The 51,462-nt window shown below is 60.2% G+C and carries 58 protein-coding genes (1 of these 58 only partly in view); 38 read left to right on the plus strand and 20 right to left on the minus strand.

The genetic code is table 11. The features are described from left to right. The 10 genes from J2T09_RS19240 to cimA all read left to right on the plus strand — a co-directional run. Positions 1–249 carry the end of a CvpA family protein gene (locus tag J2T09_RS19240; RefSeq protein WP_306837601.1) on the plus strand. The gene continues 330 nt to the left of window position 1, outside the view, so only the last 249 of its 579 coding nucleotides appear in the window; the start codon falls outside the window, past its left edge; the stop codon is at positions 247–249. Positions 250–391: 142 nt separating this feature from the next. Further along, the gene (gene purF / locus J2T09_RS19245; protein ID WP_306837602.1) at positions 392–1,882 is read left to right on the plus strand and encodes an amidophosphoribosyltransferase; all 1,491 of its coding nucleotides are present in this window, start codon (positions 392–394) and stop codon (positions 1,880–1,882) included. 416 nt (positions 1,883–2,298) lie between these two features. Further along, complete coding sequence (locus J2T09_RS19250; RefSeq protein ID WP_306837603.1) at positions 2,299–3,039, plus strand: SDR family NAD(P)-dependent oxidoreductase; 741 nt, start codon at positions 2,299–2,301, stop codon at positions 3,037–3,039. Positions 3,040–3,121: 82 nt separating this feature from the next. After that, on the plus strand, positions 3,122–3,346 hold the full coding sequence (locus J2T09_RS19255) for a DUF2188 domain-containing protein (protein ID WP_306837604.1): 225 nt from the start codon (positions 3,122–3,124) through the stop codon (positions 3,344–3,346). 838 nt (positions 3,347–4,184) lie between these two features. Then, a complete protein-coding gene (cysS, locus tag J2T09_RS19260; RefSeq protein WP_306837605.1) occupies positions 4,185–5,570 on the plus strand; it encodes a cysteine--tRNA ligase in 1,386 nt (461 codons plus the stop codon). Positions 5,571–5,638: 68 nt separating this feature from the next. Continuing rightward, positions 5,639–6,124, plus strand: coding sequence for a GFA family protein (locus J2T09_RS19265; RefSeq protein ID WP_306837606.1), 486 nt, complete (start codon positions 5,639–5,641; stop codon positions 6,122–6,124). Next, positions 6,100–6,627: a GFA family protein gene (locus tag J2T09_RS19270; RefSeq protein ID WP_306837607.1), complete on the plus strand. Its 528-nt coding sequence runs from the start codon at positions 6,100–6,102 to the stop codon at positions 6,625–6,627. Before J2T09_RS19265 ends, J2T09_RS19270 begins: the two co-directional genes overlap by 25 nt. Next, on the plus strand, positions 6,624–7,100 hold the full coding sequence (locus tag J2T09_RS19275) for a GFA family protein (protein ID WP_306837608.1): 477 nt from the start codon (positions 6,624–6,626) through the stop codon (positions 7,098–7,100). Before J2T09_RS19270 ends, J2T09_RS19275 begins: the two co-directional genes overlap by 4 nt. Further along, positions 7,097–8,056: a prolyl aminopeptidase gene (pip, locus tag J2T09_RS19280; RefSeq protein WP_306837609.1), complete on the plus strand. Its 960-nt coding sequence runs from the start codon at positions 7,097–7,099 to the stop codon at positions 8,054–8,056. The genes J2T09_RS19275 and pip overlap by 4 nt, the downstream gene beginning before the upstream one ends. 234 nt (positions 8,057–8,290) lie before the next feature. Then, positions 8,291–9,922 (plus strand): citramalate synthase, encoded by a 1,632-nt coding sequence (gene cimA / locus J2T09_RS19285; RefSeq protein WP_306837610.1) that lies wholly within the window; start codon positions 8,291–8,293, stop codon positions 9,920–9,922. 18 nt (positions 9,923–9,940) lie between these two features. Here cimA and rarD (J2T09_RS19290) read toward each other — a convergent pair whose 3' ends face one another. Together rarD (J2T09_RS19290) and J2T09_RS19295 are read right to left on the minus strand one after the other, a co-directional pair. Continuing rightward, positions 9,941–10,852, minus strand: coding sequence for an EamA family transporter RarD (gene rarD, locus J2T09_RS19290; protein ID WP_306837611.1), 912 nt, complete (start codon positions 10,850–10,852; stop codon positions 9,941–9,943). Between the two features lie 105 nt (positions 10,853–10,957). After that, on the minus strand, positions 10,958–11,836 hold the full coding sequence (locus J2T09_RS19295; RefSeq protein ID WP_306837612.1) for a protein-L-isoaspartate O-methyltransferase family protein: 879 nt from the start codon (positions 11,834–11,836) through the stop codon (positions 10,958–10,960). Between the two features lie 141 nt (positions 11,837–11,977). Between J2T09_RS19295 and rarD (J2T09_RS19300) the strand changes: the two genes are divergently transcribed. Further along, the gene (rarD, locus tag J2T09_RS19300; RefSeq protein WP_306837613.1) at positions 11,978–12,928 is read left to right on the plus strand and encodes an EamA family transporter RarD; all 951 of its coding nucleotides are present in this window, start codon (positions 11,978–11,980) and stop codon (positions 12,926–12,928) included. A gap of 12 nt (positions 12,929–12,940) precedes the next feature. Continuing rightward, positions 12,941–13,270 carry a DHCW motif cupin fold protein gene (locus J2T09_RS19305; RefSeq protein WP_306837614.1) on the plus strand — a complete coding sequence of 110 codons (330 nt, stop codon included), beginning with the start codon at positions 12,941–12,943 and terminating at the stop codon, positions 13,268–13,270. A gap of 10 nt (positions 13,271–13,280) precedes the next feature. Here J2T09_RS19305 and J2T09_RS19310 read toward each other — a convergent pair whose 3' ends face one another. After that, a complete protein-coding gene (locus J2T09_RS19310; RefSeq protein ID WP_444939724.1) occupies positions 13,281–13,886 on the minus strand; it encodes an LOG family protein in 606 nt (201 codons plus the stop codon). Positions 13,887–14,053: 167 nt separating this feature from the next. On the opposite strand from J2T09_RS19310, the gene J2T09_RS19315 reads away from it, so the two are divergent. From J2T09_RS19315 to J2T09_RS19330, 4 genes are all read left to right on the plus strand, one after another. After that, complete coding sequence (locus J2T09_RS19315; RefSeq protein ID WP_306837616.1) at positions 14,054–15,826, plus strand: Ig-like domain-containing protein; 1,773 nt, start codon at positions 14,054–14,056, stop codon at positions 15,824–15,826. 165 nt (positions 15,827–15,991) lie between these two features. Further along, positions 15,992–17,878, plus strand: a complete 1,887-nt coding sequence (locus J2T09_RS19320; RefSeq protein ID WP_306837617.1) for an ABCB family ABC transporter ATP-binding protein/permease — start codon at positions 15,992–15,994, stop codon at positions 17,876–17,878. A 13-nt stretch (positions 17,879–17,891) separates the two neighbouring features. Further along, positions 17,892–18,032, plus strand: a complete 141-nt coding sequence (locus J2T09_RS19325) for a hypothetical protein (RefSeq protein WP_162700636.1) — start codon at positions 17,892–17,894, stop codon at positions 18,030–18,032. Between the two features lie 167 nt (positions 18,033–18,199). Continuing rightward, complete coding sequence (locus J2T09_RS19330; RefSeq protein ID WP_306837618.1) at positions 18,200–19,222, plus strand: LLM class flavin-dependent oxidoreductase; 1,023 nt, start codon at positions 18,200–18,202, stop codon at positions 19,220–19,222. A 77-nt stretch (positions 19,223–19,299) separates the two neighbouring features. Here the strand turns inward: J2T09_RS19330 and J2T09_RS19335 are convergent, their stop codons facing one another. Continuing rightward, entirely contained in the window at positions 19,300–19,548 is a 249-nt protein-coding gene (locus J2T09_RS19335) for a hypothetical protein (RefSeq protein WP_306837619.1), read from the minus strand. 212 nt (positions 19,549–19,760) lie between these two features. Here J2T09_RS19335 and J2T09_RS19340 point away from each other — a divergent pair, with 212 nt between their 5' ends. From J2T09_RS19340 to J2T09_RS19350, 3 genes are read left to right on the plus strand one after another with little or no spacing between them, the layout of a single operon-like run. Continuing rightward, on the plus strand, positions 19,761–20,459 hold the full coding sequence (locus J2T09_RS19340; protein ID WP_306837656.1) for a phosphatidylserine decarboxylase: 699 nt from the start codon (positions 19,761–19,763) through the stop codon (positions 20,457–20,459). A 26-nt stretch (positions 20,460–20,485) separates the two neighbouring features. After that, positions 20,486–21,340, plus strand: coding sequence for a CDP-diacylglycerol--serine O-phosphatidyltransferase (pssA, locus tag J2T09_RS19345; RefSeq protein ID WP_306837620.1), 855 nt, complete (start codon positions 20,486–20,488; stop codon positions 21,338–21,340). A gap of 20 nt (positions 21,341–21,360) precedes the next feature. Further along, entirely contained in the window at positions 21,361–21,630 is a 270-nt protein-coding gene (locus tag J2T09_RS19350; protein ID WP_306837621.1) for a hypothetical protein, read from the plus strand. A gap of 12 nt (positions 21,631–21,642) precedes the next feature. Here the strand turns inward: J2T09_RS19350 and J2T09_RS19355 are convergent, their stop codons facing one another. The 5 genes from J2T09_RS19355 to J2T09_RS19375 all read right to left on the minus strand — a co-directional run bounded on the left by J2T09_RS19355 (position 21,643) and on the right by J2T09_RS19375 (position 24,025). Continuing rightward, complete coding sequence (locus J2T09_RS19355) at positions 21,643–22,260, minus strand: LysE/ArgO family amino acid transporter (protein WP_306837657.1); 618 nt, start codon at positions 22,258–22,260, stop codon at positions 21,643–21,645. 71 nt (positions 22,261–22,331) lie between these two features. Next, positions 22,332–23,099, minus strand: coding sequence for an SOS response-associated peptidase (locus J2T09_RS19360; RefSeq protein WP_306837622.1), 768 nt, complete (start codon positions 23,097–23,099; stop codon positions 22,332–22,334). 44 nt (positions 23,100–23,143) lie between these two features. Then, positions 23,144–23,473, minus strand: a complete 330-nt coding sequence (locus tag J2T09_RS19365) for a YnfA family protein (RefSeq protein WP_306837623.1) — start codon at positions 23,471–23,473, stop codon at positions 23,144–23,146. Next, positions 23,470–23,781: a type II toxin-antitoxin system RelE/ParE family toxin gene (locus J2T09_RS19370; RefSeq protein ID WP_306837624.1), complete on the minus strand. Its 312-nt coding sequence runs from the start codon at positions 23,779–23,781 to the stop codon at positions 23,470–23,472. The genes J2T09_RS19365 and J2T09_RS19370 overlap by 4 nt, the downstream gene beginning before the upstream one ends. Then, positions 23,765–24,025, minus strand: coding sequence for a type II toxin-antitoxin system ParD family antitoxin (locus J2T09_RS19375; protein WP_306837625.1), 261 nt, complete (start codon positions 24,023–24,025; stop codon positions 23,765–23,767). Before J2T09_RS19375 ends, J2T09_RS19370 begins: the two co-directional genes overlap by 17 nt. Before the next feature lie 155 nt (positions 24,026–24,180). On the opposite strand from J2T09_RS19375, the gene J2T09_RS19380 reads away from it, so the two are divergent. The 16 genes from J2T09_RS19380 to J2T09_RS19455 all read left to right on the plus strand — a co-directional run bounded on the left by J2T09_RS19380 (position 24,181) and on the right by J2T09_RS19455 (position 38,185). Then, positions 24,181–24,459 carry a type II toxin-antitoxin system RelE/ParE family toxin gene (locus J2T09_RS19380; RefSeq protein WP_306837626.1) on the plus strand — a complete coding sequence of 93 codons (279 nt, stop codon included), beginning with the start codon at positions 24,181–24,183 and terminating at the stop codon, positions 24,457–24,459. An 11-nt stretch (positions 24,460–24,470) separates the two neighbouring features. Next, positions 24,471–24,779, plus strand: a complete 309-nt coding sequence (locus J2T09_RS19385; RefSeq protein WP_306837627.1) for a HigA family addiction module antitoxin — start codon at positions 24,471–24,473, stop codon at positions 24,777–24,779. After that, positions 24,776–25,204 carry an NUDIX hydrolase gene (locus J2T09_RS19390; protein WP_306837628.1) on the plus strand — a complete coding sequence of 143 codons (429 nt, stop codon included), beginning with the start codon at positions 24,776–24,778 and terminating at the stop codon, positions 25,202–25,204. Before J2T09_RS19385 ends, J2T09_RS19390 begins: the two co-directional genes overlap by 4 nt. A 56-nt stretch (positions 25,205–25,260) precedes the next feature. Continuing rightward, positions 25,261–25,698 carry a TIGR02301 family protein gene (locus tag J2T09_RS19395; RefSeq protein WP_306837658.1) on the plus strand — a complete coding sequence of 146 codons (438 nt, stop codon included), beginning with the start codon at positions 25,261–25,263 and terminating at the stop codon, positions 25,696–25,698. A gap of 103 nt (positions 25,699–25,801) precedes the next feature. Then, complete coding sequence (locus J2T09_RS19400; protein ID WP_112732297.1) at positions 25,802–26,059, plus strand: hypothetical protein; 258 nt, start codon at positions 25,802–25,804, stop codon at positions 26,057–26,059. A gap of 58 nt (positions 26,060–26,117) precedes the next feature. Continuing rightward, positions 26,118–26,846, plus strand: a complete 729-nt coding sequence (locus J2T09_RS19405; RefSeq protein WP_306837629.1) for a hypothetical protein — start codon at positions 26,118–26,120, stop codon at positions 26,844–26,846. Positions 26,847–26,982: 136 nt separating this feature from the next. Then, complete coding sequence (gene ygfZ, locus J2T09_RS19410; protein WP_306837630.1) at positions 26,983–27,825, plus strand: CAF17-like 4Fe-4S cluster assembly/insertion protein YgfZ; 843 nt, start codon at positions 26,983–26,985, stop codon at positions 27,823–27,825. Positions 27,826–27,869: 44 nt separating this feature from the next. Next, entirely contained in the window at positions 27,870–28,448 is a 579-nt protein-coding gene (locus J2T09_RS19415; RefSeq protein WP_306837659.1) for an HD family hydrolase, read from the plus strand. After that, positions 28,445–28,987 (plus strand): tyrosine phosphatase family protein, encoded by a 543-nt coding sequence (locus J2T09_RS19420; protein WP_306837631.1) that lies wholly within the window; start codon positions 28,445–28,447, stop codon positions 28,985–28,987. Before J2T09_RS19415 ends, J2T09_RS19420 begins: the two co-directional genes overlap by 4 nt. A 151-nt stretch (positions 28,988–29,138) precedes the next feature. Next, positions 29,139–29,999 carry a mechanosensitive ion channel family protein gene (locus J2T09_RS19425; protein WP_306837632.1) on the plus strand — a complete coding sequence of 287 codons (861 nt, stop codon included), beginning with the start codon at positions 29,139–29,141 and terminating at the stop codon, positions 29,997–29,999. Positions 30,000–30,243: 244 nt separating this feature from the next. After that, complete coding sequence (locus J2T09_RS19430; protein ID WP_373458525.1) at positions 30,244–33,033, plus strand: DUF2339 domain-containing protein; 2,790 nt, start codon at positions 30,244–30,246, stop codon at positions 33,031–33,033. Then, the gene (locus J2T09_RS19435) at positions 33,030–33,686 is read left to right on the plus strand and encodes an HD domain-containing protein (protein ID WP_306837634.1); all 657 of its coding nucleotides are present in this window, start codon (positions 33,030–33,032) and stop codon (positions 33,684–33,686) included. The genes J2T09_RS19430 and J2T09_RS19435 overlap by 4 nt, the downstream gene beginning before the upstream one ends. Positions 33,687–33,697: 11 nt before the next feature. Next, a complete protein-coding gene (locus tag J2T09_RS19440) occupies positions 33,698–34,555 on the plus strand; it encodes an MOSC domain-containing protein (RefSeq protein ID WP_306837635.1) in 858 nt (285 codons plus the stop codon). A 207-nt stretch (positions 34,556–34,762) separates the two neighbouring features. Further along, positions 34,763–35,659: a DMT family transporter gene (locus J2T09_RS19445; RefSeq protein ID WP_306837636.1), complete on the plus strand. Its 897-nt coding sequence runs from the start codon at positions 34,763–34,765 to the stop codon at positions 35,657–35,659. Between the two features lie 212 nt (positions 35,660–35,871). Continuing rightward, positions 35,872–36,849 (plus strand): flagellin N-terminal helical domain-containing protein, encoded by a 978-nt coding sequence (locus tag J2T09_RS19450; RefSeq protein WP_306837637.1) that lies wholly within the window; start codon positions 35,872–35,874, stop codon positions 36,847–36,849. A gap of 109 nt (positions 36,850–36,958) precedes the next feature. Continuing rightward, positions 36,959–38,185, plus strand: a complete 1,227-nt coding sequence (locus tag J2T09_RS19455; protein WP_306837638.1) for an MFS transporter — start codon at positions 36,959–36,961, stop codon at positions 38,183–38,185. Here the strand turns inward: J2T09_RS19455 and recO are convergent. Continuing rightward, the gene (recO, locus tag J2T09_RS19460; RefSeq protein ID WP_306837639.1) at positions 38,173–38,934 is read right to left on the minus strand and encodes a DNA repair protein RecO; all 762 of its coding nucleotides are present in this window, start codon (positions 38,932–38,934) and stop codon (positions 38,173–38,175) included. The two genes, J2T09_RS19455 and recO, sit on opposite strands and share 13 nt — an antisense overlap. A 193-nt stretch (positions 38,935–39,127) precedes the next feature. On the opposite strand from recO, the gene J2T09_RS19465 reads away from it, so the two are divergent. Then, a complete protein-coding gene (locus J2T09_RS19465; RefSeq protein WP_306837640.1) occupies positions 39,128–39,514 on the plus strand; it encodes a hypothetical protein in 387 nt (128 codons plus the stop codon). Between the two features lie 161 nt (positions 39,515–39,675). On the opposite strand, the gene era is transcribed toward J2T09_RS19465, so the two are convergent. The 8 genes from era to rpoZ form a co-directional block, all read right to left on the minus strand. Beyond that, positions 39,676–40,644: a GTPase Era gene (era, locus tag J2T09_RS19470; protein WP_306837641.1), complete on the minus strand. Its 969-nt coding sequence runs from the start codon at positions 40,642–40,644 to the stop codon at positions 39,676–39,678. A gap of 6 nt (positions 40,645–40,650) precedes the next feature. Then, positions 40,651–41,370, minus strand: coding sequence for a ribonuclease III (gene rnc / locus J2T09_RS19475; RefSeq protein WP_306837660.1), 720 nt, complete (start codon positions 41,368–41,370; stop codon positions 40,651–40,653). Then, positions 41,367–42,116 carry a signal peptidase I gene (gene lepB, locus J2T09_RS19480; RefSeq protein ID WP_306837642.1) on the minus strand — a complete coding sequence of 250 codons (750 nt, stop codon included), beginning with the start codon at positions 42,114–42,116 and terminating at the stop codon, positions 41,367–41,369. Before lepB ends, rnc begins: the two co-directional genes overlap by 4 nt. Before the next feature lie 98 nt (positions 42,117–42,214). Beyond that, positions 42,215–42,619: a holo-ACP synthase gene (acpS, locus tag J2T09_RS19485; RefSeq protein ID WP_306837643.1), complete on the minus strand. Its 405-nt coding sequence runs from the start codon at positions 42,617–42,619 to the stop codon at positions 42,215–42,217. A 16-nt stretch (positions 42,620–42,635) separates the two neighbouring features. Beyond that, positions 42,636–43,217: a DUF2062 domain-containing protein gene (locus tag J2T09_RS19490; RefSeq protein WP_306837644.1), complete on the minus strand. Its 582-nt coding sequence runs from the start codon at positions 43,215–43,217 to the stop codon at positions 42,636–42,638. 72 nt (positions 43,218–43,289) lie between these two features. Beyond that, positions 43,290–43,442: a DUF3563 family protein gene (locus J2T09_RS19495; protein WP_132273015.1), complete on the minus strand. Its 153-nt coding sequence runs from the start codon at positions 43,440–43,442 to the stop codon at positions 43,290–43,292. A gap of 190 nt (positions 43,443–43,632) precedes the next feature. Beyond that, positions 43,633–45,873, minus strand: coding sequence for a RelA/SpoT family protein (locus J2T09_RS19500; RefSeq protein WP_306837645.1), 2,241 nt, complete (start codon positions 45,871–45,873; stop codon positions 43,633–43,635). Positions 45,874–46,026: 153 nt separating this feature from the next. Next, positions 46,027–46,425 (minus strand): DNA-directed RNA polymerase subunit omega, encoded by a 399-nt coding sequence (rpoZ, locus tag J2T09_RS19505; RefSeq protein WP_153353201.1) that lies wholly within the window; start codon positions 46,423–46,425, stop codon positions 46,027–46,029. A gap of 285 nt (positions 46,426–46,710) precedes the next feature. Between rpoZ and J2T09_RS19510 the strand changes: the two genes are divergently transcribed. Beyond that, the gene (locus J2T09_RS19510; RefSeq protein WP_306837646.1) at positions 46,711–47,286 is read left to right on the plus strand and encodes a LabA-like NYN domain-containing protein; all 576 of its coding nucleotides are present in this window, start codon (positions 46,711–46,713) and stop codon (positions 47,284–47,286) included. 63 nt (positions 47,287–47,349) lie between these two features. On the opposite strand, the gene smpB is transcribed toward J2T09_RS19510, so the two are convergent. Further along, a complete protein-coding gene (gene smpB, locus J2T09_RS19515; protein ID WP_306837647.1) occupies positions 47,350–47,826 on the minus strand; it encodes an SsrA-binding protein SmpB in 477 nt (158 codons plus the stop codon). A 133-nt stretch (positions 47,827–47,959) separates the two neighbouring features. Beyond that, entirely contained in the window at positions 47,960–48,844 is an 885-nt protein-coding gene (gene dapA, locus J2T09_RS19520; RefSeq protein ID WP_306837648.1) for a 4-hydroxy-tetrahydrodipicolinate synthase, read from the minus strand. Positions 48,845–49,174: 330 nt separating this feature from the next. Between dapA and J2T09_RS19525 the strand changes: the two genes are divergently transcribed. Continuing rightward, positions 49,175–51,286: a lytic transglycosylase domain-containing protein gene (locus J2T09_RS19525; protein WP_373458524.1), complete on the plus strand. Its 2,112-nt coding sequence runs from the start codon at positions 49,175–49,177 to the stop codon at positions 51,284–51,286. The last annotated feature ends 176 nt before the right edge of the window (positions 51,287–51,462 follow it).

The raw sequence follows: 51,462 nt of genomic DNA on the forward strand, positions 1-51,462 counted from the left end.
CGTGGCGTGCTTCTTCTGGTCGTGGCACTTGCCTTCTGGAACTGGCTGGTGGGCGCACAGGCGCAACCGGATTGGGTCAAGAACGCCAAGTCGAAGCCGTTCATGGACTCTCTGGTGGTGCGCCTCGTGGCAGCACTGCCTGAAAACGTCGAGGCACGTGCGCGCGCCCGCCTGAGCGGAGAGCCTGAACCGGGCGAAGCCGGACAGGAACAGGCGCCGTCCGACGAAGCGCCGTCAACAAATAATTGACGCTATGTTGCGCTTGATACGCAGCAAACCGTCACCATTTGTGCTATCAAGCACCTGAACAGAGCAAGGCCGGACAGCGGGACAAGGATTTGACCGCCCGGCCTATTCGTTTTTCCTGTACGAAAGTAAAAGGCCAGCAGAGATGAGTCAGCCGGTTCCGCAAGGCATTATCGATGATTTGGATGGCGACACGCTGCATGAAGAATGTGGCGTGTTCGGCATTTTGGGGCATCCCGACGCGGCAACGCTGACGGCACTCGGCCTGCACGCGCTGCAGCACCGCGGCCAGGAAGCCGCCGGCATCGTCACCTTCGATGGCCTGCGTTTCCATTCGGAACGCCGCATGGGCCTCGTCGGCGACCACTACACCGACCCGGCAACGCTTGCCAAACTGCCGGGCGACATCTCGATCGGCCATGTGCGTTATTCCACGACCGGCGAAGTGGCGCTGCGAAACGTGCAGCCGCTGTTCGCCGAACTGGAAGTCGGCGGCATCGCCATTGCACATAACGGCAATTTTACAAACGGTCTGACCCTGCGTCGCCAGCTGATCGCCGGTGGCGCCATCTGTCAGTCTACCTCCGATACAGAAGTCGTCCTGCACCTCATTGCCCGCTCGCGTTACTCTTCCACGGCAGACCGTTTCATCGATGCGGTTCGTCAGATGGAAGGCGGTTATTCGATGCTGGCCATGACCCGAACCAAGCTGATCGCCGCCCGCGACCCCACCGGCATTCGTCCGCTGGTCATGGGCGAACTCGACGGCAAGCCGGTCTTCTGCTCGGAAACCTGCGCACTCGATATCATCGGCGCGAAATATGTGCGCGACGTCGAAAACGGCGAAGTCATCATCTGCGAAACGCAGGCGGATGGTTCGATCTCGATCGACGCCCGCAAGGCCGGCAATGGCCAGCCGGAACGCCTCTGCCTGTTCGAATATGTCTACTTTGCCCGTCCTGACTCTGTCGTCGGTGGACGCTCGGTTTATGTTGCCCGCAAGAACATGGGCATCAACCTTGCCAAGGAAGCCCCGGTCGAAGCCGATGTCGTCGTGCCTGTTCCGGATGGCGGCACGCCGGCAGCGCTCGGTTATGCGCAGGAGAGCGGCATTCCGTTCGAATACGGCATCATCCGCAACCATTATGTCGGCCGCACCTTCATCGAACCGACGCAGCAGATTCGCGCCTTCGGCGTGAAGCTGAAACATTCGGCCAATCGCGCGATGATCGAAGGCAAGCGTGTCGTGCTGGTCGATGATTCGGTCGTGCGCGGCACCACCTCGCTGAAGATCGTGCAGATGATCCGCGATGCCGGCGCCAGGGAAGTGCATCTGCGCGTCGCCAGCCCGATGATCTATTATCCCGATTTCTACGGCATCGACACGCCGGACCGGGAAAAGCTGCTCGCCAACCAGTACGAAGGCCTGGAAGCGATGTGCAAATATATCGGCTGCGACAGTCTTGAATTCCTGTCGATCAACGGCCTTTACCGCGCCGTCGGCGGCGAGGACCGCAACGATGCGCGTCCGCAGTTCACCGACCACTATTTTACCGGCGACTACCCGACCCGCCTTCTCGACAAGGATGGTGAAGCGGTTGGCCGCAAGGTTTCGCTTCTGGCCAGCAACGGCTGAGCCAAGCGATCGTGAATGAGTGAGGGCGTCCGGCGGGCGCCCTTTTCATTTGGAAAGGCACGGCAACGGACAATAGGCCGCACCCGCTTCGACCGGCGCGTTGACCGACGTCAACAGTTGACGCCGCAATGTTCGGCATAGTCTCCACAACAACGGAGACCCTGTGCCGTGTCGATTTTTGTGTCCCTTTTCAACCGCTCCTCCGGCAGAACGCCTGCGGCGCGACCATGTGTCCCTTCACGTCGGTACATCGATGGCCGGGTGACGGGACCGCGTTACCCGGGTTGCGCGCAGGGTCTTGCGCATACCGGACGGCTGTGACAATCACGATATCCGAGAGGTCGCGCGGTACCGCCGCGAAGCAATGCCTCTGTAACGGCGCGACCGTCAAAGGCCGCAGCATCGAGGGGCAAGATATGACGATCGACCTGAAGGACAGGATTGCACTGGTGACCGGCGCTTCGCGCGGCATCGGTTATTTCACGGCACTCGAACTGGCCAAGGCTGGCGCGCATGTGATTGCCTGCGCCCGCACGGTCGGCGGACTTGAAGAACTCGACGACATCATCAAGGCGGTCGGCGGATCGGCCACGCTCGTGCCCTTCGACATTACCGACATGGCAGCGATCGACAAGCTCGGTGCATCCATTTTCGAGCGTTGGGGCAAGCTCGACATTCTCGTCGCCAATGCCGGCATTCTGGGCGTCATTTCGCCGATCGCCCATGTCGAGGCAAAAGTATTCGAGAAGGTGATGAACACCAACGTCACGTCGATGTGGCGGCTGATCCGCTCGCTTGAACCGTTGCTGGTCAAATCCGACGCCGGCCGCGCGCTGCTCTTGTCCTCCGGTGTAGCCACCAATCCGCGCGCCTTCTGGGGCGCCTATGCGATGTCGAAGGCGGCGGTGGAAACCATGGGCCGCATCTGGGCCGAGGAAATGGCGCATACATCGCTGAAGATCAACATGGTCAACCCCGGCGCCACCCGCACGGCAATGCGCGCACAGGCCATGCCGGGCGAAGACCCGGAAACGCTGCCGCATCCGTCGGAAATCGCGGAAAAGATTTTGCCGCTGATGTCGCCGAGCCTGACGGAAAGCGGCAAGCTGTTCGTGGTACGCGAAAACCGGTTCGTGGAGTATCGGCTGCCGGAGTAATATCGGCACGCCCCCTGTAAAACGAGAGTGGTATTCGCCTATATTGCAGCTATGATCACTTTTATTGGATAGGAAACTCGGAATGTCCAGCAAAGGTCAGCACGTGGTTCCCCAGGCAGGGAAATGGGGCGTAAAAAAAGCAGGATCTGCAAAGTCGACAAGTTTGCATTCCACTCAGGCTGAAGCAATCAAAGCAGCCACGCAAATCGCGCGCAACCAGAAGACCGAAGTCTATATTCACGGCAAAGACGGCCGTATCAGAGAACGGAACTCCTTCGGCAACGATCCTTATCCGCCGAAGGGTTGAGCGTGGGCAAACCTCCATTTGAAAAATCAGTTTTCATCAACTGCCCTTTCGATGAGGGTTTCGCACCTATCCTTCAGGCAATTGCGTTTTGTGTTGTATATCTAGGTTTTTCGCCGCGCCTCGCTCCTGAGAATTCGGATAATGCAGTCGCGCGTCTCGACCGGATTATTGAGATCGTCAAAGGATCCCAATACGCCATCCACGATCTCAGCCGTTGCCGTTCCACAAGCAAGAATCAGTACGCTCGAATGAACATGCCGTTCGAACTGGGCATTGATCATGCCTGCAGTCGATTTGGCGGAGCCCCTATGACACGAAGTCAATCCTTATTCTTGAAGAACGGCGCTACGATTACCAGAAGGCACTTTCGGATATCTCAGGCTGGGACATAGAGCCTCATAATGGCGATCATCAGAAGGCCGTCGCCAAAGTCCGGACATGGCTCGCCGCCCAAGCTGGCGCTCCCAAAATCGCGCCCTCGAAAATCCTCGGAGAATATGCGGCATTTCAGGAATGGTACTGGGAAAGAGAATTAGCTGCCGGAGCATCGGAAGACGATATTCGCGAATATCCGACTGTTGAGGTCGTCGAAGCAATGCACGAGTGGATGTCTCTGGGCAAACCGATCTGAGCATCCTTGTCCTGTCTCCCCTTGACCAAACCCCGCCTCCGCGCCATAACCGAGCCCATGAAAACGACGATTTCCATTTGTGGGAACATTATCCGCTAGCGTTCGCGCTGGTCCGGCCGTTTTCGTCTCTCGAAAGCCTTGAAGACAAACGCCCCGGTCCGGTACCGGTGGTGGCATGCGCTTTGAGCACCTTGGGAGAATTTTTCAATGAGCGTCACGCTCAAGCTATACAATACCTTGAACCGCGAGAAGACGGCCTTCCAGCCGATCGATGCCGACAACGTGCGCATGTATGTCTGCGGCCCGACGGTTTATGATTTCGCCCATATCGGCAATGCCCGCCCGGCGATCGTGTTCGATGTGCTTTTCCGTCTGTTGCGGCATGTCTATGGCGACAGCCATGTCACCTATGCCCGCAACATCACCGACGTCGATGACAAGATCAACGCGCGGGCGCTGCGCGATTTTCCGCATCTGCCGCTCAACGATGCCATCCATGCGGTGACGGAGAAGACTGCAAAACAGTTCCATGCAGATGTGGCGGCCCTCGGCTGCCTTGAGCCGACCGTCGAGCCACGCGCCACCGACAATATCGAGCAGATGGTCGCCATCATCGAAAAGCTGATCGGCAACGGCCACGCTTATGTGGCCGAGGGCGAGGTGCTGTTCGACACCAGGTCGATGACCGATTACGGCCAGCTTTCCAAGCGTCCGTTGGACGAGCAGCAGGCCGGCATCCGCATCGCCGTCGATGCCCATAAAAAGAACCCCGGCGATTTCGTGCTCTGGAAGCTGTCCTCCGACAACGAACCCGGCTGGGAAAGCCCATGGGGCCGTGGTCGTCCGGGCTGGCATATCGAATGCTCGGCGATGAGCAATCGATATCTCGGCGAGGTGTTCGACATCCATGGCGGCGGGCTGGACCTGATCTTTCCGCACCATGAAAACGAGATCGCCCAGTCGCGTTGCGCTCACGGCACCGAAGTGATGGCCAATGTCTGGATGCATAACGGCTTTGTGCAGGTCGAAGGCCGCAAGATGTCGAAATCCGACGGCAATTTCGTCACCGTCAACCAGTTGCTGGCGACGCAAGATTTCGGCGGTCGCCAGTGGCCGGGCGAAATTCTGCGCCTTGCCATGCTGATGACGCATTATCGCGAGCCAATCGATTTTTCGATCAAGCGTCTGGAAGAAGCCGAGCGGCTGCTGGCAAAGTGGCCGGCGGCGGACGCCTCGGATACTGCCCCCTGCCCGATCATCATAGATGCGCTGGCCGATGACCTGAACACCGTTGCCGCCGTTCAACGCCTGCATGCGCTGGCGCAGGAAGCCAATGCGGATGCGACGCTGTTGCCAATGTTTGCGGCGAGTGCAACGCTTCTCGGCGTGTTGCCGGAAAAGACGGAGGTGGACGAGGCACTGGCCGGTGCCGTCGATGCACTGGTCGCCATGCGGCTTGAAATGCTGAAGGCCAAGAACTTCGCTGAAGCCGACAGGATCCGTGACGAACTTTCGGCAAAGGGCATCCAGTTGAAGGACGGCAAGGATGCGGCAACCGGTGAAAGGATGACGACCTGGGAGGTCAAGCGATAGAATAATTCCGGTGGCGTCTGACGGCGCCACCACTTGGTGTTCTTCGACGGGTTCAGGAGGCTTGAAGAGTGACCAGACAGATTCACACCGGCGGCTGCCAGTGCGGCGCCGTGCGATACCAAGCGACAGGCGAGATCGGCTTTCCACACGTCTGCCATTGCCGCATGTGCCAGAAGGCGGCGGGCAATTATTTCATGCCCTTTGGCGGCGTGACCCACGAAAATTTCAAGCTCACGCGTGGCGAACCGACATGGTTCCAATCCTCCGAAAGCGTGCGGCGCGGATTCTGTGGCAAGTGCGGCACGCCGCTGTTTTACGATGGCGGCAGCGACCATATCAGCATCACGCTCGGTTCGCTCGATGAACCCGAAAGCGTCAAGCCGGATCTTCAGACCAATCTTGCACGAAAAATGCCCTGGTTTGGCGATCTCGACAGCCTCAGACACGATGGCAGCTTCGATATGTCACCGGAAGATGATGCGTCGGTTGCGTCGAGCAGCCGACAGCACCCCGATCACGACACCGCAATATGGCCGATGGAGAAGAGGAATTGACCTATCACGTCCATACCGGCGGTTGCCAATGCGGCGCCATCCGTTTCCGTATCGATGGCAAACCCAGCCAGTCTTCCATCTGTCACTGTCGCATGTGCCAAAAGGCCTTTGGCTCCTATTATGCACCGCTGGTTTCCACGAGAGGCGCCGTATTCGGCTGGACCCGTGGTGCGCCCAAATATTTCCAGTCGTCCAACCATGTGCGACGCGGCTTTTGCGACAATTGCGGCACGCCGCTGACCTATGAGGCCATGGGCGGCATTTCGCTCTCCGCAGGCGCTTTCGATGATCCGTCGAGCCTGCCGCCGGTCATGCAATATGGCACCGAAGGCAAGCTGCCTTTTGTCGATCATCTGCATGCCCTGCCCGGCCACCCGACGGAGCAGGACATGACCGACGCGCCCTTCCTCGCCGACATCAAATCCAACCAGCATCCCGACCACGATACAGACACCTGGAAGCCACTGACCGCCACCGGCGGCAACAAGGAAGACGACAGATGACAGAGCATGTCAGAACAGGCGGCTGCCAGTGCGGCGCCGTGCGCTTCAGGATCAACGGCCAACTCGGGCGAGCCTCGATCTGCCATTGCCGCATGTGCCAGAAGGCTTTTGGCGGCTTTTTCGGGCCACTGGTTTCGGCACCGGAAGGCGGCGTCGAATGGACCCGTGGCGAACCGAAATATTTCCAGTCCTCCGTCAATATCGACAGGGGTTTTTGCGAAAACTGCGGCACGCCGCTGACCTACCGCACGCCCTCCAGCCTCGATATCGCCATAGGCGCCTTCGATGAGCGTGACGATCTTGCACCCACAGTGCAAGTCAATCACGCCTTCAGGCTGCCTTGGGTGGAAACCATATTCGAGGCCGAGATCCATGGCGATGCGGGTTATTACGCCCGGCAGGAGCAGATCATCTCCTTCCAGCATCCCGACCACGAGACCGAAAACTGGCCGGAGAAAGGCTTGCACCTGTGACCGAAATTCTGCGCACCTTCTATCCCGAGATCGAACCTTATGAGAGCGGTCATCTCGATGTCGGCGACGGCCATGTGATCTATTGGGAACGCGTCGGTACCAAGGGCGCCAAGCCCGCTGTCGTTTTGCATGGCGGTCCGGGCGGCGGTTGCACGCCGGCACAACGGCGTCTGTTCGATCCGGCCCTTTACGACGTCCTTCTGTTCGACCAGCGTGGCTGTGGCCGCTCCACACCCCATGCCGGTCTCGAGGCCAACACGACATGGCACCTTGTCGCCGATATCGAGCGGCTGCGCGCCATGGTGGATGTCGATACGTGGCAGGTGTTTGGTGGCTCCTGGGGATCCACACTGGCGCTGGCCTATGCCGAAACCTACCCGCAGCATGTCAGCGAACTGGTCTTGCGCGGCGTCTATACGCTGACCAAGGCGGAAATGGACTGGTATTACCAGTTCGGCGTCTCGGAAATGTTTCCGGACAGATGGGAGGATTTTATCGCACCCATCCCCGAACACGAACGCCACGAGATGCTGCCTGCCTATCATCGTCGCCTGACCGGCCCGGACCGCGCCGAGCAGATCCGTTGCGCCAAGGCATGGAGTGTCTGGGAAGGCTCGACCATCACGCTTCTGCCCGATCCGCAACTGGCGTCGAAACACGACGAGGACCATTTCGCACTGGCCTTTGCCAGGATCGAAACCCATTACTTCATGCACGGCGGCTGGCTAGAGGAAGGCCAGCTTCTGCGCGATGCCACGAAGCTGAAAGGCATTCCCGGCGCCATCGTGCATGGTCGTTATGACATGCCCTGCTCGCTGAAATATGCCTGGCAACTTTCGAAGGTCTGGTCCGATGCGGATTTCCATATCATCGAAGGTGCCGGCCATGCCGTTTCAGAACCGGGCATCACCGACCAGCTGATCCGCGCAACGGACCGGTTTGCGGGGAAAATTTGATCCAATGCGTGCGGCACTCACCCCCCTCTGCCCTGCCGGGCATCTCCCCCTCAAGGGGGGAGATCGGCTGGGCGCACGCTTGCCGGACGAAATCAGTGTCTCTGCGAAACATTGGTTTGTGGCAAAAGCGAAGGTCATGCCGCCTGTGATCTCCCCCCTTGAGGGGGAGATGGTCGGCAGACCAGAGGGGGGTATCTCAACCAAAAGCATAACATTGCTCTGGGAGGAGCATTCATGACCCAGGCACCGAACACCAGAGACCGCATCCACCTTTTCGACACAACGCTGCGCGATGGCCAGCAGACGCCCGGTGTCGATTTTTCCGTCGAGGACAAGATCGCGATTTCGGCCATGCTGGATGAATTCGGTTTCGATTATGTCGAAGGCGGCTATCCCGGAGCGAACCCGACCGATACCGCATTCTTCTCGGAAAAACGAACCACCAAGGCAAAGTTCGTCGCTTTCGGCATGACCAAGCGGGCCGGCATTTCGGCTTCCAACGATCCCGGCCTTGCCACCCTGCTGCAAGCCAAAAGCGATGCCGTCTGCTTCGTCGCCAAGAGCTGGGATTACCATGTCGAAGTCGCGCTCGGCTGTACCAACGAGGAAAACCTCGCATCGATCCATGACAGCGTCGAGGCCGCAAGGACAGCGGGCAAGGAGCCGCTGGTGGATTGCGAACATTTCTTCGATGGCTACAAGGCCAATCCGCAATACGCCCTCGCCTGCGCCCGCACGGCCTATGACGCCGGCGCGCGCTGGATCGTGCTCTGCGACACCAATGGCGGCACCCAGCCGAACGAGCTGCGCGAGATCGTCTCCGCCGTCATCGCCTCCGGCATTCCGGGCGCCTCGCTCGGCATCCATGCGCATGACGATACCGGCCAGGCGGTCGCCAATTCGCTGGCCGCCATCGAGGCCGGCTGCCGGCAGGTGCAGGGCACGCTGAACGGCATCGGCGAACGCTGCGGCAATGCCAACCTGATCACGCTGATCGGCACGCTCTGTCTCAAGGAGGCATACGCCTCCCGCTTCGAGACCGCCATCGACCCGGAACGTCTCTCCGGCCTGACACGGCTCAGCCACGCCTTTGACGAGTTGCTCAACCGCTCGCCCAATCATCAGGCGCCTTATGTCGGCGCGTCCGCCTTCGCCACCAAGGCCGGCATCCATGCCTCGGCACTGCTGAAGGACCCGCGCACCTATGAACACGTGACGCCGGAAAGTGTCGGCAATTTCCGCAAGGTCATGGTGTCGGATCAGGGCGGCAAGTCGAATTTCATCAACGCGCTGAAGAGGCGCGGCATCGAGGTTTCGAAGAATGATCCGAAACTCGATCACCTGATCTCTATCGTCAAGGAACGCGAAGCGTCCGGTTATGCCTATGAAGGCGCCGACGCCAGTTTCGAACTGCTGGCCCGCCGCACGCTCGGCACCATTCCGGAATTTTTCGCCGTCGATGGTTTTCGCGTGATGGTCGAACGTCGTTTCGACAGTTTTGGCCGCGTGAAGACGGTCTCGGAAGCCGTCGTGCGCATCGTCATCGATGGTGAAAACCATATGTCGGTGGCGGAAGGCGACGGCCCGGTCAACGCGCTCGACCTCGCGCTTCGAAAAGACTTTGGCAAATACCAGCACGAGATCGACGACCTCGTGCTGGCCGATTTCAAGGTGCGCATTCTGAACGGCGGCACGGAGGCCATCACCCGCGTCCTGATCGAATCCACCGATGGCAGCGGCGTGCGCTGGTGGACGGTCGGCGTCTCGGAAAACATCATCGACGCCTCGTTCCAGGCATTGATGGATTCGGTGATCTACAAGCTGATGAAAAACCGCGAACTGGCGGGCAGGATTGCGGCGGAGTGATGCCGCGATCCTCTATTCTCACCGCCCCCGCGCCGCCTTCAGCATGCCATAGGAATACACCGCCAACGCCGACCAGATGAACATGAACGCCACCAGCTTGATGGTGCTGAGCGGCTCCTTGAAAGCGAAGACGGCGATCAGGAAGATCAGCGTCGGGGCGATATACTGCATGATGCCGATGGTGGAGAGGCGCAAAAGCTTGGCGCCGTTGGCATAGATCATTAGGGGTCCTGCCGTGATCGGGCCAGCCAGCATCAGGATAAACGTGTCGTAACCAGTGCTGTTGAAGAGATGCCCCGCACCCGTCACCTCCAGATAGATGATATAGGGCAGGAACGGGATGCTGATCAAAAGCACTTCCAGAAAGAAGCCCTGGTTCGGGCCGATCGGCAGCGTCTTGCGGAAAAGCGCATAACAGCCCCAGGTGAAGGCAAGCCCGAGCGAGACCCAGGGCAGGCCGCCTGCCCCCCAGGTGAGGATGGCGACACCCACGGCCGCAAGCGCGATGGCCGCCAGCTGCACCGGGCTCATTTTCTCACGCAGAACCACGGCCGCCAAAAAGAAGCTGAACAGCGGATTGATGAAATATCCGAGCGCGCCCTCGAGCGCGTGATTGTTGGCAATCGCCCAGACATAGATGCCCCAGTTGACGGTGATGAAGGTCGCCGTGACACAGGCCATGCCGAGCATGCGCGGCGTGCGGATCGCCACCTTCAGTTCTTCAGTCCGCTTGAGGATGAGGAGAACGGCACCGGCCACCGGCACCGACCAGATCGCCCGATGCGCCAGCACTTCCAGCGGCGGCAGGTGCGAGACGGCCTTCAGGTAGAAAGGCAGGAAACCCCACAGAAGATAGGCGGTGAGCGCGAAGGCAAAACCGCGCGGCGTATCTTCGTTCTTGATCTGCGGCGCGGCGCTGTCGGTGGCCATCGGATGATCCTCCCTGCTGGATCAGCGGCTTCTAGGCTCTTGCGGCCACTTGTGCCAATTCATTCGGTTGAAGCTTACATTCAGCAAGGTCATGGATAGGGATGATTACACCTCGTCGAAAGACAATCCCCAATCATCCTCGCCATACCATTCCTCACCCACTGCCGGAACCCGCCAGCGAAAACTGCGCACCCGGGCCAGATTGCGCCTCCTGAACGCCTCGGCGAGAGCTTCGTGCCGCCCTTCCGGTGCAGGCTCCTGTCCTTCCGCCCAGATGAAGGAAACGGGTGCTAAAAACTGCGCGCCAAAACCTCTTGGCCGTCGGTCGATCATCAGGAATGCCGCCCAGCGACTGACGGCGGTTGGCCGGCCGGCTTCGATCGCAGGTACGCCGAAGGGAAACAGCAGCCTGCCGCCGGATGCCAGATTGTCGACCCATGAAGACGGCGGGTGGTCGAGCGCAAAATTGGCATAGATGACATCCGCCTCGAGATCGTCCGATGCCCATTTCAGCGCATCGCCGTGGACGACACTGACATGTGCGTAACCCGAAAGGGCATTTTGTGCCCGTTCGGCGAGCGCCGCATCGTATTCCACGCTGATCACCCTGCCGGAAGGGCCGACCAGTTCGGCGATGATGGCCGTGTAATAACCGCTGCCGGCACCCAGATGCACCACGGTTTCGCCTTCACGGATACCAAGCCTGTGCAGGGCATGGGCGTGCAGCGACGGCATGCCGTTATTGACATGGCGGGCGGCATCGAGCGTCACCAGCATATCCTGATAGAGTGCGAGCGGAGCGCTGGACGCGAGTTCCCGGTATTGGCTGACATCGCGAAACAGCCATGGCGGCGGCCCTAAAAAATCCTCACGCCGGACGGTGGCAAGCGCATTTTCCAGCCTGCGATGCTGCGCCACGCCGGCCTTGGCCAATATCTGGCGAGCATAGATTGCCCGATAGTCCGCGCCATCCTGGTTGTTCACGCCCCGAACCCTCCACCGCAGATTGCCATAGATGATCGCAACAGCACGGCAAAATCAATGGCATGCCACCGAAATGCACTGGCAGATGGCATTTGCCAAAGATAGAGAAGGTGGGCGCTTCAACCGATCCGGAAACATCCCATGGCCAGCCCGACCGCAAAGCCCATTGCCAACGAGCCGACAGGAGCGGCCGTCGCGCCGTCTTGCGTGTCGGCACGTGATAGCCGCCGGGGATTTTTCCTTGCCCTGACCGTCTACCTGATATGGGGCTTCATGCCCTTCTACATGAAGGCGCTTTCGCATATCTCGCCGCTGGAATTTCTGGCCCATCGCGTGCTCTGGTCGGTGCCGATCGCCGGCGTGGTGCTGCTCTTTCTCGGACGCACGCGTGACCCGCTGGAGGCGCTACGCTCGCCGAAAACACTGATGATGGCGAGCGTCACCGCCGTGCTGATCTCCATCAATGCCGGCACCTATGTCTGGGCCGTCAGCAATGGCCGGGCGCTGGAAGGCGCACTCGGTTATTTCATCAATCCGCTGTTCAGCATCCTGCTCGGTGCATTCTTTCTCAAGGAAAAGCTGGCGCCGGCGCAGATCCTCGCCGTTGTTCTCGCCGCCATCGCGGTCGCCATCCTCACATGGGATGCCGGCAGCCTGCCGCTCGTGGCGCTCACTCTGACCTTGAGCTGGGGGCTCTACGGCTTTTTCCGAAAGACGCTGCCGATCGGCCCAAACCAGGGTTTCTTTCTGGAAGTGCTGCTCCTGTCCATTCCGGCCCTTCCCTATCTGATCTATCTCGAAATCAGAGGTCAGGGACACTTTCTGCAGACCGGGTTCAACGACACGCTGCTTTTGATCGGCACCGGTTTCATCACCGCCATTCCACTGATGACCTTTGCGACCGGCGCCAAGCTCTTGCGCCTCTCCACCATCGGCATCATGCAATATATCACCCCGACCATCGTTTTCCTGATCGCGGTGTTTGCCTTCGGCGAAGCGCTGAGCGGCATCAAACTGATCGCCTTCCTGTTCATCTGGTCGGCGCTGATCGTCTATACGCTTGCCATGCTGCGCCCGCTGGGCCAGCGCTGAACGGAGTTTTGCATGCAGATCAACGACATCCCCTTCGGCACCACCGACTGGTCAGAGGTTGAACCGACCGAACACAAGGGCGATAGCGGTCATTCCACTTGGCGCACCCGCCATTTTGGGCCGATCCGGGTGCGCATGGTGGAGCATTCACCGGGATATCTCGCCGATCACTGGTGCGAGAAAGGCCATATCCTTCTGTGCCTGGAAGGCGAGATGACCACCGAACTTGCCGATGGCCGCATCTTCGTGCTGAAACCCGGCATGAGCTATCAGGTGGCCGACAATGCCGAGCCCCACCGCACGTCGACGGCAGTGGGCGCCAAGCTTTTCATCGTTGATTGAGACGATCGCCTCAAAGCTTTGAGATAACATCCTTTTCGCCATCGGACGTACCCTCTTCCTCGGCACGTTCGAGAATGGCGGGCACGATCTGGTCGACTTCGGAAATGACGAGCGGCTGCACCAGATGGGCGCGGTGGATAAAACCCTGATCGCGCATATGGCTGACGAGATCGAGCATCGGCTTCCAGAACCCGCCGATATCGGCAAACACCATCGGCTTTTCATGGCGGCCGAGCTGCGCCCAGGTCATGATCTCGACGATTTCCTCCAGCGTGCCGATACCACCCGGCAGGGTCACGAAGGCATCTGATCGCTCGAACATCTTGTGTTTGCGCTCGTGCATGTCCTTGGTGATGATCAGCTCGTCCAGCTGGCCGAGCGAATGGCGGGTTGCCTCCATGTCGACAAGAAATTCGGGGATGATCCCCGTCACCTGACCACCATTCGACAACACGCCCGCTGCGACCGCACCCATGATGCCCTTGGTGCCGCCGCCATAGACGAGGCGCAGGCCGTGGGCCGCGATGGATTTGCCGAGCGCACGACCCGCCGCCAGATAGGCAGGGTCACGACCGGGCTGGGAGCCGCAATAGACGCAAATGGACTGGATGGGCACGCTTTTCTCCGTTTTATGTTTCTTCTTCACGCGTGACGACGCACAAACGTCAAAATTGACCGGAAAGAACGCGAAGAGCAAGGCAGAAATCCTTGAAAAGCTTGTGAAGGTTGCATGAAACGGCTATTTCCCTTTGATGCGGCGGGCGTTCCGTCGGGAGAAAACTGATGTTGAAAAATCCTGCCGGCTGGCTGGCCATTGGTGTCCTTGCCATCGCGACGATCGTGATGGTGTTTTTCGTCATGCCTCGCATTTCCGACGACAAGCAACCGCTTGGCGCGGCGATCAATGAGGCGGGCAAACAGGTGGAGCAAGCCGTAACCGAAGGTGGCAAGGCCGCTCAGGAGCTTGTCGAGCCGACGAAGCCGCAGGAACAGGCCGCAACGACGCCTGCTGCACCGGCAGTTCCGGCGCAGGCAGAGCAGGCACCAGCCGCGGCATCGACGTCCCCTGCTCCGGCAGCCGCACAGGCAACCGCCTCCGATGCGCCGACATTTGACGTTCTGCGTGTCGAGCCCGATGGCTCCACCGTCATTGCCGGTCGCGCCGCACCGGGCACCACGCTCGAAGTGACCGACAAGAATTCCGTGCTGGCCAAGGCCGATGTCGCACAGGGCGGTGAATTTGCCGCCATTCTCGACAACCCGCTGCCGCCGGGCGACCACGAACTGGTGCTCAAGGTAACCGGCAAGGATGGCAAGACCGTCGTTTCACAAGAGGTCGCGACCATTTCCGTGCCTGCCGTCAAGGGCGGCGAACTGCTGGCCATGGTTACCAAGCCGGGTGAAGCCAGCCGCCTGATCGCCACGCCGGCGACCGACGAACAGAAATCCTCCAAGGCTGAACGAGTTGGCCTGCCCACAGAAGCAAAGCCGGCAGATGCCGCCAACAAACCCGCAACGCCGGAAATCACCGTTATCGCCCCCAATGTCGGCGGCGCTGCCACCGGCACGGATGCAGCCACACGGAAGGCGGAAATTCAGATCACCGCCGTGGAAATCGAGGGCGATCGCCTGTTCGTTGCCGGCATTGCCAAGCCGCAGGCCAAGCTGCGCGGTTATGCCGATGACACGAAGATCGGCGATGCGACCGCTGCCGCCAACGGCCATTTCGTGATCGAAGGCAGGGTGCCGCTTTCGGTCGGCGATCACCGCATCGCCGTCGACCAGATCGGTCCGGACGGCAAGGCTCTGGTTCGCGTCACAGTTCCATTCAGCCGCCCCGCCGGTGATCAGGTCGCAGCCGTTGCCGGTCCCTCGGCATCGTCACCGGGCAAGACGCTTGCGCCTATCGATGGCGGCGCCTTTGACCGCCTGCGCAATCAGGTCGCTCGTGCGCACGAAATCCTGACCGGCCTTTATGCGGATGGCGCGGTGCCAACGGTTGAACAGCTGGCCGCAGCCCGCTCGGCCACGATGATCGCATTGAACTCGCTGACGCAATACCGCCTGCCCGCCGATGCCGGCGAGGAAGCCCGCCGTATCGCCGAAATGACGGTTGCACAGGCGACCGCCGCACTGAAGGCGCTGGAAGCCCTGCCACGCGATGTCGCCGAATTCGGCAAGGGTCTCGCCGATATCAACACCATCATTGCCAGTGCCATTGGCCCGGTTGTCGATACACCTCCGACGTCGCAGGCAGCAGCACCGGCCGAGGTGGCAGCTTCCACATCATCCGGCGATGCCCGCACCATCGAGCAGGCGCCGCTGACCCAGAGCGAGAACGCATCGGTGATCATCCGTCGCGGCGATACGTTGTGGCAGATTTCCCGCCGCGTTTATGGCCAGGGCGTGCGCTACACGACGATCTACCTCGCCAACGAGGACAAGATCACCAATCCGGACTTGATCCAGCCCGGCCAGGTGTTTGGCGTCCCGAACGAGGCGCGACCGGATGCCGAGGAACTGCACCGCAAGCGGCTGCAACAGGGCAAATCCTGATCATCGCGCTGATCTGAACCGATATCCCCGCCCTTGTGGCGGGGATTTTGTTTTGGCGACCTGATCAACCAAGTTTCACGTCGCTGTCATTGCATCCGCCCGCCTTCACGCTTATGTCCGCGCAATAGCGCTCATGCGCCCCTCGCCTCCAGGGATCGACATTTCATGGCATCTAAGAAGACCGTTTCGGCGGATAGCGGCAATCCGCTCGGCACACTCGTCAACCTGTGGCCCTATATGTGGCCGACGGGCCGTGCCGACCTGAAGGCGCGGGTGCTGTGGGCGACCTTCTATCTGGTGCTGGCCAAGATCATTCTTCTCTCGGTACCCTATTTCTTCAAATGGGCGACGGATGCGCTGAACGGCAAGCTGGACATGGCAGGCCTTCTGCCCGCCTTCCTGCTCGGCGCGGTCATTCTCGTCATCCTCTACAATCTCACCCGCCTCCTCCAGGTGGGCCTGAACCAGCTGCGTGACGCGCTGTTCGCCTCCGTCGGCCAGCATGCGGTGCGCCAGCTCGCCTACAAGACCTTCGTGCACATGCACCAGTTGTCGCTGCGTTTTCATCTGGAGCGCAAGACCGGCGGCCTTTCGCGCATCATCGAGCGTGGCACCAAGGGCATCGAAACCATCGTGCGTTTCACCATCCTCAACTCGGTGCCGACGCTTCTGGAATTCGTTCTGACGGCGATCATCTTCTGGGCCGCCTACGGTTTCTGGTACGTGGTCGTCACCGCCGTCACCGTCTGGGCCTATATCTGGTTCACCATCAAGGCCAGCGACTGGCGCATCGCCATCCGCCGCTCAATGAACGACAGCGATACCGAGGCCAATACCAAGGCGATCGATTCGCTTCTCAATTTCGAAACCGTCAAATATTTCGGCAACGAGAAGATGGAAGCCGAGCGTTTTGACGCCTCGATGGCCAAATACGAAAAGTCCGCGACCGAAGTCTGGACCTCGCTCGGCTGGCTGAACTTTGGCCAGGGCGTGATCTTCGGCATCGGCCAGACCGTGATGATGGTGATGTCGGCGCTGGCCGTGCAGCGCGGCGAGCAGACGATCGGCGATTTCGTTTTCGTCAACGCACTGCTGATGCAGCTGTCGATCCCGCTCAACTTCATCGGTTTCGTCTACCGCGAAATCCGTCAGGGCCTGACCGATATCGAGCAAATGTTCGATCTCCTGGAAGTGGAAGCGGAAGTGGTCGACTGTCCCGACGCAAAACCGCTGACAGCGGGACCCGGTGCGATTGCCTTCAACAACGTGCATTTCGCCTATGACCCCGAACGGCCGATCCTCAAGGGCGTGTCCTTCGAAGTACCGGCCGGCAAGACGGTGGCGATCGTCGGACCATCGGGTGCGGGCAAATCCACCATCTCCCGCCTGCTTTACCGTTTTTATGATGTTCAGCAGGGATCGGTAACGATCGACGGACAGGATGTGCGCGAAGTCACACAGCAATCTCTGCGCTCCGTCATCGGCATGGTGCCGCAGGATACGGTGCTGTTCAACGACACGATCGCCTACAACATCCGTTACGGCCGCCCGGCCGCCAGCACCGAGGAGGTGAAAGCGGCCGCCGACATCGCCCAGATCGGCACGTTCATCGGCCATCTGCCGGAAGGTTTCGACACCAAGGTCGGCGAACGCGGCCTGAAACTCTCGGGCGGGGAAAAGCAGCGTGTCGCCATCGCCCGCACCGTGCTGAAAGGCCCGCCGATCCTCATCCTCGACGAGGCGACGTCGGCGCTCGACACCACGACCGAACACGAAATCCAGTCGGCGCTCGACGTGGTCTCGAAAAACCGCACGACGCTGGTGATCGCGCATCGCCTGTCGACCGTCATCAATGCAGACGAGATCATCGTGCTCCGCTCCGGCGAGATTGCCGAACGCGGCACGCATAACGCCCTCATTGAACAGGGCGGCCTTTATGCGTCGATGTGGAACCGCCAGCGCGAGGCGAATCAAGCCGAAGAACATCTGCGCCAGGTCCGTGAAAGCGACGATCTCGGTGTAATCATGCGTGGCCAACCGGCCGGCGAATAAGGATCTTTGAGACATGAAACGCAACCGCAAAACCCGCCTGATCGTGCTCGGAGCCGTCGGCATCGCCTATGCGCTGGTGTTGATATTCTGGGGCTCGCCACTTCTCGCCTTCACCACATGGATGGGCTGGGTCGATCCGCAAGCGGCACGGTAAGAGGGCACGCTGAGGCGACGCACTGTTCACCGCCCGACCACTGTGAATATGGCAAGCCGCATGCCATCTGTGCCTCAACGTTCATACGATGTGCTGCACGGCCGTGAGTTTGGATTGGGATGATTGCTCCAACCAATTCGCCGTGTTTGCCAACATAAGGCAAAGTCATGAAAAAGATCGGTTTTCTCTCTTTCGGCCACTGGTCGCCCTCGCCGCAGTCCGGCACGCGGTCTGCCGGTGATGCACTTTTGCAATCGATCGACCTTGCGGTCGCCGCCGAAGAACTCGGCGCGGATGGCGCCTATTTCCGCGTCCACCATTTTGCCCGCCAGCTCGCAGCCCCCTTCCCGCTTCTCGCCGCCATCGGTGCCAAGACGAAAAAGATCGAGATCGGCACCGGCGTCATCGACATGCGTTACGAAAACCCGCTCTACATGGCGGAAGATGCCGGCGCGGCCGACCTGATTGCCGAAGGTCGCTTGCAGCTCGGTATCAGCCGCGGCTCGCCGGAACAGGTGATCGATGGCTGGCGGTATTTCGGTTATCAGCCGGGCGAAGGTGAAAGCGAAGCCGACATGGCCCGCCGCAACACCGAAATCCTGCTGGAAGTGCTGAAGGGCAACGGCTTTGCCCAGCCCAACCCGCGCCCGATGTTCCCCAACCCGCCCGGCATGTTGCGTCTCGAACCTTTTTCCGAAGGCCTGCGAGAGCGCATCTGGTGGGGTGCGGGCTCGAATGCCACAGCACAGTGGGCTGCAAAACTCGGCATGAACCTGCAGAGCTCGACGCTCAAGGACGACGAAACCGGCGAGGCTTTCCACATCCAGCAGGCCAAGCAGATCCGCGCCTATCGCGAAGCATGGAAGGAAGCCGGTCACACCCGCACGCCTCGCGTCTCGGTCAGCCGTAGCATCTTTGCGCTCGTGGACGACCGTGACCGCGCCTATTTCGGCAATGGTGGCAAGGAGGACGATTCGATCGGTTTCCTCGACGAAAAGACCCGCGCCATCTTTGGTCGCTCCTATGCTGGAGAGCCGGACAAGCTGGTCGAGGAGCTGAAGAAGGACGAGGCAATTGCCGAGGCCGATACGCTGCTTCTGACCGTGCCGAACCAGCTGGGCGTGGAATACAACGCCCATGTGATCGAGGCGATCCTCAAACATGTGGCACCTGCCATGGGCTGGCGTTAAGCTTGCGCAACACATGAAAAAAGCCCGGAAATCACAATGATTTCCGGGCTTTATCGTTTAATGCTGCGACGATCGGCTTACCCCGAAATCATGTCGCCGCGCTGCCATTCGTCCTTGCCCCAGTTGCGCAGACGCATGCGCGGCGCAATCATCCGCGCGATGAAAGGCGTAAGCGCAAAGCTCAGCACCACGACGGCCGGGATCAGATATTTGGCGTGTTCGGTGAGCATTGGCACTGTCAGCACAGTAATGGTGCCGACACCGAAAAGAACGGCATTGACCATCATGCCGCACATGATCGTCAGCCAGATGTTCGTGTTGGTCATGTCAATTCTCCTTATGTGAGACTGACAAAATCCCGCTGGCGGTAAGAGGTTCCGACAAAACGCGACAATAAATCGTTTTTATCCAACGACCGCGTTCGTGCAGTTTCCAATAACTATCAACAAGGTGATTTACACATTCTCGGAACCACATTGCCGACTTTCGGGTTTTTATGTAGTCAGAGTGCGCCGACAACGCAGGAGAACTACGGTTGATCAACCTACTCGACACCATTCGCAACACGCTCGTCCCCATCCACAAGGAGGGCTACCTGTTCGTGGCCGCATTCTTCGTGGTGTCGCTGGTTCTCGGCCTGATCGCCGAACCGCTGTTCTGGATCGGCCTGATCCTCACCGCATGGTGCGCCTATTTCTTCCGTGATCCCGAACGTGTCGTGCCGCAGGATGAAGACCTCGTCATCAGCCCGGCAGATGGCCGTATCAGCCATGTCGCCATGGTCGTTCCGCCGGCGGAACTGGACCTCGGTTCGGAACCGATGCTGCGCATTTCCGTGTTCATGAACGTCTTCGACTGCCATATCAACCGCGCCCCGGTGCGTGGCCGCATTTCGCAGATCGCCTATCGTTCGGGCCAGTTTGTCAATGCCGAACTCGACAAGGCCTCGACCGATAACGAGCGCAATGGCCTTGTGATCGAAGGCAAGCATGGCAAACTCGGCGTCGTGCAGATCGCCGGTCTTGTTGCCCGCCGCATTCTCTGCTTCGTGCAGCCGAACGAACCGCTGGAAGCCGGTGAGCGTTTTGGCCTGATCCGCTTCGGTTCGCGTCTCGACGTTTACGTTCCGGCTGGCGGCGAAGCCCGTGTCTCGATCGGCCAGCGCGCCATTGGCGGCGAGACGGTGCTTGCGGAATTCGGCTCGGCCAAGGGCCCGGTCGTCAGCCGCCGCAACTGACAAAAGACTGGGGAACGAGAATGACAATGGAACAGCCCGTCGCGCCGCAGACCAACGGACAGGAAGACACGCATGAAGGCGCGTCAAAAATCCGTCAGGACGATAGCGGCCGCGGGCCGCGGCTGCGGGAAATTCCGCTCAGGCTGATGATCCCCAATCTCATTACCGTTCTTGCCATCTGCGCCGGCCTGACCGGCATTCGCCTAGCCTTCGAAGGCCGGTTCGAACTGGCTGTCGGCATGGTTCTGCTGGCAGCCTTTCTCGACGGCATCGACGGGCGTATCGCCCGTCTCCTCAAGGCGACATCGAAATTCGGCGTGCAGATGGACAGTCTCGCCGATATCATCAATTTCGGCGTCGCCCCTGCCCTCGTACTTTATGCTTATGTGCTCGATCAGGCCCGTTCGCTCGGCTGGATCGCAGCGCTGATCTACGCGATCGCCGCCGGCCTGCGTCTTGCCCGTTTCAACGTGATGGAAGAGCGGCAGGTGAAAGCCCCGTGGCAGTCGGAGTTCTTTGTCGGCGTGCCGGCACCGATGGGGGCCGCACTGGTGCTTCTGCCGGTCTATCTCGGCTTCCTTGGCGTCTCGCTGACAGGCTGGGTCGCCTATGCCGCCAGCGCCTATACCGTATTGATGGGCTATCTTCTCGTCAGCCGCCTGCCGATCTGGTCGGGAAAATCGGAAACCCGTATCCGTCGCGACCTCATGCTGCCGGTCATCTTGGGCGTCGTCATCTATGTCGCCCTGCTGATGAGCTATACCTGGGAAGTCCTGTCGGTAACGGTGATCGCCTATCTCGCCATGTTGCCCTTCAGCGCCCGCGCCTGGCATCGCCGTTATGGCACGCTGACGATCGAGGACGATCACGCTTCGCCGTGATCCCCTGCGCTGCAAGGTGAATGCTGCATTGCAGCTACAGTCTGCGGCAAGATGACATCTTTATGAATATTCCTCCGGATCGCTATGACATCACCGTATTTCCGCCCGGATTTACGGTGAAAGCAGCGATCGATCACAAGATCGTTCCAGAGGAAAAAACAATGAACAGCCAGAAGGCTCCGGCCGAAAAGAACCAGAATAGCCTGCATGCCCCGTTGCGCCCACTCGGCATCAAGGCCGTGATTGCCGCAACCATGATGCTGAAGCGCAAGCCGGCCAAGAAGCCCTGATTCTAAGCCGGTTTATTCCCCGGCGACAAAGCTGACGAGAAGACCGATGGCGAGCAGCGCCATGACGAGGCCGATCAGCACATCCAGCACGCGCCAGGCCGATGGCCTGGCAAACAGCGGCGCCAGAAAACGCGCACCATATCCAAGCCCGAAAAACCATGTGAAGGACGCGACCGCGGCACCGATGCCGTAGGCCAGACGCGCCGTGCCCTCATGTTTCGCCGAAAGGCTGCCGAGCAGCACGACCGTATCCAGATAGACATGCGGGTTGAGGAAGGTGAAGGCGAGGCAGGCCATGATCGCCGCCTTCAGCGGCATGCCCTGTGGCGTTCCCGCCGCCATGGCCGATGGCGCCCAGGCGCGTTTGAACGCCATGAAGGAATAGGTCGCCAGGAACAGAAAGCCGCCAATCGTGACAACCGCGATCAGCATCGGCGATTTCGAAACCAGCGTACCGAGACCGGCGACACCCGCGGCAATCAGCAGCGCATCGGAAGCGGCACAGATCAGGCAGAGAACGAAGACATGGCTGCGGATCAGCCCCTGCCGCAGGATAAAGGCATTCTGCGCACCGATCGCAATGATCAGCGAGCCACCGAGCGCAAAGCCGGAAAGAGCGGCGGGGAACAGGTCCATGGATGGAAGTCCAGTCTGGATACGAGGCGGGAAAACATCAGCACATCTAAATCACTACAGGGAAATCAGAAAAGCGAAAGCTGGCTATCGTCAGGTTTCGACTTCTGCCTAATCGCCGGCAACGGCGCCACATCTTCCGCCGGCAATTGCAGCTCGGCGCCCATGTTCGAAACCTTGTTGACGCGGTCCGATACCGGGATCGCCTCGAAAAAATCGTCGTCCACCGCCTTCATCAGGTCCTTCACCTCACGCGGCTCCTGCAAGCGGCAATCCAGCCAGCGGGTAAAATCCTCCTGCCCGATGACGACCGGCATGCGATCATGGATGCGCGACAGGGCGCGATTGGCGCCGGTGGTGAGAATGGCGGCAGTATCGATTTCCGACCCATCGGCCGAGGCATAGGTTTCCATCAGCCCGCCAAAGGCGATGAGCGCACCATTTTTCGGACGTATCCAGTAAGGCTGCGATTTTTCCTCGCCGGATTTTTCCTGTCTACGCCATTCGTAAAAACCGGAGGCCGGCACGAGGATACGACGATGGCGCATGGCGGCGCGAAACGAGGGTTTGCCGATCGCCGATTCGCTACGGGCATTGATCATCAGGCTCAGGTCTTTGGGGTCCTTCGCCCAGCCAGGAATAAAACCCCAGCGCGCCAGAAAAGCACGACGATCCGGCAGATTGCTGCCGGGATCGGAGCGTTCCGCCTGCATGACAACCAGAATGGGCTGCGTCGGCGCGATGTTGAAGCGCGCCGGAAAATCGTCCAACGCCGCGACGCCGGTAAAATCCAGCACTTCATCCGGTTTTGAGGTCAGGGCGTAACGTCCGCACATTTTTATGTCATCGCATCGGTGTACTCGATGGTCAACCGAAGCATTCAGGCGCTGCGGGGCCCGAAAATGATCACGGCCGAACCGATCAGGCAAAGCGCGGTGCCCGCCAGATCCCAACGATCCGGCATGCGCCCTTCGACCGCGAGCAGCCAGAGGATGGAGGCGAGAATATAGATGCCGCCATAAGCCGCGTAAGTGCGCCCCGCCGCCTCGCTTTCCACCAGCGCCAAAAGCCAGGCGAACAGCACAAGGCTCACCACACCCGGCGCCAGCCACCAGACCGGCTTTTCCAGTCGAAGCCACCCCCAGACAGCGAAACAGCCGGCAATCTCGAAGACGGCGGCGAGGATGTAGAGGGTGTAGGTTTTGATCATTCGAAATCCTGCTTCTGCACATCCTGCGCCATGTGCATGACACGCAGAATCACGATCCGGTCCGGATAGGTGCGATAATAGATGCAGCGTTGGCGATAGGGAAAGGCACGTAGGCCGGGGGAGATGTTATCGCGGGGAGAACCGGTAAAATCCGCCTGTGCAATCCAGATGATCTTGGCCGTCAGATCGGCGAGAAATTCCTGCGCGTAATAGGGGCTGCTCTCGGCGATGTAGCGGCGGAGACCGCGCAGATCCGCTTTGGCAAGCGGTGCTATTATCAGGCGTTTCGGTCTATCGCCTGTCGTCATCGGCCATGACATCCGCAAGCAGATCCGTGGCGGAACGGTATTCCTGGCCTAACCCCGAAGCGATTTCCTGATCGGCCGCGCCAATGGCCTGACGAAGAGACTGAACGCGCATTTCGTGATCGGCAAGCATGCGAAGACCGGCCTTCACCGCTTCCGTTTCCGTTTCAAAACGTCCCTCTCTCACGAGGTCGGAAAGAATACCGTCATAGGTTTCGCCAAGAGCGAAGTTTTTCGTGCGGGTCACAAGAGCACTCCTTTGCCCATGTCCGCATCATAAATTACAACGCCCCCACAGTATAGACAGCGCGCTCATCGCACAGGAGCCCCGCGTGTCCCCACCGCTCGCCCCACATGCTCCGGCACCTTGACGAGATGTAAGCACAATGCTTACATTCATCCATGATCAAATCCTTCCGAAGCAAGGAACTGGCTGCGTTGTTTGAGACCGGCAAGACCGGGCGGATTGATGTGAAGATGCAAAAGCGAATTCCGCTACGTCTGGATCGCCTGAATGTCGCCGAACGCCCTGAAGACATGAACCTTCCCGGTTTCGATTTCCACGCATTGCGCGGTTTCGATCCAACCCGCTACACGGTTCACGTCAACGGTCCGTGGTGCATAACCTTCGCGTTCGATGGCAAGGATGCTGTCCGGGTGGATTTCGAGCAATATCATTGAGGCAAAGAGAGATGACCGAACATGACGTAAAAAGGCCGCTAGCGCGTTGCCCCTCACATCCGGGCGCATTGCTGGGTGATATCATCCCGGCAACCGGCAGGACCAAGGTGGAGATCGCTCAATTGCTCGGCATTTCCCGCCAGCAGCTTTACGACATCCTGCAGGAGCGCAAACCGGTTTCGCCCAATGTCGCCGCGCGGCTTGGAAAGATGTTCGGTGATGGTGCTGCCATCTGGCTACGCATGCAGGCCGCCTATGATGCCTGGCATGCCGAACGTGATGTCGATGTCAGCAACATCCCGACCTTGACTGCCGCATGAGCGAATCGACACCCCGCCCCGCCTCCTCCGCCATTCTCGAACGCGACGGCCGTTTTCTGCTGATCCGGCGAATCAATCCGCCATCGGCCGACCTCTTTGCCTTTCCCGGCGGACGCGGTGAACCGGGAGAGACACCGGCCGAAACTGCGCTACGCGAATTTTTCGAGGAAACCGGCATTCCCGTTTTCGAACCGGAACTGTTCGCCACCTATGATCTGAAGACCGAATCAGATGCCGGCGATGTGCTCAGTCATTTCTTTCTCTCCGTCTTTCTGGTGAAGGCCGATGAGACAGTCGAGGCCGTTGCGGCCGATGATGCCGCTGATCCCGGTTGGTACACAGTGGATGAAATCCGCAGCCTGCCGGTGCCGCCAAGCGTGCTCGAATGTGCCGAACGGCTGGCGGCACGGGCGGCAAAAGGCTAAAAGAGCGCATCATGGCCAGCAAAGATTCGCGGGCCTTTCGCAGCACCGGATCATCGATGACGCTTCGCAAACGCCTTGTTACTGCCTGTTTTCTGGCGATCAGCCTGCCACTCGCAAGTTCGCCCGTGCTGGCGCAGAAAAAGGCCGCGACGCCGCCTGCCCCGGCGACATCCACTGCCCCTGCGGAAAAGCCGACACCCTACGACGATCGGCTGGCGCGGCTTTCGGAAATTCTCGGCTCCGTGCATTACCTGCGCACGCTCTGTGGAGAACGTCAGTCGAGCTGGCGCAACTCCATGCAGAAACTGATTGATTCCGAGACGGCAAATGAGCCAAAACGGCGCGAGAGACTCACGGCCGCGTTCAATCGCGGATACCGTTCGTTTGCTTCCGTGCACACGACCTGCACCCCCACCGCACGCTCCGCGGAAGAGGCATACCGTGCCGAAGGAGCAACACTGGCTGCGGAAATCGCCGCCCGCTATGGAAATTAAGTGTTTATTTACCTCTTTCGCTCGCCAGCCGTGTCGTTTTGATAAAAGGCTGGTAATCTTGTTAACGCACCGGTAACACACTGGTGTCGGAAAGAGGATGATTATGCAGACAGCCCGTAACGACATCGATGAGATGATTGTGCACGAAAAGATGCAGGTGGCGCTCGAATACCAGAACGAGGCGTGGGCCGATGGCCGTGCCGATGGTATCGAGCCGGAAATCATCGCTGATGCCGCAATCGCCCTTGCCATGCGCGAAACCATCCGCATGCACGGCGAAGCCGGTGCGGAAGCCATGCTGCAGTCGCTGCGCGAACGCATGCTGGCCGGTGAATTTTCGCCGCAGCGCATCATTCAGTAAGCGCAAGCATCATTTTCGTGTAAGATTGGGGCTTTCCAACAGGAACGCCAATATAGCCATGCCCAAGAGCCGACTTTTCCGCACCGTGATTGCCGCCGCGCTTTTCAGCGCGACAGCGCTGACGCAGGCCCCTGCCGCCTTCGCCCTTTCCGGCATGGCGCAGACGAAGCCCGTTAGCGCCCAGGGCATTCAGCCGGCGGAAACGGCTCCTGACAGCCAAAAGGGCATTGAGAACCAGCACAGCCAGGCGACCCCGCCTGCTGCCGCAGAAGCACCGAAACCGGACGCAGCCCCCGCTGCCGAGGCGGAAACCGAGCAGGCCATAAAAGCGGAAATCATTCATGATTTCAGCAAGCTGCCGGAACCGGTGCGCAAGCTGCGCGAGGCGATCGTCGAAGCTGCCGCCTCCGGTGATGTGGAGCGCATGCGCCCGATCATGGATCCGGGCTCCAAGAAAACCGATGGCCCCGACCAGAACGAAGACCCGATCGAAACGCTGAAAAGCTTTTCCGGCGATACCGAAGGTCTGGAAATTCTCGCCATCATGCTCGACCTGATGCAGACCGGCGTTGCCCGTATCGAGGCCGGCACGCCGGATGAGGTTTATGTCTGGCCCTATTTCGTCGGCAAGCCGCTCAACGAGCTGACGCCGCCGGAGAAGGTCGATCTTCTGCGCATCGTCACCGCCGGCGACCTTGCCGCCATGGACGAAGCGGGCGGTTACAACTTCTACCGCATCGGCATCTCGCCGGATGGCAAATGGAAGTTCATCGTCAGCGGCGACTGATTTTCACCGTTCGACTGTTGAACACCCACCAGCTGCTGCTTGCCGCCGCGAGCTCAAAACCTTACCTCTGGATTCTGCCGCGATGCGCCTTTCCGCGCCGCGAATTTCCGTTTTCTGATTCGTGCAGGTGAAAATCATGCCGTTTGCCTATCTCCCAGATCGTGCCCTCCTTTCCGTCACAGGTACGGATGCGCAGGATTTTCTGCACAATCTGATCACCACGGATATCGCCGGCTTGGCCGAAAGCGAAGCACGGCCCGGCGCGCTTTTGACGCCGCAGGGCAAGATCCTGTTCGATTTCGTGATCTGGCGCATTGCGGGCGGTTTCGCCATCGAAATCGACCAGCCCCAGCGCGAAGCCTTTGCGCGGCGCCTCACCATGTACAAGCTGCGCGCTGCCGTCGACATCGCCATGGTCGAGGAGACTGGCGTGACGGTCGCATGGGGCGGCGAGACGCTGGCGGGCGGCGTCACCGATGCCGCCTTTGCCAAGGCCGGCATTGCCCTGCAGCGTGCGCCCGGTAAGCAGGCCGATGGCGATGAAGCCGCCTATCAGGCTTTGCGCATCTCTGCCGGTCTTGCCGTTTCGGGCCGCGATTTTCCGTTACAGGATGCCTTCCCGCATGATGTGCTGCTCGACAAGGATGACGGACTTTCCTTCCGCAAGGGATGTTATGTCGGCCAGGAAGTGGTTTCCCGCATGCAGCATCGCGGCACGGCCCGACGCCGCGTGGTGATCGTATCCGCAGATGAGGACCTGCCGGCCGCCGGAACCGAAATTCTGGCAGGCGCCAAACCGGTCGGCACGCTGGGTTCGACCGCAGGCGACCAAGGCCTTGCCATCGTTCGTATCGACCGTGTCGGTGATGCGCTGACAAACGGTACGCCACTGACGGCGGCGGACATTCCCGTCTCGCTGACCCTGCCCGAATGGACCGGACTTTCCTTCCCCACCGGCACGGAAGAGGCAGAGACGTGAGCGCTGCGGCGACAACCAGCAAATCGGCACGCGCCTGGCAGCGCATGTTGTCCGGTCGGCGGCTGGATCTGCTCGATCCCTCGCCCATGGATGTGGAAATTTCCGATATCGCCCACGGCCTTGCCCGCGTTGCGCGCTGGAACGGACAGACGCGCGGCAACCACGCCTTTTCGGTAGCGCAACACTCCCTCATCGTCGAACAGTGTTTTACGATTGCCCACCCGGCTTCCACGCCGGAAGAAAAGCTGATGACCCTGCTGCATGACGCGCCGGAATATGTGATCGGCGACATGATCTCGCCGTTCAAGTCGGTGGTCGGCGGCGGCTACAAGACGGTCGAGGCGCGGCTGGAAGCTGCCATCCACCTTCGTTTCGGCCTGCCGGCGCATCCGACGCGGGAATTGAAGACGCGCATCAAGCGCGCCGACACGGTCTCCGCCTTTTTCGAAGCGACCGAGCTTGCAGGCTTTGCGCTCACTGAGGCCAAAAAGCTCTTTGGCATGCCGAATGGTGTGACCAGGGAGATGCTGCTCATCGAGCCGCTCCCGGCCGTTGAGGCACAGCAGCGCTTTCTGGAACGTTTTGCCGAAATCGAACAGCAGCGTGGAACAGTCGGCCGATGACCGCGATCATCGTCGGCCCACTCGCGAAAATCGCCGAACTTGCAGTCCGCCACGGCGCGCGCGAAATGGTGAGCCTGATCGCCGAAAAGCAGGATTTTCATCGCCCTGCGGTGATCTCGGCCGACCGCCACCTGAAACTGGCGATGAACGACATCGCCTTTGCCGGCACCGGCAAACTGATTGCGCCGAGCGAAGCGCATGTGGAGCAGTTGATCGACTTCATGGCCGGCTGGGACCGGCAATATCCGCTGGTGGTGCATTGCTGGATGGGCGTGTCCCGCTCCCCTGCCGCAGCGCTGATCGCAGCGCTTGCGGTCAATCCGCAGGAGGATGAATTCGAGCTTGCCGCGCGCCTGCGCAAGGTCGCGCCGCATGCCACGCCGAACACGCGGCTGGTGGAAATCGGCGACCGGATCTTGCATCGCGAAGGGCGCCTGATCGCCGCCGTCAAGGGCATCGGTCGTGGCGCGGACACCGATGGAAAAGTGTCGTTCGTTCTGCCTCTCAACCCGTCCCAGAATACCGCACTGCAACAGTAAAAACCGAGCATTTATTTGTTTTTATTTAATATTTCTAAAAATGAATAATGCGGTTGACCTTCGTTCGATTTGCCCCAATTAAGCAGTTCGCGGCAACGATGCGACAGGATGCGCGTTGCCCTTCAGCAGACAAAAGGAGCATATCGCCGGTATGGATCAGGCATCGGAATTCGTCGTCGCAACGCGGGCGGCACTCGCTCAGTTAAGCGCGCTTGCCGTGCAATATTCCTTTTCGGTCGTCGGTGCCATCCTTCTCCTTGTCATCGGCTGGCTGGCGGCCGGCATGTTCAGCCGTTGGGCGCGCACCGGTCTTGGCCGCGTGCATGGCATCGATGCGACGCTGGCGCAGTTCTTTTCCAATATCATCCGTTACGCCATCCTTGTTCTGGTCGTTGTCATGGTGCTCGGCCAGTTCGGCGTGCAGACGGCCTCCGTGCTGGCGGCGCTTGGCGCCATCGGTCTTGCCGTTGGCCTCGCGCTTCAAGGTACGCTGCAGAACATCGCGGCCGGCATCATGCTGCTCGTCCTGCGTCCCTTCCGGGTCGGCGAGTCGATCGAAACCGGCAGCGTCAAGGGCACGATCATCGATGTCGGCCTTTTCGCCACCGAGCTGCGCACCTCGGACGGCGTCTATCGGCTGGCACCCAATTCCACCCTGTGGAATGTACCGATCACCAATTTCTCGCGGCTCGACAAGCGCCGCAACGATATCGCCATTTCGACCAGCGAAAAGATCGATATCGCCCACGCCGAAAAATTGTTGCTCGAGATCGTCAAGGCAGACAGCCGTGTGCTGAAGGCTCCGGCTCCGACCACGTTCGTTTCCGATTTCAGCGACAGTTCGGCCACCGTGACGGTGCGTTACTGGGCGAAAAGCGGCGAGTGGTTCAATGTCAGCCGCGACCTTTCCAAGGCTGTGAAACTGGCGATCGACGAAGAGAAAAACAAAGAGCTTCCCTCCGGGACTGATGAACACGCGCCGGATGGCGAGAGCGGACCTTCGGCGGTCTGACCGTCGAATTCGCCCTCGGGCGCGTGCAGTCTTCAGGAAAGAGCAGAGGGCGGGTTTCACGAGGAAACCCGCCCTCTGCCGTTTGAGAGTGGTTCATTGTTCAATAGAAACCACTCTACACTTGATAATGCTCAATATTGTCACAATCCGGCATTCCCCGCCTTGCTCATGCCGCAACATATGCGATTAAAAGACTGCTGCGCTTTTTTAAATGGCGCCTGTTTGAACGCATAGAGGTCACCGCATCGTGCTGCCCTTATTTCCCTTACTGATATTTGTCCTGATCATCGTGGGCCTCGCGCTTCAGCGAAACACGGCCAAACGGGTCGATCGGCTGGAGAAGGAAATAAAGGCGCTGCAGGCGCGTATCACCGGCATGGCACTGGCGGCACCGGCAACGGAGGCGACGGAAACAGGTCGGATCGAACCGATTGCCGAAACGCTGCCGGCCGAAGAACAGGCTACCCCCTCACAGGAGGCGCTTGCAGAGCCGCAAGTCGCGGCAATGGCATCCGAGACAGAGACGCCAGCCGTACAGGAAGCCGTTCTATCCACGCCGGAAACGGCAGCCCACCAGCCCGCTATCGTCGCGGCTCCTCAGCCGGAGGAACGCGAAAGTTTCGAAAGCTGGCTCGGCGCGCGCTGGGCCGTCTGGGTCGGTGGTGTGGCTTTGGCTTTTGGTGGCCTTTTCCTCGTCAAATACACGATCGAGGCCGGCCTGCTTGGCCCGGCAGCGCGCCTCAGCCTTGCCATGCTGTTCGGCCTCGTGCTGATGGCCGGTGGCGAATTGATCCGCCGTCGCGCCATGCCGGATCTTTCCGACCGCTTTGGCAATGCGATGATCCCCGGCGCACTGACCGCTGCCGGTGCGGTGACGCTGATGGGCGCCGTCTGGGCGTCCTATGCCGTTTATGGCTTTATCGGCCCGACGCCCGCCTTCCTTGCGCTCGCTCTCGTGTCATTCGCCACGATCGCGCTGTCGCTCCTGCATGGGCAGGCGCTGGCCGGGCTTGGCCTGCTCGCCTCGCTGATCACACCGGCGCTGGTTGCCACGGATAATCCGAGCGCAAACGCCCTGTTCGGTTTCCTCGCACTGGTCTGGCTGGCCGTCATTGCCGCCTCGCGTTTGCGTCAATGGACCGTGGTGCCGACGCTTGCCAATATCGGCCTCGGCCTCTGGTCGGTGGCCTTCCTCTCCGGCTCCGCACGCGAAACCAGCATGATCCAGCCGACATTGACGCTGCTCGTCATGCTGGCCGGCACATGTTTTTATTGGCCCGGCCGTTATGCCAGCCTGATCGGTCCCGAAAAGGCGGGCATATCGGTCCTTCTCGGCCGCATGCCCTTGCAGACCACGCTTTCCGTCTCGCTGGTCACGGTGTTTTTTGCGCTTGCCATGCTCGGTTCGGAGCCGATGGGTGCATTCGATCTTCTGGCCTGCGCATCCGTGCTTCTGGCCGCGCTCGCCGCATCCGGCGCGCTGCGCGCCTATGCGGTCTGGCCGGCCATTCTTGCGGCGGTTGGTGCTGTGCTGGGCATGACCGTCATTGCCGTCAACTGGCTCGATGCCGTTTCCATCCTGCTCGACGGTCAGTCGGCAGCAACAGCACCGGTCGAACCGCATGTCTGGGTCTATCTGCTGCTCGGTGCCGTTTTCCCGGCCTGCGGCTTTGCCTTCCTTGCTCGCTTCCGCCAAAGCGAACCTGACTTTTCCAAAATCTGGGCGTTCCTGATGCCCGCCGTGCCGGTCGCCATCGCCACGATCAGCTTCTTCAATTTCGGCAATATCACCCGCGACTGGACGCACGGGCTCTATGGCATCGCGCTAGGCCTTGCCCTGCTCGCCGGCGCCGACTGGCTGTTCCGCCGCAGCGACAACAAGATCGACTGGCCGGCCAATCTGCTGGTCGCCGGCTCGTTTGCAGGCTTCACCCTGGCGCTGCACACGCTCACCAACGGCGTCACCACCACGATCGCGCTCGCCGTGCTCGGTTTCCTCTACGTGCTTGGCATGCGCATCCGCTCCTGGCCGTCACTGCCATGGATGATGGCGGCCGCCACTATGATCGTCTTCGGCCGTATCGCCTGGGAACCGACAGTCATCGGCGCCAACAGCCTCGGCACCACGCCGTTCTTCAACGCGCTGCTGCCCGGTTACGGCATCCCCACTCTGCTCGCCATCGCATCGGCATGGATGCTGCGCAACTCGGACGATTTCCGTATCCGCAACATCATGCAGGCATTGGCGTCGCTGTCGGCGCTGATCACGGTCGCGGTTCTGGTGCGCCACGCCATGAATGGCGGCACGCTGGAAACCACCGTGCCGACACTCGGCGAACAGTCGATCTATACGCTGATCACCGTCGGTTTCTCCGGCATCCTGATGATGCTCGACCTGAAATCGCCAAGCCCGGTCTTCCGGTATGGCTCGATGATCGCCGGCGTGCTTGCCACTGCCAACGTGCTGTCGCTGCATCTCCTGAGCTTGAATCCCTATATATCAGGTGAAGGCACCGGCCCGTGGCCGTTCTTCAACCTTCTGCTGCTCGGTTATCTGATGCCGGCTTTGGCCTACGCTCTTGTCGCATGGCTGGCCCGCGAACGCCGGCCAATGCCTTACGTGCTGATGCTGGCGATATCCGGCGGCGTGCTGGGTTTCGCATGGGCAACGCTGTCGGTTCGCCGCTTCTGGCAGGGCGAAAACATCGCCGACTGGAAGGGTTTTCTGGCCGCCGAAACCTATACCTATTCGGTGGTCTGGCTGCTGATCGGCATCGTGCTTCTCGTCCTCGGTTCGCGCTTCAACCAGCGCTCGCTGCGGCTTGCCTCGGCGGCACTGGTTCTGATTGCGGTCCTGAAAGTCTTCCTGATCGACATGTCGAACCTCGAAGGCATCCTGCGTGCCCTTTCCTTCATGGGGCTTGGTCTGGTTCTGATCGGCATCGGGCTTTTCTACCAGCGCATCCTGGTGAAGAAGGATGGCAACAAACGCCCAGTCGATTCGGTCGGCGCACCGGAAGGAACCGTTTCGTGACCCTCTCCCTGGCGGCCGCCTTTGCGCCGCACGAGGCGCTTGCCGCCCAGCTCATCCCGTTTGCGACCGAGGGCGACGACGGCTCGCACGATATCGCCCATATCCTGCGTGTCTTCAGAAACGCCATGCGCATCCATGCCAGAGAAGGCGGCAATGCTCGCGTTCTGGCCGCCGCCGTGCTGCTGCATGACTGCGTGGCGGTGGAGAAGAACTCGCTACTGAGAACACAGGCCTCACGGCTGGCTGCGGAAAAAGCGGCAAAAATTCTGCCCAATCTCGGCTGGAGCGGTGACGAGATCGAAGCCGTCGCCCACGCCATCACCACACACAGCTTTTCCGCCAATATCGCGCCGGAAACGCTGGAGGCAAAGATCCTGCAGGATGCCGACCGGCTGGATGCGATCGGCATGGTCGGCGCCGCCCGCTGTTTCTACATCGCCGGACGCATGGCATCGGGCCTTTATGATCCGGTGGATCCACTGGCAAAAGACCGCGCGCTCGATGACAAGAACTATGCAATCGATCATTTCGAGATAAAACTGTTCAAGCTCGCAGACGGCTTCCAGACCGAAGCGGGCCGTGAACTGGCAGCGGAGCGACATGCGCGGCTGAAAACCATCCGCGACATGTTTCTGGATGAGATCGAGGGCTAACGGGGCAAGGCATGCGTATCAGTGAACTCAATCATTACCCCCTGAAGAGCGGCCGCGGCATCACGCTTCAAACCGCAGAGATCACCGCGACCGGCATTCCCGGTGACCGCGTGATGATGGTGACGGGCCCGGACGGCAGTTTTTTTACCCAGCGCGACCTGCAGGCTCTGGCGCAGGTGAAAGCGGCACCGGTCGATGCATCCGGTGCGACACGGCTTGCCATTGACGGTAAGGGCGAGATCGACATCACTTTCGACACGCCGGACCGACGCCTCGATGTGGTCGTGTGGAAATCCAGCGTGTCCGCAGCCCTTGCCGACGACGTGACCAATGCCACGCTTTCAAAGTGGCTGGACCGCGATGTGCGCCTCGTCTTTTTCGACGCGCGTGCCAGCCGCACGGCCACTGCGGAATGGGCGGGCGACAATTCGCCGGTGACCTTTGCCGATGGCTATCAGGTTCTCGTCACCACCACCGGCTCGCTTGCAGCCCTCAACGCCAACATGGCGGCCAATGGCGAGGAACCGGTCGGCATGGATCGTTTTCGCCCGAATATCGTCATCGATCATGACGAACCATGGGCCGAGGACAACTGGGCGGCGATCGAGATCGGCGGCATCCGCTTCGATTTCGTAAAACCCTGCGCCCGCTGCATCATGACCACGCAGGACCAGCAGACCGGTTCGCGCGACGTGCCGAGCCCGATGTCGGCCATGGGCCGCATCCGCATGTCGGGCGACCGCCGCGTGCCCGGCCCGCTGTTCGGTTGGAATGCCGTGCCGCGCAGCACGGGCAAGGTCAGCCTCGGCGATACGGTGACGATCCTCGAGGAACGTGCGGAAGGCTGGGCGATCAAGCGCCGCGCCTGAGCGACTGCGTTACGCGGCAAAACCGCGCAATGTCGCAATTTCTGCGCAAAGCCGTACCGTTCTCGCTGCGGCGCGCTTGACCTTTGGTTGGCGTTCCTCAAGAACACCAGTGTCAGGCGGAGTGATCGACTGCCCGGCACGGGAGGGAATGATCTTCACCCTGCCCGCATGCCCGGACAAATTGTCCGAAGCCAGAGATTTTGCTCCATGACGCCTCGTACCACCGGCCTGCTCTTCGCTCTTCTGGCGGTGAGCATTTTTGCAGCTCAGGACGGTATTTCGAAACATCTGGGCACGGTCTATCCGCCGATCTTCATCACCATGATCCGCTACTGGGCCTTTGCGGGTTTCGCCCTCTTTCTGGCAAGCCGCGCCACCGGTGGTTTGAAGCAGACGACTGTTGCCAGCCGCCCTCTCCTGCAGATCACCCGTGGCGTGCTGCTGGTTTCGCAGATCGTCATTTCCGTCTTCGCGTTTTCGCGCGTTGGTCTCGCGCAAAGCCACACGATCTTTGCCGCCGCCCCTCTCGTGGTCGCCTGCCTGTCGGTGCCGATCCTCGGCGAAAAGGTCGGTTGGCGTCGCTGGACGGCGATCGGCATCGGCTTCATCGGCATTCTCCTGATCATCAATCCGCTGCACGCGAATTTCGACCTCAAGATCGTCATTCCGATGATCAGCACCACCATGTTCGCGCTCTATTCCGTTCTCACCCGTCTTGGCAGCCGGTCGGATACATCGCAGACCGCCTTCTTTTACACCGGCGTGGCCGGCGCCATCGCGATCACCTTTATCGGCCCCTTCTACTGGACGCATATCACGCTCGGTGACTGGTTCTGGATGATCGTTCTCTGCATTACCGGCATGAGCGGCCATTACCTGCTGATCCGCGCCTACTCCATGCTGGATGCCGTTGCCGTGCAGCCGATCTTCTATGTGCAGACGGTGCTCGTCTGCCTGATCGGCGTGTTTATCTTCAATGAGGTGATGACGCTCAACATGATTGCCGGCAGCATGATCGTCATCGGCGCAGGCGGCTTTACGCTTTGGCGGGAAAGCCGGCTTGGCCGCAAGCAGGCGCAAGTCGATCCGCCGGGCTCCGTCTAAGCAACGATCCATTAACCACGAAGAATAACCAATATTTCTATTTGGTTACGCGAGATATTTCGCGTTAACCATAAATGATACTTACGCACTTAAGCACACGTTAAGGTTAGCGCTCCATAAATAACACTGTCGGAAGCTTCTTCTCCGCTAACCATGCTTCGGTTGGCAGGCAAGCTGGCCGGCGTGATTATCAGTTTCGTGTAGAGCGTAGTATGTACAGCATAATCACCAATTCGGCCGCGAAAGCGGCCCTTGGAACCTTGCGTTCCATCAGTCAGGAACTGGATCAGAGCCAGAGCCGCGTGACAACCGGTTATCGTGTCGGCCACGCCTCGGACGACGCCGCCTACTGGTCGATCGCCCGCACGATGAAGTCCGACGACAAGGCGTTGTCGGCCGTGCAGGACGCGCTGAACCTTGGTGCCGCCACCATCGACATCGCCTATACGGGCCTCAGTTCCTCCATTGACGTCGTCGATGAGATCAAGGCCAAGCTGGTGGCAGCAAGCGAACCGGGCGTGGACAAGGACAAGGTCAACAAGGAGATTACCCAGCTGAAGGATCAGCTGCTGGCAATCGCCAAATCCTCGACCTTCAACGACGTCAACTGGCTGAATATCAGCGACTCGACCGATTCCACTGTCCAGGTGGTCGGCTCCTTTACCCGCGACACGAACCGCGTCGTGTCCATGCAGACGATCGATTTCGATATCTATGGCAGCGCCAGCAGCGGCAACATGTTGGCACTGATCGACGACCGCACCTCCGCCACCGGCGGCGAGGCTGGCATCCTGACCAGCACGTGGTTCGCCGATGCCGCCAGCGCCGGCAGCAACTGGGTGCTGCATGTCAACGACAGCAATTCGGCCACCGCCGTCGAAATCGAGCTCTCCGACACGACGACGAATGACGAGCTCGACGAGATGATCTCGACCGTCGACAAGATGCTGCAGCAGCTGACCAATGCCGGTGCCGATTATGGTGCGCTGAAGATGCGCGTCGATCTGCAGACCGATTTCGTCGGGGCTCTACGCGACTGGACGACAAAGGGCGTCAGCAAGCTGATCGATGCCGACATGGACGAGGAGGCAACACGGCTGAAGGCATTGCAGGCGCGCGAACAATTGACGACGCAGGCGCTGTCGATCGCCAATTCGACCCCGAGCGCCCTGCTGCAACTCTTCCAGTAACAATCACCGCAACGCATCATCAATCGTGGTGATGCGTTGCGTCAGCAAAACTCGCTTTTGCAAAGTTTCGGCCGAGTCTATTGTTGCCTCCTTATCCGGAGGATTGTTCATGGCGCCCGTCGCCCGCCCGCACCTGCCCTATCTCATCATTCTCGCCGGCTCGCTGATTGCCGTGCTGACCTTTGGCCCGCGTTCGGCCATGGGCTTTTTCCAGCTGCCCATGTTGACCGATACCGGCTGGGACCGAACCACGTTCGGGCTTGCCATGGCACTCCAGAACCTCGCCTGGGGCCTCAGCCAGCCATTTTTCGGGGCCGCGGCCGATAAATACGGCACCGGTCGCGTGCTCGTTCTCTCCGGCCTCATCTATGCCGCCGGCCTGCTGATGATGTCGCATGCCGCCTCTCCCTTGTGGCTGCATATCGGCGGCGGCGTGCTGGTGGGGCTTGGCGTCGGCGCCGGTTCGTTCGGCACCATTCTCTCCGCCTTCGCCCGCAATGTCACGCCACAGCAGCGCTCGATGGCATTCGGCATCGGCACAGCAGCGGGTTCGGCCGGCATGTTCCTTTTCGCACCGCTCAGCCAGGCGCTGATCACCAATTACGGCTGGTCGGACAGTCTCGTCATCATGGGCGCGCTGATGCTGCTCGTGCCTCTGCTCGCCTACCCGCTGCGCGGCAATTCCTCCTCCGGCACGCAATCACAGGCGCAGTTCAAGCAGAGCGCCGGCGAAGCTCTGCGCGAAGCCTTTGGACACAAGAGCTACCTTCTGCTGACCTCCGGCTTTTTCGTCTGCGGTTTCCAGGTGGCTTTCATCACCGCGCATTTCCCGGCCTATCTCGGTGATATCGGCATTGATGCCAAGTACGCGGTCATCGCCATGGCGCTGATCGGTTTCTTCAACATTGCCGGTTCGCTTGCCGCCGGCGTCATCGGCCAGCGTTATTCGAAACCCTATTTCCTCGCCTACATCTATATCGGCCGCTCGATCGCCGTGACGGCGTTTCTGCTCCTGCCGCAATCACCGACCTCGGTGATCATCTTCGCGATCGTCATGGGGCTTTTGTGGCTTTCCACCGTGCCGCCGACCAACGGCCTCGTCGCCATCATGTTCGGCACGCGCCATCTCGGCATGCTGGGCGGTATCGTCTTCCTGTCGCATCAGGTTGGCTCGTTCCTCGGCGTGTGGATGGGCGGCGCGCTCTATGACCGTTTCGGCTCCTATGACATCGTCTGGTGGCTGGGCGTGGTCATGGGCCTTTTTGCCGCCGTCGTGCACTGGCCAATCCGCGAAAAGCCGGTGGATCGACCCGAGGTCGCCGCTCAGCCGGCCTGAGACAGCCGGTCCTCTTCCAGCCTGGCAATCGCCTTTAACGCCGCCTGCACGAAACCGTCGCGGGCGGCGTTTTCCGTTAACCCGCGCGGTTCGTAGACATGGCGATGCAGAAAGAAGCCGGTCAGGCGAAAGGCTTCCGCCATCGTGTCGCGGCTGGCGGATTTCTGCACCCCCTGCCCCAAAAAGCCGGGTAGCGCCAGCATGCGGTCCGCATAGGGCGCACCGGCATCACGCGAAACGGCCTTGCCGCTTTTCGGCGACACATAAACCAGTTCGTCACGGCGGCCGGTGGCGGCGCATTCGGACAGGTCGAGCCCGTACCCAAGATCGTTCAGCACAGCCAGTTCGAAGCGCACAAAAAGCTCGCCGGCATCGGCCGGATCGTCCATGTGTTCGAGGATGACATCGAGCGCCTCATACAGATGCGGATGCGGATCGCGTTCCGGCAGTAGCCGCAAAAGCGCGCCCATGGCCTGCACACCGTAGACGGCGGTGGCCGTTTCCATCAGCCGGGCGGCGCGCAGGCGCACCGGCTCCACCTTGAACTCGCCGAGATGTTCATCCAGCCGCGCCCGCCAGACGACTTCGATACGGTTGCCGGGCTGCAGCACCGGCTGCATACTGCGCGAACGACCACCACGCACCATGCCGAGATGGCGGCCGCGATCGCGCGTCATCACCTCGACGAGCACGCTGCTTTCGCCGTGCCGCCGAACGCCCAGAATGATCGCTTCGCTCTGCCACTGCATGGATTGCTATTTCGGCTCCTGAAAATCCGATTCCAGTTTAGGCGATAAGTGCCCCGGAAAGAACTGTTTTCGGGCGGGCGGTGTGGCGCTTCTGTTGCGGGCAAAATCTTGCGGCCGTCTCACGGAACCAATTGCCATGCTTGCGTGTTCCAGCGGAAACAGAATTTCCGAACAAAATCTCAAGGGAGATTTCATGAAATACGCTCTCGCCGCCGCCCTCATGCTGGTTCCATCGGTCATGCTGGTTTCGACACCGGCGGCCGCCCAGTCAAAGGAGCTGGAAAACGCCTGCGTCAACGTCGCCAAGAACTTCCTGATGACGCCGGTTCTGGCCACCGGCACGGTCCAGTCGTTCCCGGAACTCGATCCGCCGGGCGCCCGCCTGACCTATTCGACGCGTGACAATCCCAAGCCGAACGACTTTACCAACACGATCGACTGCCAGTTCGACAAGGCAACCGCGCCGATCGGCCTGACAAAATTCTGCATTTCGACGACCTGTTATTCGGCGGATGAGCAGGACCCGGACAATCGTCGTCGTTATCTGGAAATCAAGGCGCTGATGGATCGGAAGAAGTAAGCGCGCCACCACCGCAGCGCCGGTTTTTCGGGTACCGCCCACACCAACCGTCGTCATCCTCGGGCTTGTCCCGAGGATCTGCTGAGCATCATTATCGGCGTGATTAGATCCTCGGGACAAGCCCGAGGATGACGGAAGTGGACATAATCGCCCAACAGCCTTTACGACCTCGGGAACTCAAGCCCCATCTCGCGGAAACGTTCCGGGTCATCGCCCCAGTTCTCGCGCACCTTCACGAACAGGAAGAGATGAACCGGCTGCTCGAGGATTTCCGACAGTTCCCTGCGGGACGCGGTTGAAATCGCCTTGATGGCCTCGCCGTTCTTGCCGAGTGCGATCTTCTTCTGGCTCTCGCGCTCCACATAGATGACCTGTTCGATACGAACCGAACCGTCCTTCTTTTCTTCCCACTTCTCCGTCTCGACGTGAGAGGCGTAGGGCAGTTCCTGATGCAGGCGCAAAAACAGCTTTTCGCGGGTGATTTCGGCCGCGAGCTGGCGCATCGGCAGGTCGGAAATCTGGTCTTCCGGGTAATACCACGGGCCTTCCGGCAGGCGTTTTGCCAGGAAATCCATAAGGTCGTCGCAGCCGGAACCGGTCGTCGCAGACACCATGAAGGTTTGTTCGAAGGCGACGGTTTCGTTGGCACGCGCGGCCAGCTTCAACAAATCTTCCGGGCGAACGCGGTCAATCTTGTTGAGCACCAGAATTTTTGGCTGCTGCACATCCTTCAGGCCTTCGAGGATGGTTTCCGCGTCACCACGGATACCGCGCTCGCTGTCGACCAGAAGCAGGATCAGGTCGGCATCCTTGGCGCCGCCCCAGGCGGATGTCACCATGGCGCGATCAAGACGACGACGCGGCTTGAAGATGCCGGGCGTGTCCATGAATACGATCTGGGCGTTGTCGTGGATGGCGATGCCGCGCACGATGGCGCGCGTCGTCTGCACCTTGTGGCTGACGATCGACACCTTTGCGCCGACAAGGCGGTTCAAAAGCGTCGACTTGCCGGCATTGGTGGCGCCGATCAGCGCGACAAAGCCGGAATGGGTCGGGCCAGCCTGCATTTCATCGGAATGCGTTTCGGCTGCCGGCTCATGGCCAGCGTTGTTGTCTTCGTGTTCGGTCATCGGTCCTCAGCCTTCGGCAGGGTTCTTCTGCCAGACGCCTTCGCGTTCGAGCATTTTTGTGGCAGCCACCTGTTCGGCAGCGCGTTTGGAACGGTCTACGCCAGTTTCGGGCGCAACGCCATTCACTTCGACCGTCACGGTAAAGCGCGGGTCATGATCGGGGCCGGAACGGTCGTCGATCCGGTAGGATGGTGTGAGCGCAAATTTCGCATGCGCCCATTCCTGCAATTCGGTTTTGGCATCGCGGCGGGCAGCTTCGGCGCGGGTGGCGCGCTCGCCCCAGTGACGCTCGATAAAACGACGAGCGGCTTCCAGCCCGCCATCGAGATAAAGTGCTGCGATCAGGCTTTCCACCACATCGGCGCGCACGTTCAGCATGCGCTTGCCGGTGAGCTTCTTCACGTCCGCGCCGGTGCGCACGAAACGGTGCAGTTCCAGCTCATCGGCCACGGAAGCACAGCTGTCGGCGCTGACCAGCTGGTTCAGACGCACCGAAAGCTCGCCTTCGGTTGCGGTCTTGAAGGTGCGGAACAGCAGTTCGGCCACACAAAGGCCGAGCACGCGGTCGCCCAGAAATTCCAGGCGCTCGTAATTGGCATTCTTGGCGGTGCCGGTGCTGGCATGCGTCAGCGCCCGGTCCAGCCATTGTTTTTCGGAAAAGACGTGCCCGACAATGCTTTCCAGCTTCGCCTTTTCATCCGCCGAAAGCGTCGCCGGCTTCATCAGTTGACGACCTTGAACAGGCGATCCCAACGCATGTTGGCTGGCCATTTCCAGAATTCGCGGAAGGACGTGTCGTTGCCGAGCGAGAAGAAGATCACGCTGGCGCGGCCGACAAGGTTTTCGGCCGGCACGTAACCGACGTCGAAACGGCTGTCGAGCGAGTTGTCGCGGTTGTCGCCCATGAAGAAATAATGGCCTTCCGGCACAACGAATTCGCGGGTGTTGTCACCGCGCGAGACCGGCGACTGGTCAAGCGTATCGAAGGTCACGCCATTGTCGAAGGTTTCGCGGAAGACCGGAACGTCGGAGCCGGGATCGAGGCGGTAATCGGAGGTGAACGTGCCATCCTGCACTTTCGGTACCGGCTGGCCGTTGATCTGCAATACGCCGTTGATCATCTGGACGCGATCGCCCGGAAGGCCGACGAGACGCTTGATATAGTCGATCTCCGGCTGCTGCGGCAGGCGGAAGACGATGACATCGCCGCGCTTCGGCTCGTTGAACTCGAGGATACGGCCATCGAACAGATCCGGCGAGAACGGCAGCGAATATTTCGAATAACCGTAGGCGAACTTGTTGACGAAGATATAGTCGCCCACCAGCAGCGTCGGCATCATCGAGCCTGACGGAATGGTGAAGGGCTGGAACAGGACGGTCCGGATGACCATGGCGAGCAACAGGGCCTGGATGATGACCTTGATGTTTTCCCAAAGAGCATTCTGCGGCTTTGCTTCGGCGGTGTTCGACACTGAGGACGTCTTTCTTTTATGGCTTTCCGGCGCGCCCATCAGGCGTAGCCGCTTTCTCTAAACCCTTCGCCAATCGGCGGCAATGGCTCAAATCGGATTCAATCTTCTGCCGGCAAGGCCTCGATGATCACGAAAGCCTGTGCATAAGGATATTCGTCGGTGATGGTGAGGTGAATGACGGGCTTGTGACCGGCCGGCATCATCGCCGCCAGCCGTTCTCCGGCGCCATTGGTGAGTTTCATCGTCGGCTTGCCGCCCGGCAGATTGACGACGCCCATGTCCCGCCAGAACACGCCGTGGGCGATGCCCGTGCCGAGCGCCTTGGAACAGGCTTCCTTGGCGGCGAAGCGTTTTGCATAGGAGGCGGCCCGGTTCTTGCGACCATCGGACTTCGCACGTTCGACCTCGGTGAACACCCGGTTCGTGAACCGCTCTCCAAAACGTTCGATGGATTTTTCCACGCGCCTGATGTCGATGAGGTCACTGCCCATGCCAATGATCATTGCTGTCGTCTCCTCATCAAATGCCTGCCTTGGCGATGCCGTGCAATCGTGCCGCCATACGCTCGCGTCTGCGGGCGCGAAACCTTCTCACACCCATATAGGTCGCGGCGTAAACGACAAGACCACAGAAAAGTGCGGGTGGAACACAGCCGATCAGCATGGGCTTGAGCACCGGCTGCCAAAGCTCGGCAAAATGCAGGGTCCGCACGAGCTCCGCAAGATCCACCTGCTTGCCGGCAACCTGTCCCGTTTCACCACCGGGATGCCCGAGCATGTAATGCCCGATTTCCCAGCTGGCCGACCAGATGAGCGGAAATGTCAGGGGATTGGCGACAAGCGTGCCAAGGGCTGCGGCAACCAGACTGCCGCGCAAAATGAAGGCAAGTGCGATGGCGAGCGGGATGTGAAAACCGAGAAACGGTGTCCAGCCGATCATGACGCCGGCGGCAATTCCGGCCGCGACCGCATAGGGCGAGGCGCTGATGCGTGCCGCCCGCAATCCGTAATAACGGAGGTTTCTGGTCAATCCCTTGCGGGGCCAGACGGCATTGCGGATCTTTTCAGCCCATCCGGCAGGGCTTCGGCGACGAAACGGCATGGATCAGCATCTAGGACGACAGCTGACAAAAGCCAAGAGCGGCGCGGTGACGCGCCGCTGCGATCATCTCAATCAGAGGCCCTTGCGGAACATGCCGCGGTCAACCTGACGCATGCGGTATTCCAGCTCGATGGCATCGTTGGACTCGTTGAGGTATGCCATTTCACGCTCCTGTACCGACGGGGCGCGAAGGGCGCGGGCAAACTGGCGAAGTGGCTTGAACATCTCTTTAGTTCCTTGGGGTCCTTGGTTTGGATGTCCATTAGATACGGCTTTTCAATCGATTTTACCAACGCTACGGCGATGCGGCAGCCATGCACTGAATGCATGACGACTTAATGAGGCGTTTGCGCCTGCGCATGAAATGGGCAAAAAACAAACATGAAGGCGCGCGAAATCGTCGCACGCCGTATTTTTAGTCGTAGATACGGCGAACACTCGACACGACATCCAGATCCTTCACCTGGGTCAGCAGCTGATTGAGCTGGCGCACATCCCAGACCTCGACCTCCATCTCGATCTCGGAGAAATCGGCGGCACGGCTGCTGCCCATCTTGAGGGTGCGGATGTTGATATCGAGATTGGCCACCGCCTGCGCGACGGTTGCGAGCGTACCCGGCTCGTTGATCGTGTTGAAGAACACGCGGGCGAGGAAACGCGACTTGTTGGCCTCGTCGATATCCCAGCGCACATCGATCCAGCTTTCCGGCTGCTCATCGAAACGCTGCAGGGCAGACGCCTGGATCGGGTAGATGGTGATGCCCTTGCCTTTTTCCATGATGCCGACGATGCGGTCACCCGGAACTGCGCCTGCCGGGGCGAACTGAACCGGCAGGTTGCCGGAAAGACCACGGATCGGCAGCGGTTCAGGTCCGGAGCCATCCTGCACGCTGGCGGCAGCCGCCTGTTCGGCGGTGCGAGGCGCGCCCGGAAGCTTGAACATCATGCCCTGGGCGCTCTGCATGTTGAACCAGCCCTGATCGGCGGACGGCTTTATGGTGGTGCGCTCGTCCTTGTAATCCGGGAAAACGGCGCGCACGACATCGAGCGAGGAAAGCTCGCCACGCCCGACAGCCGCAACCGCATCCTCGACATCCTTGTGACCAAGGCGGAACAGCGCAGGCTTTAGCGCATCCTTGGAAAAGGTTTTTCCCGCGCGTTCAAAAGTGCGCTCCAGAATGCGGTGGCCGAGGCCGGAATATTGCTTGCGGATGGCCATGCGGGTGGCGCGACGGATGGCGGCGCGCGCCTTGCCGGTAACGACGATTTCTTCCCAGGCGGCGGGCGGCACCTGCACGCCGGAACGGATCACCTCCACTTCATCACCATTCGACAGGCGGGTGACGAGCGGCATGATGCTGCCGTTGATCTTGGCACCGACGGTGGTGTCGCCGATATCCGTGTGGACGGCATAGGCAAAGTCGATCGGGGTCGCGCCACGCGGCAGCGCGATCAGCTTGCCTTTCGGTGTGAAGCAGAAAACCTGATCCTGGAACAGCTCGAGCTTGGTATGTTCGAGGAACTCTTCCGGGTTGTCGCCTTCGGCCAGCTGTTCGATGGTGCGGCGCAGCCAGGAATAGGCGTTACTCTCCTTCGACAAAAGCTCGCCATCGCTGCCGACGCCATCCTTGTAAAGCGCATGCGCGGCAATGCCGAATTCGGCGATTTCGTGCATGCGCCGCGTGCGGATCTGCAGCTCGATACGCTGGCGTGACGGGCCGACGATCGTGGTGTGCAGCGAACGGTAATCGTTCTGCTTCGGCGTGGAGATATAGTCCTTGAACCTGCCAGGCACGACACGCCAGCGCGTATGAACGATGCCGAGCGCACGATAACAATCCGACAGTTCGGACACGAACAGGCGAAAACCGTAGACATCCGACAGCTGCTCGAAGGACAGCGACTTGGACTGCATCTTGCGGAAAACGGAATACGGCTTTTTCTGCCGGCCCTTCACCGTTGCATCGGTCAACCCCTGCGCGACCAGAAGCTCGCGCAACTCGTCCTCGATCTTGGCGACGAGACCTTCATTGCGGCCGGACAGTTCGGCCAGCCGCCCGGTGACGGTCTCATACGCTTCCGGGTTGATATGCTGGAAGGACAGATCCTCCAGTTCCTCGCGCATATCCTGCATACCCATGCGGCCGGCAAGCGGCGCATAGATATCCATCGTCTCTTCGGAAATGCGGGCGCGCTTGTCCGCCGCCATATGGTCGAGCGTGCGCATGTTGTGCAGGCGGTCGGCCAGCTTGACCAAGAGCACGCGCACGTCATCGGAAATGGCGAGGAGCAGCTTGCGCAGGTTTTCGGCCTGCTTGGCTTTTTTGGAAACCAGATCAAGCCGCTTGAGCTTGGTCAGACCTTCGACCAGACGGCCGATATCCTCGCCAAAAAGCTCGTCGATTTCGGCGCGGGTGGCCGTCGTATCCTCGATCGTATCGTGCAGCAGCGCGACGGCGATGGTCGACTCGTCGAGATGCATGTCGGTAAGGATGGCGGCAACTTCCAGCGGATGCGAAATATAGGGGTCGCCGCTGGCACGCTTCTGCAGGCCATGCTTCTGCATGGCGTAAACATAGGCCTTGTTGAGAAGAGCTTCGTTCGCATCGGGCTTGTAACGCTGGACCCGCTCGACGAGCTCGTATTGCCGCATCATTCTGGAACCGGTCCCTCGATATGCCCCCCACGTGAGATAAAGGGGGAGAAACGAAAAATGGCGCGCCGATCGGTGGACCGGCGCAGCCATCAAGAGAAGATATTCAGATTGGGGCAAGACAATGAACAGTCCCTGCCCCTGATCCGATCAATCTTAGTAATCGTCGCTCTTTTCCGGCGGCACGAGGCCTTCGATACCGGCCAGCAGTTCTTCTTCCGACATCTGGTCGAAATTGACGGCTTCCGGAGCGTCTTCTTCCTCGATGCCATCACCGGCAGCATTGGCAGCGATGAGGCTCGACGGATCGGGTTCCGGCTCGTCCACTTCCACATGCTTCTGCAGCGAGTGGATCAGGTCTTCCTTCAGGTCGTCCGGCGACAGGGTTTCGTCGGCGATCTCGCGCAGAGCCACGACAGGGTTCTTGTCGTTGTCGCGATCGATGGTGATCGAGGCGCCCTGCGAGATCTGGCGGGCACGATGGCTGGCGAGCAGGACGAGCTCGAAGCGGTTGTCAACTTTGTCGATGCAATCTTCTACGGTGACGCGGGCCATTGCCTGTCCTTCTTGATTGGTCTTTCAGGGATTGACACGCCCGATACAGGCATTGCCGGCAAAATTCAAGTTTTTGTTGACATGGGTGGTGCGCGCGCTGGCCGCAACTCACGACAATTATCTTATGACCACAAATGGTGCTTGGAATCCCGGGCGCGTCAGCATAAATCACTTTTATATCACCATTACGTAATGTAACACTTATTCTTGCGGATCAAGCTACAAATCGCGTAAACCGGATTGTTGGCCGATCCCGCCACGTATTTTTAAGGGAGTGGAGGTTTAATGTTCGACCCTAGGGAGAAGATTGCGCTTTTTATAGACGGCGCGAATCTTTACGCAGCTTCAAAAAGCCTCGGCTTCGATATTGACTATCGTAAGCTGCTGAAGGCTTTTCAGAAGCGCGGCTATCTCCTGCGCGCCTATTATTACACAGCTCTGATCGAAGATCAGGAATACTCGTCCATCCGCCCGTTGATCGACTGGCTCGACTATAACGGCTACAAGGTCATCACCAAACCGGCCAAGGAATTCACGGATTCCATGGGTCGCCGCAAGGTGAAGGGCAATATGGACATAGAGCTGGCAATCGACGCCATGGAGCAATCGGAGACCGCTGACCATTTGGTCATCTTCTCCGGAGACGGCGATTTCACGACGCTGGTGGAGGCCCTTCAGCGCAAGGGCCGCAAAGTTTCCGTCGTTTCGACGATGGCAACCCAGCCACCGATGATCGCCGACGACCTGCGCCGCCAGGCCGACCACTTCATCGACCTTTCGTCGCTGAGAGCCGAAATCGGACGCGATCCGTCCGAACGGCCACAGCGCCCGGTCGAACCGGTGGAACCCGCCGAACTTTAAGAAAACAGAAGCCGCGCCCCTCACCGGAACGCGGCTTTTTCCATTGAGACGGACGGGAAAGGATCAACCCGTCTTCAGCAACCGCGACTTCTGCCTGTTCCAGTCGCGTTCCTTCTCGGTCTCGCGCTTGTCGTGCAGCTTCTTGCCCTTGGCGAGCGCCAGCTCCAGCTTCGCCCGGCCCTTTTCGTTGAAATAGATTTTGAGCGGCACAAGCGTCATGCCTTCGCGGTTGATGCCGGCGCGCAGGCGGCTGATCTCGCGTTTGGACAGAAGCAGTTTTCTGCGACGGCGCGGCTCGTGGTTGAAGCGGTTGGCCTGCAGATATTCCGGCAGATGGCTGTTGATCAGCCAGATTTCGTCACCCTCGTCAGAGGCATAGGATTCAGCGATATTGGCCTTGCCTTCGCGCAGCGATTTTACCTCGGTGCCGGTCAGCACCAGGCCCGCTTCATAGGTATCGACGATCTCGTAGTTGAACCGCGCCTTGCGGTTTTCCGCCACGATCTTGTTGACTGTGCGCTGGCTGCCTCTGGGTGCCATGAGAATGCTTCCGTGTCGCCCTTTTGAAATGATAGTCCCCGGCCTTGGGCACAGACCGGGGTTCTTGTTCTCATATCTAGTGCTTGCCGTGCCGAATGTGAAGCGCCGCCGTTCAGCGACGCTTCGGCAGGCCTCAGTTCAAGAGGCCCGCATGACGCAGGGCTGCATCGATTGCCGCTTCCGTTGCCGGCTCCAGCGTCGACATCAGCGGCGAGCGCACCGTGCGGTTCATGCCGCGCGTGCGGCTGAGCGCATATTTGGCGCCGCACAGGCCCGGTTCCAGGAAGATCGCCTTGTGCAGCGGCATCAGGCGGTCCTGAAACTCCAGCGCCCTGGCAAAATCGCCGGCAGCGGTTGCTGCCTGGAATTCGGCGCAGAGACGCGGCGCGACGTTTGCCGTCACCGAAATGCAGCCGACGCCGCCATGGGCGTTGAACCCGAGCGCGGTTGCATCCTCACCCGACAACTGCACGAAATCCTTGCCGCAGGTGATGCGCTGCTCCGACACGCGTTCGATCTTGCCGGTCGCATCCTTGACGCCAACAATGTTCTTGTGCGCCTTGACCAGCGCACCCATGGTTTCCGGGCTCATGTCGATGACCGAGCGCGGCGGGATGTTGTAAATGATGATCGGCAGTTTCGTCGCTTCGGCAACGGCCGAAAAATGCGCGAACAGGCCCTTCTGGGTTGGCTTGTTGTAATAGGGCGTAACGACGAGAATGGCGTCGGCGCCTGCCTTTTCCGCATGCACGGCAAGCTCGATCGATTCCCGCGTGTTGTTGGAACCGGCGCCGGCGATGACCGGCACGCGGCCGCCTGCAGCCTCGATACAGAGTTCGACGACGCGGTTATGTTCGGCATGCGTCAAGGTCGGCGATTCGCCCGTGGTGCCGACGGGCACAAGACCGCTGCTCCCTTCGGTGATCTGCCAATCCACATGGTCCGCAAAGGCCTGCTCGTCGACCGCGCCCTCCGTCGTGAACGGGGTGACAAGAGCGGGCATCGATCCCTTGAACATGCAAAAACTCTCCTCGGCGGCCTCTGAATCTCTCGCGATCCATGCTTCGGCCCTAATCCAATTTTATAGGCAATATCCTATTCGGCGGGCACCATAGATTGCTGTCGATCCGCCGACAAGCGCAGCCATGACGCTTTCGTGACGCAACCGCGAGGGAAAAGCACGCATTTGCCGGAATACGGTAAGGAATCGTTAATCGGGCTGGACCCTAATCGACAGGATACCGGATTACGTATGACAGCACGTGATCCGACAAGGATATGAGGATTTGCCGAAGCTGCCGACGGGGCGGTCAAGACAGTTTCAGGCCCAAAAGTTCGTGGACGGTGAATGAGAAAAAATGTTCTGATCCTGGCAGGCCTCGGCCTCGGATTGACCGCTGGCCTTTTCGACCTGCGCATGAGCATGGCTGCGCCCTTGCCGGAAGGCCCGGTGCCACTGCCTTTTGTCAAACCGGGCGCCCCCCTGTCGAGAGCGCCTGCCCCGGCCCCCATGACAGCGCCCGACATTACCGGCTCGATCCCCTCGCCTTCGCTGCCGCAAAGGGGCGGTCGCCTCGGTGTCGTCAGCCAGCTGAAAACCGGCCTTGATGCGCTTTCCGCCCGTGATGCCGGCACAGCCATTGCCACCCGCAACAGCCTGCCGGCCGGTTCGCTTGATCGCCAGATCCTGACTTGGGCGATCGCGACCTCCGGCCTCAATGGCGTGCCCTCCTTCGAGATCGCCAATGCCCAGCGCGAATTGCGCGGCTGGCCGGGTCTCACCCGCCTGCGCGCCAATTCCGAGCGCGCGCTTTACCGCGAAAACCCGGCTCCGGCCGCCGTGCTTGCCGCCTTCGGCAACAGCGCGGCAGAAACGCCGGAAGGCGCCATCATCCTCGCCCGTGCACTGGTTACTTCCGGTGACAGCAAACGCGCGGCGACCGTGCTGCGCACGATCTGGACCGGCGAAGCGCTGGACAAGGGCACGGAGGACCGGATCCTCAAGGAATTTTCCGCTCTTCTCTCCACGGCCGACCACAAGGCCCGCATGGATTACCTGATGTACCGTGGTCGCACGGCACAGGCCGAGCGGTTCGGCAATCTCGGCCGCGCGCAGTCGCTTTACAAGGCATGGGCAGCCGTTGCCACAAAGGCCAAAAACGCCGACCAGTTGCTGCAAATGGCCTCCGCCAACTGGAGCAAGGACCCGGCCCATATCTTCGCGACGATCGAAAACCTGCGCCATCAGGACCGTTACCGCGAGGCAGCTGCCCTGCTCGACAAGGCGCCGCGTGACGCCACCCGCCTCGTCAACGGTGGCGAATGGTGGAACGAGCGCCGCATCATCGCCCGCGGCCTAGCCGACAAGGGTGATTTTTCGGAGGCCTATCGTGTTGCCTCGCGCCACACGGCAACTGCCGCCACCGATATCGTTGACGCGGAATTCCACGCCGGCTGGTACGCCTTGCGCGCGCTCAAGAACCCGACGGTTGCCGAAAAACATTTTCGCGTCATCCTGAACACTTCTACGCGGCCGCTTTCCGCTTCGCGTGCGCTCTATTGGCTTGGCCGTTCCGCAGAAGCCGGCGGCCCAGGAAAATCGGCGGATTTCTATCGTCAGGCCGCGCAATATTCCGGAACGTTTTATGGCCAGCTGGCGGCGGCGAAACTTGGCACCAAGGTGTTGAACGTTTCCTACCCCTCGCCGACCGACGCAGATCGCCGCAATTTCGAAAACCGCGAGGTGGTTCGCGCCATCGACCGGCTGGATGCGGCCGGCCACGACAGCCGCGCAAACGCGCTGTACCGCGCCCTTGCCGACGAGATTTCCAGCCCGGGCGAACTCGCCATCCTGACCGCACGCGCCGAAAAGAACGGCGACCATGCGCTGTCGCTCGCCATCGGCAAATCCGCCTTCGCACGCGGCATCGAGGTGGCGGCACTGGCCTATCCGACCGGCGTCATCCCCTCTTCGGCAAACATTGCCGGCTCCGGCAAGGCGCTCGCCTATGCCATCGCCCGCCAGGAAAGCGCGTTCAATCCGGCGGCAATCTCGCCGGCCGATGCGCGCGGCCTTTTGCAGATCCTGCCCGGTACGGCCAAGGGCGTCGCCGGCCGCCACGGCATCACCTATGCCGCCGCCAAACTCACCACCGATGCCGGTTACAACGCCACACTGGGCGCCCATTATCTCGGCGAACAGATCGACAGCTTTGGCGGTTCCTACATCCTCACCTTCATCGCCTACAATGCCGGCCCGCGCCGCGTGCCGGACTGGATTGCCCGATACGGCGACCCGCGCGGCAAATCGCTGGATGAGGTGGTGGACTGGATCGAGCGCATCCCCTTCCCCGAAACCCGCAATTACGTACAGCGGGTGATGGAGAATTATCAGGTCTACAAGACGCGCCTCGGCCAGACGGCAGATATCGAGGACGATCTACGGTTCGGCCGCCGGTAACGGCGCCGGAACACCGGCGAAAGTTCAGGCCACGACCTCTTGTCACAAATGCAAAAAGCCCGCGGAGATGATCCGCGGGCTTCAGACTGCTGACAAACCCCGTCATTTTTTGGCGGGGTTTTGTTTTATGCGAACCACCGGGTTTGCCGGCCGCGTTCGAATGAGGCAATGAAGAT

This window comes from Neorhizobium huautlense (genome assembly GCF_030811685.1).
In the GTDB taxonomy this organism is placed as follows: Bacteria; Pseudomonadota; Alphaproteobacteria; order Rhizobiales; family Rhizobiaceae; genus Neorhizobium; species Neorhizobium huautlense_A.

What these genes read in the sequence shown, in the direction of transcription:
- J2T09_RS19255 (WP_306837604.1), top strand. Translation starts at nt 3,122, where the DNA reads ATGTCCAGCAAAGGTCAGCACGTGGTTCCCCAGGCAGGGAAATGGGGC.
- J2T09_RS19385 (WP_306837627.1), top strand. Translation starts at nt 24,471, where the DNA reads ATGACCGAACATGACGTAAAAAGGCCGCTAGCGCGTTGCCCCTCACAT.
- J2T09_RS19335 (WP_306837619.1), bottom strand. Translation starts at nt 19,548, where the DNA reads ATGACCAACACGAACATCTGGCTGACGATCATGTGCGGCATGATGGTC.
- J2T09_RS19450 (WP_306837637.1), top strand. Translation starts at nt 35,872, where the DNA reads ATGTACAGCATAATCACCAATTCGGCCGCGAAAGCGGCCCTTGGAACC.
- J2T09_RS19365 (WP_306837623.1), bottom strand. Translation starts at nt 23,473, where the DNA reads ATGATCAAAACCTACACCCTCTACATCCTCGCCGCCGTCTTCGAGATT.
- J2T09_RS19455 (WP_306837638.1), top strand. Translation starts at nt 36,959, where the DNA reads ATGGCGCCCGTCGCCCGCCCGCACCTGCCCTATCTCATCATTCTCGCC.
- rpoZ (WP_153353201.1), bottom strand. Translation starts at nt 46,425, where the DNA reads ATGGCCCGCGTCACCGTAGAAGATTGCATCGACAAAGTTGACAACCGC.
- era (WP_306837641.1), bottom strand. Translation starts at nt 40,644, where the DNA reads ATGACCGAACACGAAGACAACAACGCTGGCCATGAGCCGGCAGCCGAA.
- J2T09_RS19420 (WP_306837631.1), top strand. Translation starts at nt 28,445, where the DNA reads ATGACCGCGATCATCGTCGGCCCACTCGCGAAAATCGCCGAACTTGCA.
- J2T09_RS19510 (WP_306837646.1), top strand. Translation starts at nt 46,711, where the DNA reads ATGTTCGACCCTAGGGAGAAGATTGCGCTTTTTATAGACGGCGCGAAT.
- ygfZ (WP_306837630.1), top strand. Translation starts at nt 26,983, where the DNA reads ATGCCGTTTGCCTATCTCCCAGATCGTGCCCTCCTTTCCGTCACAGGT.
- rarD (WP_306837611.1), bottom strand. Translation starts at nt 10,852, where the DNA reads ATGGCCACCGACAGCGCCGCGCCGCAGATCAAGAACGAAGATACGCCG.
- J2T09_RS19425 (WP_306837632.1), top strand. Translation starts at nt 29,139, where the DNA reads ATGGATCAGGCATCGGAATTCGTCGTCGCAACGCGGGCGGCACTCGCT.
- J2T09_RS19415 (WP_306837659.1), top strand. Translation starts at nt 27,870, where the DNA reads ATGTTGTCCGGTCGGCGGCTGGATCTGCTCGATCCCTCGCCCATGGAT.
- J2T09_RS19330 (WP_306837618.1), top strand. Translation starts at nt 18,200, where the DNA reads ATGAAAAAGATCGGTTTTCTCTCTTTCGGCCACTGGTCGCCCTCGCCG.
- J2T09_RS19445 (WP_306837636.1), top strand. Translation starts at nt 34,763, where the DNA reads ATGACGCCTCGTACCACCGGCCTGCTCTTCGCTCTTCTGGCGGTGAGC.
- J2T09_RS19275 (WP_306837608.1), top strand. Translation starts at nt 6,624, where the DNA reads ATGACAGAGCATGTCAGAACAGGCGGCTGCCAGTGCGGCGCCGTGCGC.
- J2T09_RS19495 (WP_132273015.1), bottom strand. Translation starts at nt 43,442, where the DNA reads ATGTTCAAGCCACTTCGCCAGTTTGCCCGCGCCCTTCGCGCCCCGTCG.
- cimA (WP_306837610.1), top strand. Translation starts at nt 8,291, where the DNA reads ATGACCCAGGCACCGAACACCAGAGACCGCATCCACCTTTTCGACACA.
- J2T09_RS19305 (WP_306837614.1), top strand. Translation starts at nt 12,941, where the DNA reads ATGCAGATCAACGACATCCCCTTCGGCACCACCGACTGGTCAGAGGTT.
- J2T09_RS19405 (WP_306837629.1), top strand. Translation starts at nt 26,118, where the DNA reads ATGCCCAAGAGCCGACTTTTCCGCACCGTGATTGCCGCCGCGCTTTTC.
- J2T09_RS19390 (WP_306837628.1), top strand. Translation starts at nt 24,776, where the DNA reads ATGAGCGAATCGACACCCCGCCCCGCCTCCTCCGCCATTCTCGAACGC.
- cysS (WP_306837605.1), top strand. Translation starts at nt 4,185, where the DNA reads ATGAGCGTCACGCTCAAGCTATACAATACCTTGAACCGCGAGAAGACG.
- dapA (WP_306837648.1), bottom strand. Translation starts at nt 48,844, where the DNA reads ATGTTCAAGGGATCGATGCCCGCTCTTGTCACCCCGTTCACGACGGAG.
- purF (WP_306837602.1), top strand. Translation starts at nt 392, where the DNA reads ATGAGTCAGCCGGTTCCGCAAGGCATTATCGATGATTTGGATGGCGAC.
- recO (WP_306837639.1), bottom strand. Translation starts at nt 38,934, where the DNA reads ATGCAGTGGCAGAGCGAAGCGATCATTCTGGGCGTTCGGCGGCACGGC.
- J2T09_RS19490 (WP_306837644.1), bottom strand. Translation starts at nt 43,217, where the DNA reads ATGCCGTTTCGTCGCCGAAGCCCTGCCGGATGGGCTGAAAAGATCCGC.
- smpB (WP_306837647.1), bottom strand. Translation starts at nt 47,826, where the DNA reads ATGGCACCCAGAGGCAGCCAGCGCACAGTCAACAAGATCGTGGCGGAA.
- J2T09_RS19350 (WP_306837621.1), top strand. Translation starts at nt 21,361, where the DNA reads ATGCTGCATTGCAGCTACAGTCTGCGGCAAGATGACATCTTTATGAAT.
- J2T09_RS19525 (WP_373458524.1), top strand. Translation starts at nt 49,175, where the DNA reads ATGAGAAAAAATGTTCTGATCCTGGCAGGCCTCGGCCTCGGATTGACC.
- J2T09_RS19360 (WP_306837622.1), bottom strand. Translation starts at nt 23,099, where the DNA reads ATGTGCGGACGTTACGCCCTGACCTCAAAACCGGATGAAGTGCTGGAT.
- J2T09_RS19395 (WP_306837658.1), top strand. Translation starts at nt 25,261, where the DNA reads ATGACGCTTCGCAAACGCCTTGTTACTGCCTGTTTTCTGGCGATCAGC.
- J2T09_RS19370 (WP_306837624.1), bottom strand. Translation starts at nt 23,781, where the DNA reads ATGACGACAGGCGATAGACCGAAACGCCTGATAATAGCACCGCTTGCC.
- rarD (WP_306837613.1), top strand. Translation starts at nt 11,978, where the DNA reads ATGGCCAGCCCGACCGCAAAGCCCATTGCCAACGAGCCGACAGGAGCG.
- J2T09_RS19325 (WP_162700636.1), top strand. Translation starts at nt 17,892, where the DNA reads ATGAAACGCAACCGCAAAACCCGCCTGATCGTGCTCGGAGCCGTCGGC.
- J2T09_RS19315 (WP_306837616.1), top strand. Translation starts at nt 14,054, where the DNA reads ATGTTGAAAAATCCTGCCGGCTGGCTGGCCATTGGTGTCCTTGCCATC.
- pssA (WP_306837620.1), top strand. Translation starts at nt 20,486, where the DNA reads ATGGAACAGCCCGTCGCGCCGCAGACCAACGGACAGGAAGACACGCAT.
- J2T09_RS19400 (WP_112732297.1), top strand. Translation starts at nt 25,802, where the DNA reads ATGCAGACAGCCCGTAACGACATCGATGAGATGATTGTGCACGAAAAG.
- J2T09_RS19250 (WP_306837603.1), top strand. Translation starts at nt 2,299, where the DNA reads ATGACGATCGACCTGAAGGACAGGATTGCACTGGTGACCGGCGCTTCG.
- acpS (WP_306837643.1), bottom strand. Translation starts at nt 42,619, where the DNA reads ATGATCATTGGCATGGGCAGTGACCTCATCGACATCAGGCGCGTGGAA.
- J2T09_RS19465 (WP_306837640.1), top strand. Translation starts at nt 39,128, where the DNA reads ATGAAATACGCTCTCGCCGCCGCCCTCATGCTGGTTCCATCGGTCATG.
- J2T09_RS19270 (WP_306837607.1), top strand. Translation starts at nt 6,100, where the DNA reads ATGGCCGATGGAGAAGAGGAATTGACCTATCACGTCCATACCGGCGGT.
- J2T09_RS19380 (WP_306837626.1), top strand. Translation starts at nt 24,181, where the DNA reads ATGATCAAATCCTTCCGAAGCAAGGAACTGGCTGCGTTGTTTGAGACC.
- J2T09_RS19500 (WP_306837645.1), bottom strand. Translation starts at nt 45,873, where the DNA reads ATGATGCGGCAATACGAGCTCGTCGAGCGGGTCCAGCGTTACAAGCCC.
- J2T09_RS19320 (WP_306837617.1), top strand. Translation starts at nt 15,992, where the DNA reads ATGGCATCTAAGAAGACCGTTTCGGCGGATAGCGGCAATCCGCTCGGC.
- J2T09_RS19440 (WP_306837635.1), top strand. Translation starts at nt 33,698, where the DNA reads ATGCGTATCAGTGAACTCAATCATTACCCCCTGAAGAGCGGCCGCGGC.